Annotated in this window: 57 protein-coding genes and 3 pseudogenes (2 of these 60 only partly in view); 32 read left to right on the forward strand and 28 right to left on the reverse strand. The window is 54.5% G+C overall.

The genetic code is table 11. From position 1 onward, the window contains the following. Positions 1-604: the 3' portion of a LysR family transcriptional regulator gene (locus ABIE29_RS16630; RefSeq protein ID WP_429619791.1), read on the forward strand. The gene continues 284 nt to the left of window position 1, outside the view; the window shows 604 of its 888 coding nt (coding positions 285-888); the start codon falls outside the window, past its left edge; the stop codon is at positions 602-604. A 43-nt stretch (positions 605-647) separates the two neighbouring features. On the opposite strand, the gene fdnI is transcribed toward ABIE29_RS16630, so the two are convergent. Genes fdnI through fdnG form a run of 3 tightly spaced genes read right to left on the reverse strand, consistent with a single transcriptional unit; the run spans position 648 to position 5,229 of the window. Then, the gene (gene fdnI, locus ABIE29_RS16635) at positions 648-1,289 is read right to left on the reverse strand and encodes a formate dehydrogenase-N subunit gamma (protein ID WP_429619792.1); all 642 of its coding nucleotides are present in this window, start codon (positions 1,287-1,289) and stop codon (positions 648-650) included. Beyond that, on the reverse strand, positions 1,276-2,169 hold the full coding sequence (fdxH, locus tag ABIE29_RS16640) for a formate dehydrogenase subunit beta (RefSeq protein WP_115159582.1): 894 nt from the start codon (positions 2,167-2,169) through the stop codon (positions 1,276-1,278). The genes fdnI and fdxH overlap by 14 nt, the downstream gene beginning before the upstream one ends. 12 nt (positions 2,170-2,181) lie before the next feature. Beyond that, a complete protein-coding gene (gene fdnG / locus ABIE29_RS16645; RefSeq protein WP_429619793.1) occupies positions 2,182-5,229 on the reverse strand; it encodes a formate dehydrogenase-N subunit alpha in 3,048 nt (1,015 codons plus the stop codon). Positions 5,230-5,445: 216 nt separating this feature from the next. On the opposite strand from fdnG, the gene ABIE29_RS16650 reads away from it, so the two are divergent. Continuing rightward, a complete protein-coding gene (locus ABIE29_RS16650; RefSeq protein ID WP_429619794.1) occupies positions 5,446-5,592 on the forward strand; it encodes a hypothetical protein in 147 nt (48 codons plus the stop codon). Between the two features lie 104 nt (positions 5,593-5,696). Further along, positions 5,697-6,086, forward strand: coding sequence for a hypothetical protein (locus tag ABIE29_RS16655; RefSeq protein WP_429619884.1), 390 nt, complete (start codon positions 5,697-5,699; stop codon positions 6,084-6,086). A gap of 42 nt (positions 6,087-6,128) precedes the next feature. Here the strand turns inward: ABIE29_RS16655 and ABIE29_RS16660 are convergent, their stop codons facing one another. The 5 genes and pseudogenes from ABIE29_RS16660 to ABIE29_RS16680 all read right to left on the reverse strand — a co-directional run bounded on the left by ABIE29_RS16660 (position 6,129) and on the right by ABIE29_RS16680 (position 9,560). Beyond that, entirely contained in the window at positions 6,129-6,545 is a 417-nt protein-coding gene (locus ABIE29_RS16660; RefSeq protein ID WP_429619795.1) for a hypothetical protein, read from the reverse strand. A gap of 477 nt (positions 6,546-7,022) precedes the next feature. Beyond that, a pseudogene (gene dinD, locus ABIE29_RS16665) lies at positions 7,023-7,848 on the reverse strand (DNA damage-inducible protein D). A 386-nt stretch (positions 7,849-8,234) separates the two neighbouring features. Next, positions 8,235-8,606: a pilin glycosylation ligase domain-containing protein gene (locus tag ABIE29_RS16670; RefSeq protein WP_429619796.1), complete on the reverse strand. Its 372-nt coding sequence runs from the start codon at positions 8,604-8,606 to the stop codon at positions 8,235-8,237. Next, positions 8,600-9,121, reverse strand: a complete 522-nt coding sequence (locus ABIE29_RS16675) for a hypothetical protein (protein ID WP_429619797.1) — start codon at positions 9,119-9,121, stop codon at positions 8,600-8,602. Before ABIE29_RS16675 ends, ABIE29_RS16670 begins: the two co-directional genes overlap by 7 nt. 148 nt (positions 9,122-9,269) lie before the next feature. Next, positions 9,270-9,560 (reverse strand): FaeA/PapI family transcriptional regulator, encoded by a 291-nt coding sequence (locus ABIE29_RS16680; RefSeq protein WP_429619798.1) that lies wholly within the window; start codon positions 9,558-9,560, stop codon positions 9,270-9,272. 585 nt (positions 9,561-10,145) lie between these two features. Between ABIE29_RS16680 and ABIE29_RS16685 the strand changes: the two genes are divergently transcribed. From ABIE29_RS16685 to ABIE29_RS16730, 10 genes and pseudogenes are all read left to right on the forward strand, one after another. Then, positions 10,146-10,676: a fimbrial protein gene (locus tag ABIE29_RS16685; protein ID WP_429619885.1), complete on the forward strand. Its 531-nt coding sequence runs from the start codon at positions 10,146-10,148 to the stop codon at positions 10,674-10,676. A 97-nt stretch (positions 10,677-10,773) separates the two neighbouring features. Continuing rightward, positions 10,774-11,310 carry a fimbrial protein gene (locus ABIE29_RS16690; protein ID WP_429619799.1) on the forward strand — a complete coding sequence of 179 codons (537 nt, stop codon included), beginning with the start codon at positions 10,774-10,776 and terminating at the stop codon, positions 11,308-11,310. A gap of 52 nt (positions 11,311-11,362) precedes the next feature. Beyond that, complete coding sequence (locus ABIE29_RS16695; protein ID WP_429619800.1) at positions 11,363-13,894, forward strand: outer membrane usher protein; 2,532 nt, start codon at positions 11,363-11,365, stop codon at positions 13,892-13,894. A 77-nt stretch (positions 13,895-13,971) separates the two neighbouring features. After that, positions 13,972-14,778: a fimbria/pilus periplasmic chaperone gene (locus tag ABIE29_RS16700; RefSeq protein WP_429619801.1), complete on the forward strand. Its 807-nt coding sequence runs from the start codon at positions 13,972-13,974 to the stop codon at positions 14,776-14,778. A 58-nt stretch (positions 14,779-14,836) separates the two neighbouring features. Next, the gene (locus ABIE29_RS16705; protein WP_429619802.1) at positions 14,837-15,496 is read left to right on the forward strand and encodes a fimbrial protein; all 660 of its coding nucleotides are present in this window, start codon (positions 14,837-14,839) and stop codon (positions 15,494-15,496) included. Between the two features lie 13 nt (positions 15,497-15,509). Further along, positions 15,510-16,013, forward strand: coding sequence for a fimbrial protein (locus tag ABIE29_RS16710; protein ID WP_429619803.1), 504 nt, complete (start codon positions 15,510-15,512; stop codon positions 16,011-16,013). Positions 16,014-16,025: 12 nt separating this feature from the next. Next, the gene (locus ABIE29_RS16715) at positions 16,026-16,526 is read left to right on the forward strand and encodes a fimbrial protein (RefSeq protein WP_429619804.1); all 501 of its coding nucleotides are present in this window, start codon (positions 16,026-16,028) and stop codon (positions 16,524-16,526) included. A gap of 10 nt (positions 16,527-16,536) precedes the next feature. After that, complete coding sequence (locus ABIE29_RS16720; RefSeq protein WP_429619805.1) at positions 16,537-17,112, forward strand: fimbrial protein; 576 nt, start codon at positions 16,537-16,539, stop codon at positions 17,110-17,112. A 17-nt stretch (positions 17,113-17,129) separates the two neighbouring features. Then, positions 17,130-18,131 carry a reverse transcriptase domain-containing protein gene (locus ABIE29_RS16725; RefSeq protein WP_429619806.1) on the forward strand — a complete coding sequence of 334 codons (1,002 nt, stop codon included), beginning with the start codon at positions 17,130-17,132 and terminating at the stop codon, positions 18,129-18,131. A gap of 1,851 nt (positions 18,132-19,982) precedes the next feature. Further along, positions 19,983-20,093, forward strand: a pseudogene (locus tag ABIE29_RS16730) (IS630 family transposase); the annotation flags it as partial. On the opposite strand, the pseudogene ABIE29_RS16735 reads toward ABIE29_RS16730, so the two are convergent. Next, positions 20,071-20,283 (reverse strand): annotated as a pseudogene (locus ABIE29_RS16735) (Arm DNA-binding domain-containing protein); the annotation flags it as partial. The pseudogenes ABIE29_RS16730 and ABIE29_RS16735 sit on opposite strands and share 23 nt — an antisense overlap. Before the next feature lie 183 nt (positions 20,284-20,466). Beyond that, on the reverse strand, positions 20,467-21,330 hold the full coding sequence (locus ABIE29_RS16740; protein ID WP_429619807.1) for a YicC/YloC family endoribonuclease: 864 nt from the start codon (positions 21,328-21,330) through the stop codon (positions 20,467-20,469). A 126-nt stretch (positions 21,331-21,456) separates the two neighbouring features. On the opposite strand from ABIE29_RS16740, the gene rph reads away from it, so the two are divergent. Together rph and pyrE are read left to right on the forward strand one after the other, a co-directional pair. Beyond that, a complete protein-coding gene (rph, locus tag ABIE29_RS16745; RefSeq protein WP_429619808.1) occupies positions 21,457-22,173 on the forward strand; it encodes a ribonuclease PH in 717 nt (238 codons plus the stop codon). Between the two features lie 92 nt (positions 22,174-22,265). After that, positions 22,266-22,907 (forward strand): orotate phosphoribosyltransferase, encoded by a 642-nt coding sequence (gene pyrE / locus ABIE29_RS16750; RefSeq protein ID WP_429619809.1) that lies wholly within the window; start codon positions 22,266-22,268, stop codon positions 22,905-22,907. A gap of 48 nt (positions 22,908-22,955) precedes the next feature. On the opposite strand, the gene slmA is transcribed toward pyrE, so the two are convergent. The 3 genes from slmA to coaBC all read right to left on the reverse strand — a co-directional run bounded on the left by slmA (position 22,956) and on the right by coaBC (position 25,459). Then, positions 22,956-23,552, reverse strand: coding sequence for a nucleoid occlusion factor SlmA (slmA, locus tag ABIE29_RS16755; RefSeq protein WP_021181838.1), 597 nt, complete (start codon positions 23,550-23,552; stop codon positions 22,956-22,958). A gap of 253 nt (positions 23,553-23,805) precedes the next feature. Further along, entirely contained in the window at positions 23,806-24,264 is a 459-nt protein-coding gene (gene dut, locus ABIE29_RS16760; RefSeq protein ID WP_039996197.1) for a dUTP diphosphatase, read from the reverse strand. Next, positions 24,242-25,459, reverse strand: coding sequence for a bifunctional phosphopantothenoylcysteine decarboxylase/phosphopantothenate--cysteine ligase CoaBC (gene coaBC / locus ABIE29_RS16765; RefSeq protein WP_429619810.1), 1,218 nt, complete (start codon positions 25,457-25,459; stop codon positions 24,242-24,244). The genes dut and coaBC overlap by 23 nt, the downstream gene beginning before the upstream one ends. 183 nt (positions 25,460-25,642) lie before the next feature. Here coaBC and radC point away from each other — a divergent pair, with 183 nt between their 5' ends. The 4 genes from radC to mutM all read left to right on the forward strand — a co-directional run bounded on the left by radC (position 25,643) and on the right by mutM (position 27,896). Beyond that, a complete protein-coding gene (radC, locus tag ABIE29_RS16770; protein WP_429619811.1) occupies positions 25,643-26,326 on the forward strand; it encodes a RadC family protein in 684 nt (227 codons plus the stop codon). A gap of 265 nt (positions 26,327-26,591) precedes the next feature. Then, positions 26,592-26,828, forward strand: coding sequence for a 50S ribosomal protein L28 (gene rpmB / locus ABIE29_RS16775; protein ID WP_004931195.1), 237 nt, complete (start codon positions 26,592-26,594; stop codon positions 26,826-26,828). A gap of 11 nt (positions 26,829-26,839) precedes the next feature. Continuing rightward, the gene (gene rpmG, locus ABIE29_RS16780) at positions 26,840-27,007 is read left to right on the forward strand and encodes a 50S ribosomal protein L33 (RefSeq protein ID WP_004392084.1); all 168 of its coding nucleotides are present in this window, start codon (positions 26,840-26,842) and stop codon (positions 27,005-27,007) included. A 79-nt stretch (positions 27,008-27,086) separates the two neighbouring features. After that, positions 27,087-27,896 (forward strand): bifunctional DNA-formamidopyrimidine glycosylase/DNA-(apurinic or apyrimidinic site) lyase, encoded by an 810-nt coding sequence (gene mutM / locus ABIE29_RS16785; protein WP_429619812.1) that lies wholly within the window; start codon positions 27,087-27,089, stop codon positions 27,894-27,896. Here mutM and coaD read toward each other — a convergent pair whose 3' ends face one another. Genes coaD through waaA form a run of 3 tightly spaced genes read right to left on the reverse strand, consistent with a single transcriptional unit; the run spans position 27,897 to position 30,437 of the window. Next, on the reverse strand, positions 27,897-28,382 hold the full coding sequence (coaD, locus tag ABIE29_RS16790; RefSeq protein WP_179246999.1) for a pantetheine-phosphate adenylyltransferase: 486 nt from the start codon (positions 28,380-28,382) through the stop codon (positions 27,897-27,899). A gap of 3 nt (positions 28,383-28,385) precedes the next feature. Further along, positions 28,386-29,159 (reverse strand): glycosyltransferase family 2 protein, encoded by a 774-nt coding sequence (locus ABIE29_RS16795; protein WP_429619813.1) that lies wholly within the window; start codon positions 29,157-29,159, stop codon positions 28,386-28,388. Beyond that, the gene (gene waaA, locus ABIE29_RS16800; RefSeq protein WP_429619814.1) at positions 29,160-30,437 is read right to left on the reverse strand and encodes a lipid IV(A) 3-deoxy-D-manno-octulosonic acid transferase; all 1,278 of its coding nucleotides are present in this window, start codon (positions 30,435-30,437) and stop codon (positions 29,160-29,162) included. Between the two features lie 123 nt (positions 30,438-30,560). On the opposite strand from waaA, the gene ABIE29_RS16805 reads away from it, so the two are divergent. Continuing rightward, positions 30,561-31,574: a glycosyltransferase family 9 protein gene (locus tag ABIE29_RS16805; protein ID WP_429619815.1), complete on the forward strand. Its 1,014-nt coding sequence runs from the start codon at positions 30,561-30,563 to the stop codon at positions 31,572-31,574. Positions 31,575-31,604: 30 nt separating this feature from the next. Here ABIE29_RS16805 and ABIE29_RS16810 read toward each other — a convergent pair whose 3' ends face one another. Genes ABIE29_RS16810 through rfaQ form a run of 3 tightly spaced genes read right to left on the reverse strand, consistent with a single transcriptional unit; the run spans position 31,605 to position 34,909 of the window. Then, positions 31,605-32,702: a glycosyltransferase gene (locus tag ABIE29_RS16810; protein ID WP_429619816.1), complete on the reverse strand. Its 1,098-nt coding sequence runs from the start codon at positions 32,700-32,702 to the stop codon at positions 31,605-31,607. Between the two features lie 3 nt (positions 32,703-32,705). Continuing rightward, entirely contained in the window at positions 32,706-33,833 is a 1,128-nt protein-coding gene (locus ABIE29_RS16815) for a glycosyltransferase family 4 protein (protein WP_429619817.1), read from the reverse strand. Next, positions 33,830-34,909, reverse strand: coding sequence for a putative lipopolysaccharide heptosyltransferase III (gene rfaQ / locus ABIE29_RS16820; protein ID WP_429619818.1), 1,080 nt, complete (start codon positions 34,907-34,909; stop codon positions 33,830-33,832). The genes ABIE29_RS16815 and rfaQ overlap by 4 nt, the downstream gene beginning before the upstream one ends. A gap of 215 nt (positions 34,910-35,124) precedes the next feature. Between rfaQ and ABIE29_RS16825 the strand changes: the two genes are divergently transcribed. The 3 genes from ABIE29_RS16825 to ABIE29_RS16835 are packed head-to-tail and all read left to right on the forward strand — an operon-like array spanning position 35,125 to position 38,302. Next, positions 35,125-36,087 carry a polysaccharide deacetylase family protein gene (locus ABIE29_RS16825; RefSeq protein WP_429619819.1) on the forward strand — a complete coding sequence of 321 codons (963 nt, stop codon included), beginning with the start codon at positions 35,125-35,127 and terminating at the stop codon, positions 36,085-36,087. Positions 36,088-36,091: 4 nt separating this feature from the next. After that, positions 36,092-37,195 (forward strand): glycosyltransferase family 9 protein, encoded by a 1,104-nt coding sequence (locus ABIE29_RS16830; protein ID WP_429619820.1) that lies wholly within the window; start codon positions 36,092-36,094, stop codon positions 37,193-37,195. 24 nt (positions 37,196-37,219) lie between these two features. Beyond that, entirely contained in the window at positions 37,220-38,302 is a 1,083-nt protein-coding gene (locus ABIE29_RS16835; RefSeq protein ID WP_429619821.1) for a glycosyltransferase, read from the forward strand. Positions 38,303-38,341: 39 nt separating this feature from the next. On the opposite strand, the gene ABIE29_RS16840 is transcribed toward ABIE29_RS16835, so the two are convergent. From ABIE29_RS16840 to rfaD, 5 genes are read right to left on the reverse strand one after another with little or no spacing between them, the layout of a single operon-like run. Then, positions 38,342-39,556, reverse strand: coding sequence for an O-antigen ligase family protein (locus ABIE29_RS16840; protein WP_429619822.1), 1,215 nt, complete (start codon positions 39,554-39,556; stop codon positions 38,342-38,344). Beyond that, positions 39,544-40,467: a glycosyltransferase family 2 protein gene (locus ABIE29_RS16845; RefSeq protein WP_429619823.1), complete on the reverse strand. Its 924-nt coding sequence runs from the start codon at positions 40,465-40,467 to the stop codon at positions 39,544-39,546. The genes ABIE29_RS16840 and ABIE29_RS16845 overlap by 13 nt, the downstream gene beginning before the upstream one ends. 1 nt (position 40,468) lies before the next feature. Then, positions 40,469-41,452: a lipopolysaccharide heptosyltransferase RfaC gene (gene rfaC / locus ABIE29_RS16850; RefSeq protein WP_429619824.1), complete on the reverse strand. Its 984-nt coding sequence runs from the start codon at positions 41,450-41,452 to the stop codon at positions 40,469-40,471. A gap of 2 nt (positions 41,453-41,454) precedes the next feature. Beyond that, positions 41,455-42,501, reverse strand: a complete 1,047-nt coding sequence (gene rfaF, locus ABIE29_RS16855) for an ADP-heptose--LPS heptosyltransferase RfaF (protein WP_429619825.1) — start codon at positions 42,499-42,501, stop codon at positions 41,455-41,457. A 24-nt stretch (positions 42,502-42,525) separates the two neighbouring features. Next, positions 42,526-43,458, reverse strand: coding sequence for an ADP-glyceromanno-heptose 6-epimerase (gene rfaD / locus ABIE29_RS16860; RefSeq protein ID WP_429619826.1), 933 nt, complete (start codon positions 43,456-43,458; stop codon positions 42,526-42,528). A gap of 240 nt (positions 43,459-43,698) precedes the next feature. Here rfaD and kbl point away from each other — a divergent pair, with 240 nt between their 5' ends. Further along, entirely contained in the window at positions 43,699-44,895 is a 1,197-nt protein-coding gene (kbl, locus tag ABIE29_RS16865) for a glycine C-acetyltransferase (RefSeq protein WP_429619827.1), read from the forward strand. A 9-nt stretch (positions 44,896-44,904) separates the two neighbouring features. Further along, complete coding sequence (gene tdh, locus ABIE29_RS16870) at positions 44,905-45,930, forward strand: L-threonine 3-dehydrogenase (protein ID WP_021181859.1); 1,026 nt, start codon at positions 44,905-44,907, stop codon at positions 45,928-45,930. An 87-nt stretch (positions 45,931-46,017) separates the two neighbouring features. On the opposite strand, the gene ABIE29_RS16875 is transcribed toward tdh, so the two are convergent. Genes ABIE29_RS16875 through gpmM form a run of 3 tightly spaced genes read right to left on the reverse strand, consistent with a single transcriptional unit; the run spans position 46,018 to position 49,859 of the window. Then, positions 46,018-46,986: a divergent polysaccharide deacetylase family protein gene (locus tag ABIE29_RS16875; protein ID WP_429619828.1), complete on the reverse strand. Its 969-nt coding sequence runs from the start codon at positions 46,984-46,986 to the stop codon at positions 46,018-46,020. After that, a complete protein-coding gene (gene envC, locus ABIE29_RS16880; protein WP_429619829.1) occupies positions 46,971-48,305 on the reverse strand; it encodes a murein hydrolase activator EnvC in 1,335 nt (444 codons plus the stop codon). The genes ABIE29_RS16875 and envC overlap by 16 nt, the downstream gene beginning before the upstream one ends. Positions 48,306-48,314: 9 nt before the next feature. Further along, positions 48,315-49,859, reverse strand: a complete 1,545-nt coding sequence (gpmM, locus tag ABIE29_RS16885) for a 2,3-bisphosphoglycerate-independent phosphoglycerate mutase (protein WP_429619830.1) — start codon at positions 49,857-49,859, stop codon at positions 48,315-48,317. A gap of 303 nt (positions 49,860-50,162) precedes the next feature. On the opposite strand from gpmM, the gene ABIE29_RS16890 reads away from it, so the two are divergent. The 7 genes from ABIE29_RS16890 to ABIE29_RS16920 all read left to right on the forward strand — a co-directional run bounded on the left by ABIE29_RS16890 (position 50,163) and on the right by ABIE29_RS16920 (position 55,539). Further along, positions 50,163-50,597, forward strand: a complete 435-nt coding sequence (locus tag ABIE29_RS16890; protein WP_021807259.1) for a rhodanese-like domain-containing protein — start codon at positions 50,163-50,165, stop codon at positions 50,595-50,597. Positions 50,598-50,624: 27 nt separating this feature from the next. Then, the gene (grxC, locus tag ABIE29_RS16895; protein ID WP_024482902.1) at positions 50,625-50,873 is read left to right on the forward strand and encodes a glutaredoxin 3; all 249 of its coding nucleotides are present in this window, start codon (positions 50,625-50,627) and stop codon (positions 50,871-50,873) included. Between the two features lie 83 nt (positions 50,874-50,956). Continuing rightward, the gene (gene secB, locus ABIE29_RS16900; RefSeq protein WP_021181865.1) at positions 50,957-51,427 is read left to right on the forward strand and encodes a protein-export chaperone SecB; all 471 of its coding nucleotides are present in this window, start codon (positions 50,957-50,959) and stop codon (positions 51,425-51,427) included. Next, positions 51,427-52,446, forward strand: a complete 1,020-nt coding sequence (gene gpsA, locus ABIE29_RS16905) for an NAD(P)H-dependent glycerol-3-phosphate dehydrogenase (protein ID WP_429619831.1) — start codon at positions 51,427-51,429, stop codon at positions 52,444-52,446. The genes secB and gpsA overlap by 1 nt, the downstream gene beginning before the upstream one ends. Before the next feature lie 97 nt (positions 52,447-52,543). Further along, a complete protein-coding gene (gene cysE / locus ABIE29_RS16910; protein ID WP_429619832.1) occupies positions 52,544-53,365 on the forward strand; it encodes a serine O-acetyltransferase in 822 nt (273 codons plus the stop codon). Positions 53,366-53,478: 113 nt separating this feature from the next. Further along, a complete protein-coding gene (locus ABIE29_RS16915) occupies positions 53,479-54,984 on the forward strand; it encodes a PLP-dependent aminotransferase family protein (RefSeq protein WP_429619833.1) in 1,506 nt (501 codons plus the stop codon). A 99-nt stretch (positions 54,985-55,083) separates the two neighbouring features. Further along, entirely contained in the window at positions 55,084-55,539 is a 456-nt protein-coding gene (locus ABIE29_RS16920) for an N-acetyltransferase family protein (protein ID WP_429619834.1), read from the forward strand. Positions 55,540-55,685: 146 nt separating this feature from the next. Here ABIE29_RS16920 and trmL read toward each other — a convergent pair whose 3' ends face one another. Next, positions 55,686-55,870, reverse strand: the final stretch of a protein-coding gene (gene trmL, locus ABIE29_RS16925) for a tRNA (uridine(34)/cytosine(34)/5-carboxymethylaminomethyluridine(34)-2'-O)-methyltransferase TrmL (protein ID WP_261156553.1). It continues 289 nt past the right edge of the window; 185 of the gene's 474 nt are visible here — the last part of the coding sequence; its start codon lies beyond the right edge, outside the window; it ends in the stop codon at positions 55,686-55,688.

A 55,870-nucleotide genomic window follows, 5' to 3' on the forward strand; every position in this document is an offset into this window, starting at 1 on the left:
GCAGAAGCTGACGCTGTGCTATGACCCGTTTACTTCGCGCGCTTTTTTAACGGAACTGGCGATGTTTCTGGGCCAACGCGGCATTCAGCTTGATTTACTGATGATGGAGCGTGGCGAGGGCGAGCAGGCGTTGGCAGACGATGTGGCGGATATTGGCGTTTATCAGGCGATCAACCGTTCGATTGGCGAAAAATTTAAGTGGCGAGCCTTGGGAGCCATTGAGTTGGCCGTCTATGCTCGCGAGGGTTTTTTCCCCGCTGGCAGCCCGGTCACCTTGCTGTCGCTGGCATCAAGCACCCAACTTATTCCCTTTAATGACCTGCCTGAGCCGATGGCGAAACGCCTGCAAATCGCCGATCGCATCCAGGTCGTCAATGAACCGGCTTTGCTGCAAACGTTGTTAACCGCCGGGCTGGGATGGGCATTCCTGCCAACGCATCTGAACATGCAACACTTGCCGCAGGTTGAGCGGCTCGATACGGAATTGGGGAAACAGGGGTTGATGCACCCGATGGTGGCACTGTGGAAGCCTGGGGCCAATAGCGAATTGCTGAGCCTGATCGAAAGCATGCAGCAGATCTTTGAGGGTTCAGTGGTAGTTTGACGAGATAGTCGCCCCCTCATTCGAAGGGGCGAATTTCAACGGTTTACTGCTCGTCTTTCTGTTCTTCAGCCTCGACCTTACGGTACCAGCGTGGGTGATGCTTCTTCGCCCAGCGGCGGCTGACCTTGCCTTCAATCATGCCTTTGATTGAGCCTTTCACCCAGAATGCCATATACATATGGATCAGAATGGCGTGGATCAGCACGATCGCCGACGCGGCGTGGATCAACAGCGCATAGCGGATCACCGGGATCGGGAAGTTGTGGGCGAAATACGGGCGCCAAATGATAATACCGGTGATCAACAGCACGAAAATCATGCTCATGATGCTCCAGAACATCATCTTCTGGCCGGCATTATATTTACCGACGTCAGCGACCTTATGCTCATTGCCCTTCAGCACTTCCACGATACCCTTGACCCACGGCCAGTCCTCTTTCTCGGGGATGTTATGCTTCACAAAACGGAAGAACATAAACATCAGCGCGATAAAGATCAGTACGCCAAAGAAGGGATGCAGGATGCGGCCCATCTGCGGCGTACCAAAGGTTTCGGTCAGCCATTGCAGCGTAGGGAAGAACAGCGCAATGCCGGACAGCGACACTAGGAAGAAGCAGATAACCACCGTCCAGTGACAGGCCCGGTCGATAAACTTGGTGCGAACGATCATTTTACTTTTGCTCATGATGGTCCTCCTCGTCTTCATCATCCACTTCCTTATTCGGGCCGATACCGATGTAGTGGTAAATCAAACCGGCAAAGGTGGCGATGAAACCCGCCACGGATAAGGGTTTGAGCACGCTTTTCCACAACCCGATCGACAGATCGATATGCGGGTCTTTCGGCAGATTGTGGTACAACTCGGGGTTATCGGCATGGTGCAGTACGTACATCACATGGGTGCCGCCAACGCCTTGCGGGTTATACACGCCCGCATGTTCAAAGCCGCGTTTCTTCAGCTTTTCGACCCGCTCCTGCGCCACGTCCAGCATTTCTGCCTTGGTGCCAAAGTGGATAGCTCCCGTTGGGCAGGTTTTCACACAGGCCGGTTCCTGGCCCACGCTGACGCGGTCAACGCACAGGGTACATTTGTATGCCCGGTTGTCTTGCGGGTTCAGCCGTGGAATGTTGAACGGGCAGCCGCTGATGCAGTATCCACAGCCGATGCAGTGCTCGGACTGAAAATCCACGATGCCGTTGGCATATTGGATAATTGCCCCGGCAGACGGGCAGGCCTTCAGGCAACCCGGATCTGCGCAGTGCATGCAGCCATCCTTGCGGATCAGCCATTCCAGCTTGCCGTTCTGCTCCACCTCCGAGAAACGCATCAGCGTCCAGGATTTGGCACTCAGATCGGCGGGGTTGTCATAAACCCCGACGCAGTGGCCCACCTCATCGCGAATGTCGTTCCATTCGGAACAGGCCACCTGACAGGCCTTGCAGCCGATGCAGGTGGAAACGTCGATCAGCTTGGCGACCTCGGCCTTGTAATCACGCGCTTGCGGAGGCGGTGTCAGGGTGTTGGTGGCCGAACGTTTGATAATGTCTTGGGATTGCATGGACATAAATTCGGCTCCTTACACCTTTTCCACGTTAACCAGAAACGCCTTGTATTCCGGCGTTTGCGAGTTGGCATCGCCGACAAACGGCGTCAGGGTGTTGGCCAGATAGCCTTTGCGGGCTGCCCCTTCAAAGCCCCAATGCAGTGGAATACCGATGGTGTCGACATCCTGCCCGTTAACCTTCAGGGTTTGCAGACGGCGGGTCACCACGGCTTTCGCCTTGATAAAGCCGCGCTTGCTGCTGACCTTGACGGTATCGCCTTGCTCAATCCCTTTCTCTTTCGCCAGACGTTCACTGATTTCCACGAACTGCTCCGGCTGCATGATCGCGTTAAGGCGCGCGTGCTTGGTCCAGGTGTGGAAGTGCTCGGTCAGACGATAGGTGGTACCGACATAAGGGAACTCGGATTTATCACCCATGCGCTTGGCGTCGGACGGATAGAGACGGGCCGCCGGGTTGGAGATCACGTTTGGATGCAGTGGGTTGGTCCCCAGCGGCGTTTCAAACGGCTCATAGTGTTCCGGGAACGGCCCTTCGGCCATTTTGTCGAGGGCAAACAGTCTGCCAAGCCCTTCCGGTTGCATGATGAACGGCCCAACGCCGCTGCCCGGTGCGGCAGTGTTGTAGTCTGGAATATCATTCCCGACCCACTTGGCCCCGTTCCATTCAATCAGCATGCGTTGCGGATCCCAAGGTTTACCCATTGGGTCGGCGGAGGCGCGGTTGTAGATAATGCGGCGGTTCAGTGGCCATGCCCAGGCCCAGCCCAGCGTGTTGCCCAACCCGGACGGATCGCTGTTATCACGGTTGGCCATCTGGTTGCCCTTGCTGGTCCAACTGCCGGTATAGATCCAACAGGCTGAAGCCGTGCTGCCGTCATCGCGCAGCATCGCGAAGGAATCCAGCAACTGGCCTTTTTTCGCCAGCAGATTGCCGTTGGCGTCATACAGATCTTCCAGCGCGTAGCCGTTGCTGTCTTTGGCCACTTCCTCGGATTCAGGGTGATCTGGCCGTTCATAGTGCCAGCCCATCTTCAGTAACGGTTCGACACCTTTACCGCCTTCGCTGCCATACATCTGGCGCAGGCGATGGTACAGACCGGCCAGGATCTCGCCGTCGGTAATCGCTTCGCCTGGGGCATCGCCGCCTTTCCAGTGCCATTGCAGCCAGCGGCCAGAGTTGGCGATCGAACCGTCTTCTTCGGCAAAGCAGGTGGATGGCAGCCGGAACACTTCGGTTTGGATCGACGCGGTATCGACATCGTTCATCTCGCCGTGGTTTTGCCAGAAATTGGAGGTTTCTGTGACCAGCGGGTCGATGATCACCAGATACTTCAGCTTGGCCAGTGAGGCAACCACCTGATTCTTATCCGGGAAGGAGGCGACCGGGTTAAAGCCCTGGCAGATATAGCCGTTGACCTTATTCTGATCCATCATCTGGAAGTACTTCATGACGTCGTAGGACTGATCCCACTTCGGCAACCAATCAAAGCCCCAGTTATTCTCTTTCTGAGCAGCTTCGCCGTAGAAGCTCTTCATCAGGCTGACGAAGAATTTGGGGTAATTGCTCCAATAGTTAACCTGGCCAGGCAAGGTGGCCTTTGGCGTATTGGCGGCCAGATAGGTAGCCAGATCGGTCTGTTTATCCGAAGGCAGCGTCAGGTAACCCGGCAGGCTGGTGGACAGCAGGCCAATGTCGGTCAATCCCTGAATGTTGGAGTGACCGCGCAGGGCGTTGATGCCACCGCCCGCCATGCCCATGTTGCCGAGCAACAACTGGATCATCGCCATGGTGCGGATGTTCTGCGCGCCGACCGTGTGCTGGGTCCAACCCAAGGCGTACAGGAAGGTGGTGGTACGGTCTGCTACGCTGGTGGAAGCCAGGACTTCACACACCTTCAGGAAATCTTCCTTCGGGGTGCCGCAGATATTTTCCACCACTTCTGGCGTGTAGCGGCTGACGTGTGCTTTCAGCAGGTTCCAGACGCAACGCGGATGCTGGAGCGTATCATCACGCAAGGCATAGCCATCTTCACCAAACTGGTAGTTCCAGGTGGTTTTGTCGTACTGACGTTTGTTTTCGTCATAACCGCTGAACAACCCGTCTTCAAACGTAAAGTCATCCCGGACCAACAGGTTGGCGTTGGTATAATGCTTGACGTATTCAGCGTTGATCTTGTTATTGGAAATCAGGTACAGCAAGACGCCCGACAGGAAGGTAATGTCGGTGCCGGAGCGGATCGGCGCGTAGATATCGGCTACCGATGCGGTACGGGTAAAGCGGGGATCGACGACGATTAACGTGGCGTCGTTGTTGTTTTTGGCTTCCATCGCCCAGCGGAATCCCACCGGATGCGCTTCAGCGGCATTGCCGCCCATCACCATCACAACGTTGGCGTTTTTGATATCAACCCAGTGGTTGGTCATCGCACCGCGACCAAATGTTGGAGCAAGACTTGCTACCGTTGGTCCGTGTCAGACACGCGCTTGGTTATCAACTGCCAGCATGCCCAGCGATCGGACAAACTTTTGTGTCAGCATGCCGGTTTCGTTACTGGCCGCAGAGGCGCATAACATCCCGGTAGAGAGCCAACGGTTTACCGTTACGCCAGCGGCGTTGGTGGCTTCGAAGTTGGCATCCCGGTCATTTTTCATCAGCCTGGCAATGCGGTCAAAGGCCTCATTCCAGCTGATACGCTGCCATTTATCTGAACCCGGCGCGCGATACTCTGGGTAACGCAGGCGGCTATCACTGTGGATATAGTCCAGCAGGCCAGCGCCTTTCGGGCACAGTGCCCCGCGGTTTACCGGGTGATCCGCGTCGCCTTCGATATGGAAAATCGTCGATTTGGCGTTTTTCGCCCCATCGCCCAGGCTATACATCAATAAACCGCAGCCTACGGAACAGTAGGTACAGGTGTTGCGGGTTTCTTTGGCGCGCAATAGTTTGTAGTTGCGCGTTTCCGCTAACGCAGCCTTGGGCGCGAAGCCTAATGCTGCCACCGTGGTCCCAGCCATCCCGCCAGCGCAGATTTTAAAAAACTGTCTGCGATTGACGTCCATTGCTTTCCCTAATGCTTATCAGTGGTTTTTTAGTCATGGCAAACTAACAGTAATAACCCAAGCGTTATTGAGGGAAATCAACATAAGGGAGAGTTAGCTGGAAAATACTCCTTAATAAGTAGCCAGTGGCATGGTGAGTAATCTTTAATTTATCGCTACCAGCCGAAATCCGGTAAGTAATTAATTTAACTTATTAATTTCAAATGGAAACTTTCTGTGAGTATTTTAGATAAACCTGTTTCACCGATTGCCGGGAGAATTATTGATGGTATCCAGTTATCCATTTCTGAATGGGTATTGTTTTTAAGTGGTTATTTTATTGCAAAAAATGGAGTTAATTTGGAATTTGCTTCGCAAAGTTAACACGTGATCCGATCGCATCGTTGAATAGTTCGTTTTGCGAGCAACAATAGGTGGGGAACTAGCCGCGAGAATGACGGATAGATTTTTTAAGGACGGAAACCATGATGCAGACCTACCTGACGTTGCGTGCGTTGGCGAGGGGGATTAACCCTGAAACGGGGGAGTTTTTGAATCACACCTCGCTGGTTCATTCCCCAGAGACGATCCGGATGCTGTTTGCCCTGGCGGATGAGTTTTACGCCGAACGAGAATGGGTGAAAAAGACGAAGTTATCACCCGAGGAGCGGCGGCAGAAAAATATTGCCGAAGGCAGGCCCGCCAACTTCAATTTCCCTTGGTCGGAAGAAGATAGGCAACTGTTGGAACAAGGCTACAGCGGTGGCAAAACGATAGAGGCTTTAAGCCTGGAGTTTGGGCGCTCACTGCGCGGCATTGCGGTTCAGCTTGAAAAAATGGAGTTGATTACCGAAGAGCAGGCTGCCGCTTATCACTGACCTGGTTAAGCCTCCCTTCTGGAGGCCACTTGTCCGCAAGTTTCAATCTACCGGCGAGGTGGGTAGGCGAACGATGTCCTGATTGTCGTTACCCATCCAATAGACGCCTTCTTTTGCCCAGAAGGGGCCTTCGACAAAGTCGAGCAGGTCGGAATATTCTTCGTAGAGCTGCTTGCCGTTTCGGTCATAAACCCGCATGTAGCCGGAGTAATGCCCGCCATCGCCTGGCATGGTGAAGCGCGGTATAAACTCGAAGGTTTTATAATTGCGCACCACATACTGCTGGTTGGGGCTCCACTCTTCGTATCGCAGTGTCCCTTGTTTCCACCACTGGTAACAGCCAGCAATGATTATCACCAGTATCGCTAGCACCACCCAGCGCTTACGCTCGCGTACCAGAGTTTCCTGGCTTTTTATTTTTGGCATTTGTACGCTTTCCTGAGAGTTGTTGATGTCCATTTTTGCCGTCGCCTGATAGCAAACCGAAACCGTGCTCGCTTATCTTGCCGGGGCGGCTATTGTAGTAGTAATGATGGGCCGGAAAAACAGAATTTGCGATACACGTTACCATCTGCATCGTGAAGGCGAAGATTTTCGAAAGGCTGGTGCTGTTTGCTCATCTCAAATCTCCATTATGCTGAAATGATTGGCTGGTAGGTTCTCGTTGCAGGGTATGCGCTATCGGTATAACTAATAGCAGAGGAGCAGCGATAGGAGCGTATCTTGGTGTATGAAAAGCGTGCACTTTCTTGATTCGTTATGCTAGCTCATGACAACAAAAAAGCCCGCTAATGTGCGGGCTCTATGGCTTTTAGCGTGGATCTATTCATTGAGTATCGGCATCTAAGCCTTGCTGTGATTGGGTTTGTGATAATGCGATTTTTGATTGTGTACACCCTTGTGTACACGGTAAAACGAAGTGCTCACCTGATTAGCTTATTTCTTATCCAGTCGCTTGGCCGCTGATTCGAGTTGCTTGATGCTTTTTTTCCGGTGAAGGAAGATTTTCTGGCATGGTACCACCCAGTTCTTGGATGGTTTGTCGCACTTTTCTGCCAACATCAAAATGAGTCTGATTTGCCTGTTGTTTTGATTTCACCTGATCTCGGCGCAATTTTTCCTCGGCCTGTGTTGCTCGGAATAGGTTGGCAGCAAGTTCAGTAGAACCCATATGGTCGAGTATTTTTTGACTCTTTTTAAGCCCCTTACGCTGGTGGATAGCCCTTTGATCCAATCCACCGTATAGGCCTTGATAGCCGTGGTTCTGAAATATGGCAAAATCCAGCGTTGTCTCGACCCCGGATTGTTGTGCAACCTCAACCAGTTGTTTGTTGTGTTCTTTCAATTCATTACGCAGGAACAGCCGTTTTTCATCTTCACGAAGGCGTTTGAATGTTTCATCATCAGCAAGTTCTTGCCTGCGGGTTTGCATTGCAAAGTAGGTTTGCCCGGTCGCAATCACAGTCTTGCCTGGATCACCATTCTGCACGACAAGATAACAAGCATATCTGGAGAGCTTAACGTCCTTAAGCTCTCTTAACGCACCTGAGCCAATTTTGACCATTGCGAGGACATCCTCGAAATGGTCTTCGACAGAATGACCGCTGTTTAAACAAGCCTCTTTTGCGCGCTCCAACACTGGGGCAAAGTGTCGGTATTCCGAGTAATCCAGGATTTTAGATAGATCACGGGCAGACCAAAACTCAATGCCATTCGAGTCTTGTTGTCTGAATTGCTCAAACGGCTGGTGATGTTCGTTCATAACACATCCTTTCGGCTGTGTAATCGGGTGGTATATCTACTCGATGCAAGGAAGGGCATTAAAGCGCATGTAATAGCATAAAGAGTGCTGATTAAATGCTCAATAGTATCGAACGATTTATGTCTCGGCTGTTCAGGGTAAAACCTGCTTACCGGCCACCACCTCACGCGCTGTTATCTGGCAATCACCTGCCCGCCAAGCGCCGTTTCACCGTTTGAAAGCGTTTTTATTCCCGATTATTTCTCTATATATAAGCAAAAGTATGTTGGTTCAGTTGGTTCAATTTGTAAAGATAGTTGTTTTATATGACTTTATTTTCAAAAAGTGAACCAACACAAGGCCGTTTTGAACCAACAAACGGGTTTTTTGTGTTGGTTCAGTGCCGATCATCCCGCGCGCGTACTTGTCGCAAAACCCCACTTAATGGAAACGGCAGCAGCGGCGCTGATTGTCGGGAAGTCTGGCATACCGCCCATTTGGCACGCAGGAGGGGGCAGTGAGTGAAAGCGGGTTAAAAACAGCAGGGCAACGGCTGCGCCGCCGATCCAGCCAATACGTGATTGCAACCAAACCAGGACGACCGAGAACAGGACCAACATCAGTCCCAAGCCCTGGATCCGCAGGCGTTCAGAGCCGGTATGGTCGCAGGTAAAGGCGGGGAGCAGAAACAGCATTAACGCCAGCGCCAATCCGGTAGCCAAAAAGCTGGCCAGCACGTTTGCCTGCTGGAACACCCCGTAAGCCCGGCCGTTTAACATGGGGTAGGCAAACCACGTGGGGACCGTTTCCGGCACAGTGAACTGCAGCAGGCAATCAATGCCTGGTAAACGGTGGCTATCACTATGGCGTAATACAGCCAATGGCGAGCGAAACGCGGCGTTGTGTATTGCAATAATGAGAGATAGAAAACCCATCCGCCAAATAACGCCAGCCACCGCGCCCCTGCAGCCTCGCGCCATGCGTGTGGGGCATAAAGCAACGGGATAGCCAAAATCACCATGGCCAGCAACACCCAGCGGGCGGTGACGGTGAGGCGAACCGTTTTGCCTGCCGGCAGCGTCAACCAAAGGGTGGCAATCACGGCGCCCATCATGGCCCAGGCCAACATATTTTGCGGCAATTTAAGGCCGCTCCCCCCCATATTCGGCAGGTAGAGCGGGGTGAGGCCTGTCAACCAAATCAGCAGCAACCCCAAAGGTACTGTTGCCAGGCCAACCCGGTGGCGCAAGGGTAAAACGCTTTGTGGATGATGCATGATTTCATCTGTTCTCATTATTTCCGCCAGGCACGGGGCGGGGATTACGCGTTAAGTCGGAATATAAAAACCTGCTGATAACCTGCCTATGTATGGCAGGGCTATTTAGAACAAGGAATTTCTTTATGAAATATAAAATTTAATAAACAGTTGCGGCTTAATGAGATTAGAACGTTAAGCTTTGCGCACGGGCATGCGGATACCAGCGCAGTGAATTGTTGACCCGCCCGTTGCTGACGAGAACCAGCTCGTGTTTGACCAGCTCTAGCAGTATCAGGCGGGCCTGATAAATACTGATATCGAGGGCATTGGAGATTTGTCGCGTTGACACCCAGGTACATGGCGCCGGAATAACAGACCCGTTCGCCGGGTTGCGCGTAAGGGAAAGTAGCGTCTTTAACACCGCTTGATATAAAGGAAATCGTGAGGCACGTACTGAGGGAATGTGGTTTGTCATTGTGACATCTCCGGGGTTGTCCATGCCAATTAAGCTGCGTGCTGCTGTGCACAATACTGTCCTGTTTATTTTCCGAATGGTTAAATAAGCGCAAACTTTGTGCACTGCCGCGCGCACATTTTGTACTGGCAAGGCGAGCGTTTGGTCTGTGATTTGTTGTTTTCAAAACATTGTAGTCGCTAATACGGAAAATGCGATCTAAGATTTTATTGAATAGCCACTCAACGAGATGAAACTCTGTTCATTTATTTTTAACGATCTGTTGTTTCGTTTGTTTACAAATTCGCTATCAGAATTGAACTGATATTGTTTTTTTTCGATAATTCTCATTGCAGTCTTTTATATTTCATAAAACTTTGTCAGAATTAACTCTATTTCGGAAATGTCTTTCTCGTTGTGACATATTTCACGTAATTTGTGAGTAATTAGATCGCGCTGGGGTATTTCCCGTGTGATATACATTTATTTTGGCTTTCCATTGCCACTTAAACGCGAGATGACATTGTCGCAATACAATTATTACGGGCAAGGTGCCTGAATACGTCAATACCACTCAGAAAGGAAAAGGAAATGTATTTTATGTCCATGAAAATGAATAAAGCCTTGTTGGCTGTTGTAATTGCATTTGGTTCAGCATCTATGGCGCACGCTGACCAGGGTCACGGTAAAGTCACCTTCACCGGTTCTATTATTGATGCACCGTGTTCTATCGCACCGGAGTATGTCGATCAGACTGTTGAACTGGGGCAGATTTCTAATGTCGCCCTGCAAAACAGTGGCCAGTCCACGCCAAAGAACTTTGATATCAAACTGGAAGACTGTTCATTCGGCACACCGGCTGCCAAGAACAAGGTCCAGGTGACCTTTACCGGCATGGAATCTGTAGCGGGTAACGGTCTGCTGGGGATCACCGGTAATGCCAAGGGCGCCAGCGTCGCTATCACCCAGGCGGATGGCCGGGTCATCACGCTGGGTCAGGCAACTAAAGAGCAGACATTGCAGGGCGGTAACAACACCCTGAGCTTCGCTGCTTACATGCAAGGTGATGGCGCGTCAGCAACCATTACCGAAGGTGACTTCCAGGCGGTGACTGACTTTACCCTGGCGTACAACTAAGCCCCTTTTATTCCCTTTATTTTAAATATTGGTGTGTCTGTGCATGCGGGATTCCCGCATGCTTTTTTAGGTGAGTCGCCCAAAGGAATAATGGAAGATGCACATTAATAGAATAACGTTAATCGTATTTTCCTGCCTGTTTCCCCCTGTATTATTTTCTGCGTATGCCGCCGGTGACCTGGCGGGATGGGGGAGGGTCAATATTCAGGGCAGTATTATCGACACCGCCTGCGCCATTGAGGTGGACAGTCGTGAGCAAAGTATCGACATGGGGGTGATCCCCGTGGCGGATATTGTTCGTGATGGTCAGGGGCGCAGTAAACACTTTTCAATAGATCTGGTTGATTGTGTGCTTGACCGCCCGGGAAAAGCGGACTGGAAGCACTTCCAGGTGACCTTTGACGGTGACACGGAAGGGGATTTATTTGGTGTTCGCGGAGGCGCTTCCGGGGTGGGACTGCAAATTTCTGATGACTCGGGAAATATTGCGTTACCCGGCAAGGTCTTGCCCTTTGTCGATATTATTCCCGGCAGCATGCAATTGAATTACTCCCTGAAACTGGTGGCAAATAATCACGCATTGAAACCCGGCGATTATTTTTCGTCAATTCGTTTCAAACTGGATTATTTCTGAATACCTCGCGCAGTGCATCGTCAACGATTATTTAAAATAAAAAGGTAAGGAAATGGGATTGTCACCAACAGGAAAACGGGTTCGACTCCAGGCGGTGGGGCTGTGCGTCTCGCTGGCCCTGGGCTCACCGATGACCGTGGTCTACGCGGCAGACGACATTCAGTTCAACACGGATGTGCTGGACGTCAACGACCGCAAAAATATCGACCTGAGCCAGTTTTCCCGTGGGGGCTACATCATGCCGGGTACCTACGGCATGGTGGTGCATATCAACAAGAATGACCTGCCGGAGCAGCAGATCGCGTTTTATGCGCCGAAGGCGGATCCGAACGGCAGCCGGGCCTGTATCAGCCAGGCGCTGGCGAATGAGCTGGGGTTCAAGGAGGGCGTGCTCAAGGATCTGACCTGGTGGCATGACGGTGAGTGTCTGGATGAGAGCAGCGTACCGGGAATGGAAGTGCGGGGTGATCTTGCCACCAACGGTCTGTATATCAGCATTCCGCAGGCCTTCCTGGAGTACAGCGACGAGAACTGGGACCCGCCGTCCCGCTGGGACGGGGGTATTCCGGGTCTGCTGTTTGATTACAACGTCAATGCCCGTAGCCAGCGTCAGCAGCAAGGCGGCAGCAGCACACAGAACCTGAGTGGCAACGGCACGACCGGGGTGAACCTGGGGGCCTGGCGTTTGCGTGCGGACTGGCAAGCCAACCTTGACCACCAGACCGACAGCGGTCAGTCGTCCCGCCAGCAACTGGACTGGAGCCGGTATTACGCCTACCGGGCGGTGCCGTCGCTGCGGTCGAAGCTGACGCTGGGGGAGAACTACCTGGATTCGGGCATGTTCGACAGCTTCCGCTTTACCGGGGCGAGCCTGATATCGGACGACAACATGCTGCCGCCGAACCTGCGTGGGTACGCCCCGGAAGTGGTGGGCGTGGCAAAGACCAACGCCAGGGTGGTCATCAGCCAGCAGGGGCGGGTGTTGTACGAGACGACCGTGGCCTCGGGGCCGTTCCGCATTCAGGACATCAACGATGCGGTCAGCGGTGAGCTGAACGTGCGGGTGGAAGAGCAGGACGGCAGCGTGCAGGAGTTTGTGGTGAACACCGCGAACATCCCGTACCTGACGCGGCCGGGGGCGGTACGCTTCAAGCTGGCGGCGGGCAAGCCGTCGGACTGGCAGCATCATTCGCGCGGCCCGGTGTTCGGCACCGGTGAGTTTTCCTGGGGGATCAGCAACGGCTGGTCGCTGTATGGGGGCGCGCTGGCGGGTGGGGATTATAACGCGTTGTCACTGGGTATCGGGCGTGACCTGATGCTGTTGGGGGCGTTGTCGTTCGACGCCACACAGTCGCGAGCGCGGTTGCCGCAGGAAGAGGGCACGCTCAGCGGCGGCTCGTATCGCCTGAGTTACTCGAAGAACTTTGACGAGTACGACAGCCAGGTGACCTTCGCCGGCTACCGCTTCTCGGAGCAGGACTTCATGAGCATGAGCGAGTACCTGGATGCGAAATACTACGGCACCCGGACCGGCAACGGCAAGGAGATGTACACCGTCACCTTCAACAAGCACTTCCGTGACTGGGGGCTGAGCAGCTACATCAACTACAGCCATCAGACCTACTGGGACCGGCCTGCCAATGATCGTTACAACCTGACGATGTCGCGTTATTTCGACGTGGGGCGATTTAAAAACCTGAGTCTGTCGCTGTCGGCGTACCGCAATGAATATAACGGCACCAAAGACGACGGGGCTTACCTGTCGCTGTCGATGCCGTGGGGGAGCAACGCCACGGTGAGCTACAACACCACAGTGAACCGTAACGACACCACGCATCAGGTGGGGTACTCCGACCGGATTGATGAGCACAACAACTACCAACTGCGTGCCGGCAGCTCTCGCAGCGGCGTGAACGTGAACGGTTATTACAACCATGAAGGAGACACGACGCGCATGAGTGCCAATGCCAGCTACCAGGAAGGGCGCTACAGCGCCGTCGGCATGTCGATGCAGGGCGGAATGACGCTGACGGCGAACGGCGGTGCACTGCACCGTGCCGGCACGGCGGGCGGCACCCGGATGCTGATTGATACCCAGGGCGTGCCGGACGTGCCGGTGCGCGGGTACGGCAGCACCACCAACACCAACGCCTGGGGCAAGGCAGTCATCGGTGACGTGAACAGCTACTACCGCAACAAGGCGAGCATCGATGTGAACCAGCTCGGTGACAACGCCGAAGCCACCAAATCGGTGGTCCAGGCGACGCTGACCGAAGGTGCCATCGGCTACCGGCAGTTTGATGTGATTGCCGGTGCCAAGGCGATGGCGGTGATCAAACTGGCCGACGGCAGCGAGCCGCCGTTTGGCGCGACGGTGATGAATGCGCGCAAACAGGAGACCGGCCTGGTCAACGACGGCGGCAGCGTCTACCTGAGCGGCATTAACGCCGGTGACGCCATGACGGTGCACTGGGGTGGGGTGGCGCAGTGCGAGGTGCGGATGCCAACCCCGCTGCCGGCGGACATGCTGATGAATACGCTGCTGCTGCCGTGCCATCCGGTGCGTGCACGCACAGAGACGTAACCACCACGCGCAGCGATAACACCGTGGTGCAAATTTACCCCACAGCAATGAGGCCGTTATGGCCGGGAATGAATAACATGCGTAAGAGCGAACTGAACATGAAACACCTTCATCCAGGCCGTCCGGCCGCCTTTGTGCGCCGGAATACCCTGATATCGGCGGCCGTGACCGGTCTCCTGCTGAGTGCCGTGGTGGTCGAATCTGCCCAGGCGGCCATTGCCCTGGACCGGACCCGGATCATCTTCGACGGCAGCCAGAAATCGGTGAGCCTGAATGTCAGCAACCAGAACAAACAGTTGCCGTACCTGGCACAGGGCTGGATAGAAGACGACCAGGGCAACAAAATCCAAAGCCCCCTCACGGTCCTGCCGCCGGTGCAGCGCATCGAGCCCGGCAAGCCGAGCCAGGTGAAAGTCCAGGCGCTGCCGGCTGCGCAGATGCTCAAGCAGGACCGCGAGACGGTGTATTACTTCAACCTGCGGGAAATCCCACCGAAGAGCAGCAAGCCGAACACGCTGCAAATCGCGTTGCAGACGCGCATCAAGCTGTTCTACCGCCCGACGGCCATTGCGATGGACAAGAACGCGCCGCCGCCGCAGGAGCAACTGACGCTGAGCAAACAGGGCGACAAGTACGTGGTCAATAATCCGACGCCGTATTACGTCACTCTGGTTGATGCGAGCAACAAGAAAGACGGCCCGGGCATCAAAAACTTCGAACCGATGATGGTGCCGCCCAAGGGCAACCTGCCGCTGACGGTGAGTGCGGCGGCGGTGGGCAACAGCCCGGTGCTGACCTACGTCAACGACTACGGCGGCCGACCGCAGCTGAGTTTTAGCTGCAACGGCAGCACCTGCACCGTGATGCCGGCGAAGAAGGCGTAGCAGAAGCGTATCGGGTGGTGCCGAGCACCGGCGAAGCGAAGGGAGACAGGATATGGGCATGACACACGAGACAGGCAGACACCGGCAGGGCCCGCACGGGGCGACCGAGCTGAAGTACTACGCCACGCTGGCAGGATTGGCGCTGATGGTACCGCTGACGCTGGGCATGATGCTGTGGCTGTTGCCCGGTGCGCAGGCGAAGGCAGATAACTGGGACGTTGAAGGGGCCAGTGGCTCTCTGTATGTACACGGCGCACTGACGGAAAGCGCCTGTCGGCTGGACATGACCAGCGCCCATCAGGATGTTGCGCTGGGCGAGGTGGGGACGGGGCGCCTGCAGACCCCTGGCGCCCGCGGTGAACCGGTCCGGGTTGAACTGCGGTTAACGGATTGCCTGCGCAGCCCGGCGGGCAGCCGCGACGAGCGCACCGGCGGCCTGACCTGGGCGGACAATCAGCCGGCGGTGACGGTGAGTTTTAACGCCACCCGTGACGCCGATAACCCCGAGTTGGTGAAAGCGCAGGGTGTCTCCGGACTGGGACTGCGGCTGGAAAGCGCGCAGGGAGAAGACGTGCGGCTGGGTAGCCGGGGTAAACCGCTGCTGCCGACACCGGGGCAGAATACGCTGAGCTACACCGTGACCCCGGAACGCACCCCCGCTCCCCTGATGGCGGGCTGCTATCGGGCCGTGGTGGATTTTCATCTGAGTTATGACTGAGGTGGGCAGGACAATGAAGGACACCCTGATACGGCGGCGGCATGCCTGGCAGACACTGGCTGCTTTACTGGCCGCGCTGCCGCTGCTGGCATGGGCCGTACCCTCGGCCACGGTCACGGTCAAGGTCACCGTGGTGGCCCCGCCGCCTTGCGTGATAAACGATGACCGCCCGATTGACGTGGAGTTCGGTGACGTAATGACCACCCGGGTGGACGGCGACAACTACAAGATGGTGGTCAATTACACGCTGTCATGCCCAGGCGCGCCCTCCAATGCGATGAAGCTGCAGGTGAAGGGCACGGGTGCGGCGTTTGACGCCACGGTGCTGCAGACCAATAAGACCGGGCTCGGCATCGAACTGCGCCAGGGCGACAGCAAGCTGGCCGTCAACGGCTGGCTAAACTTCACCTATCCGAACAAGCCTGAACTGTGGGCGGTGCCGGTGAAACAACGTGGCGCAACCCTGACGGGGGGCGAATTCAGTGCGGGTGCCACGATGGCCGTGGATTACCAGTAACGGGAGCGGAGCATGACCAGAACGATAAGAGTCCTGTTGCTGGCCGGCGGCCTGATGGCGGGCATTACCCCGGCACAGGCCAGGGACGGTGAAGCGGACATGACGTTTCACGGCACCCTGATAGAGCCGCCACCCTGCACCATCAACGACGGTAATCAGGTGGATATCGACTTCGGCGAGCGGGTGGGCATCAACAAGGTGGACGGGGTGAACTACCGTCAGCCGTTGAACTACCAGATTACCTGCGACAAAGCCGTCGGCGGCAGTTGGGCACTGACGCTCAGCCTGAGCGGCAGTGCGGCCGGGTTCGACAGTGAGGCCTTGTTGACAGACAAGACCGACCTTGGCATCCGGGTGTACCAGAACGACAAACCCTTCACCCCGAACAGCACGCTGAAGATAAACCTGGACAGCCTGCCACGTCTGGAGGCGGTGCCGATAAAACAAGCGGGTGCCACGCTGACAGAAGGGGTCTTTGAGGCCTGGGCCACGTTGCGTGCCGACTATGAATAAGGAGCGCGAGATGAAAGGCAAATCGGGCAAGCGTGCGCGTTCAGGGCATCCCCGTTCCAGGGCCGTCGCCCTGCTGTTGGCTCAGGCGTTGATGGCGGTACCGCTGCCGATCCTTGCGGCGGGTGAAAATAATGTGTATCTGCACGGTGCCCTGGTCGCAGAGCCCTGCGTGATACCGCCGGGCGATGAAGAAATCACGCTGGATTTTGGCACCATCATTGATAAGTACCTGTATCTGAACACGCGTACCTTGGGTCAGGCCTTTGAGATACATCTGGAGGAATGTGACCTGACGCTGGGCAAGACAGTAAGCGTGAACTTTACCGGTACTGAAAGCAGCGCCCTGCCGGGCCTGCTGGCCCTGGACGGCAGCAGTGAAGCCACGGGGATTGCCATTGGGCTTGAGACACCGTCGGCCCAACCGCTGCCGATAAATCAGGCGAGCGATAAATTGCTGTTGCAGGCAGGGAGCAACAGTATTGTGCTGAAGGCCTATGTGCAGGGTGAGCCGGACGCGCTCAGGGAGCAGCGTATCGAACGCGGCCCCTTCAGTGCGGTGGCGACCTTCAATCTGGACTATGAGTAAGAAAAGCCAAACAGGCAGTGACAGACACGCAGACAGAAGACACCGCTGCGCAGGACTGGGAGACGGCCTACCGCTGGTTATGCCAGCGACGGCAACATGCGCCACCGAATGCTGATGTGTGGGATTTACGCTTTAAGTGGCCACAGCAGCAGTTTCAATGGCTAAAGCGGGTGCTGGCAGGGGGATACCGGCTGTCGCCGATGCAAGTCTATCGGCGGCGAAATAAAAGCTGGGTGCAATGGTCGGCGCATGATGCGCTGGTCCTCAAGTGGGTGGCGATACAGATCGCCGGGAAATTACCCAGGAACGTGCATTGCCATCACCTGAAAGGGCACGGTGGCGTCAGCGGGTCGACAAAATATGTCTCCTCTGCCTGGCAAAGTGGGGAATGGCGTTATGTGTACCGCACAGATATCCGGGGCTATTACCGGCATATTTTAAAACACCAGGTGGCCGGGCAGTTGCAATGGCATATAGCCGATGTGGTCTGCCGAGACCTGTGCCTGCAATGGCTCCATTACAGCATTGAGGACAGCGGCGAGATAGTGACGCCGGAAAAAGGCATTTGCCGTGGCAGTGCGTTGAGCCCACTCATTGGTGGCAGCTTATTGCGGCATGTTGATAGTTATTTTGCGACGCGTGAGGAGATATTTTATGCCCGATATATGGATGACTTTATTTTTTTCACGAAAACGCGTTGGCATTTACGCAAGGCCATCAAGCGACTGCATGAATTTTTTGATGTGGGTGGATTTGAAACACACCCGGATAAAACGCAATTGGGGAAAATTGAACATGGCTTTGACTGGCTGGGGCTATGGTATGCCCCCGGAGGGCCCCGGATAGCGCCGAGAGCCATAGAGAACCATCGGGCACATATTGCGCGGCTTTATGAGCAGGCACGCAGGCGGAAACTGTCGAAGGCAGAGACCGACCTGCGTGTGCGGGAATATGAGACCCGGTGGATGAGTTGGGCAAAACACCACTTAAAGCACGTGGGGGATTGCCTGCTTTATTAAACAATAAAAGAACGGTACTCCTATGAAAGCCCTTATGTCTCTTATCTTCTGGCTCTGCCTGACCGGTACTGCCGCCGCAACCCTTCATCCTGTCCTAGACAACCCACGGATATCATCCTGTAACCATGCCTCGCCATGGGGTCGATGTTCAGTCTCCGTGTTCTACTCCGCCGACTCCACGTCACTACGCGACATACCCGAAGTTGCTCCGCCCCTGCCCGGCTACTCAACCAAGTTGACCGCGATAGGGCTTCACTGCGACTTCGGGAGTAATCTCACCGGGAAACCGATCACTAACTGCACGTTCGTTCGGAACGACGCCCACAGCCCCGTGGTTGAGAACTGCAACCTTCGCTCTCAGTCCTCGTGGGAACTCACTCCTGAGTCCACTTGCAACCTCAAGACGCCTCTATGGGGTGCACACTCCGGTGCAGGGCCCGGCGGCGAGTGCGTACTCTTCGTCCAAGATGGATCGTGGTCAGTATCATCCGCGAACACCATACACGGCGTGCTCACGCCGTCACAAGTTGCACAGTCTGGTAACGCGTTTTGCCAAAAACCCCTGGCGCCAGATGCGAAGTGCGATCTTCTGCTTCCTTCTTCAATCGACCACGGCGTTATCAAACCCAACGCGCACTCCGTTGTGCAGGGCGACGGGACAGTCGATTGCGGGTATCAGCCCGTCCTCACTATCCTGGGGGGGAGTACAATCCAACTCGACCGCGGAGTGACCACCGTGTTAACGACCGAACTCCTCGGCCGTGACCGGGTTCGCCTCACCTCGACGCTAGATGCGATCAATGCCGAGCCTGGGGATCACCGTGCGTCTGTTGTCGTGATTGCCTCGCCTTACTGATCCCGACCGGGCACGGTGATCTATATCCATCGCGTGCCTGTGGGGGCGATCGGGTACAAATCCGTCGGACCTCGCCGCTGTAGACCGGCGCGGGCGGTGCACCGTGCTATCGTCCCGCAGTTCTGTCACACGGTCCTGCCCCGGCTGGGGATGCGAGGAGTGATCAAACACGCCACCGTACCACTGCTGTCTACGTTGACGGCGCTGTCACTCCCGGCCCTTGGTGCGATCTTGCTGAGCCCGGGGACCGCAGTGGGTCTGTGGGCGCTTCGGTATCATTGATATGTGGCCCTGCCCTGTGTCGTTGTGCTTGGTGGTATCCCTACGGGTTCCGACGCTAAAGCGCCTCGCCATGCAGACATAACCCGGCTCGCGCACTCATCCAATTGTTTCCGCCTTACGTTTTTTGTACCGGCGGGTCATATTGCACCGACTGCCGCGTGTGGGTGCCCGCTGGCCATGGATCCGTTCACTGTGCGGAAACGGGGAATTGGGCAACACGGATCATAATGTACTTTGGGTCGACATGACCAACATATCGCTTCCACGGCGTGGTGGGATTTAGAGTCTGGCGTTGATCTTATAACTCATTGAAAATGTTAAAAATGTCAAGGCTAAGTTCAGATGTCCGGGGTAGGGCAAAGTTGGAATGGCCATCAACTGCTACGTATGGTCAGTAAGAACTTCGCAGGTAAAGCATTTCGTGAGAATGTCATTAGACCTAATGGAATGAGGAACATAAAGAGCTTGGCAAGGAATAAAAAAAACAGAAATGCTTTCAGCATCAACAATCAGTTGTGGCAAGTCGTGATTTAATAAATAAGAACTTCAATAAACCTCACAGTTACCATTCTAATTTTTTTCAGTCGAAATTCACAAACACTTCATTTACTAAATAGCTGTTCCAAATAGTAGATCACTCGAAGGGAACTCAGTCCGATTTAAGCGATCTGATCAATCGCTGAATATCCCAAACCACTCAACCGGACTGAGTTATGCCGATCATAGCACCGATACCCCGCGACGAAAGACGCCTGATACAGAAAACTATTCATAAAACACGCGACAAAGATCATGCCCGCAGGCTGTCTCCCGTGCTTTGGCTAACGACAGCTCGGCATAGGAACCGATCATCATTACCCGTGACTTTCCGGCAAATTTATACCGGAAGCGCCAGACGGGTGTTTGATAGTTTTCCCTGTAGGAAAGATAAAGCCCGTTGCCGTCTGAGCGTCCCTCAAACCGTTCTCCAGCTTTTATCCATGCCCGTATCTGCATATCTGTGAGCTTTGCTATTCCGCCTGAACCTCAAATAGTGGTGTACACCTAATGTGGTACACCTCTTCCTTAGGGGTACACCCAGATGTACACAACAATAGTGCGCTTTCTTGATTCTTTATGCTAGCTCATGACAACAAAAAAGCCCGCTGTGATGCGGGCCTTCTGGTTTTATGCGGTTTGTTGATTTTGCCTGAATACTTACTCGATATTCTGGATCTGCTCGCGCATCTGCTCAATCAGTACCTTCAGCTCAATGGCTGAGGTAGTCACTTCGGCATTGATCGACTTGGAGGCCAGCGTATTCGATTCGCGGTTGAATTCCTGCATCATAAAGTCGAGGCGACGGCCAACGGCTTCTTTCTTTTTCAGGATGTTGTGCGTCTCTTTGACGTGCGCTTCCAGGCGGTCCAGCTCTTCGGCGACGTCGATACGCTGTGCCATCAGCACCAGCTCCTGCTCCAGACGGGTGTTTTCCAGCTGCACCTGGGCTTCTTCCAGCTTGCTGACCAAACGTTCGCGCTGCCATTGCAGGATATTAGGCATCTGGGCGCGCACTTTGACCACTTCGGCGCTCACGCCGTCGAGGCGTTGCTCGATCAGGGCTTTCAGCGCGGAGCCTTCGCTTTCGCGTGCCACGATGAAATCATCCAACGCGCCTTCCAGCGCTTGCATCAGCTCGTTGCTGATAAGGTCCAGATCCTGTTCCTGAGCGGACATCACGCCCGGCCAGCGCAGCACGTCGATCGGATCGATTTCCCCTTCGTCGCTCTGCATTTTGACCCAGTTGGCGGCTTCAACCAGCTGCTTGGCGAGTTTTTCGTTGAGGATCATCGAGCTTTGCGCGCTTGGGTCGAGCTCAAAGCGCAGGTTGCACTCCACTTTGCCACGCGTCAGGCGGCCACGGATACGCTCGCGGATCACCGGCTCAAGGCTGCGGAACTGCTCAGGCAGGCGGATGTAGGTTTCTAAGTAGCGTTGGTTAACGGAACGCAGCTCCCAAGCTGCGCTGCCCCATTCACCCTTGATTTCACGCCGGGCGTAGGCGGTCATGCTGCGGATCATTGTGCGTACCCGTAAATAGGAAAAGATGGGACGATTATAGCGTTGCACCTGCGGGCAGGATAGGCATAACGTCACGAAGCCCGTATAATGCGCAGCCAAACGTTAATAAGAAGCCGGAGAGAGCCCATGCGTCCTGCAGGCAGAGCACCACAACAAGTTCGCCCCCTGACACTGACCCGTCACTACACGAAACACGCTGAAGGTTCAGTGCTGGTTGAGTTTGGCGATACCAAAGTTTTGTGCACCGCCACGGTAGAAGAGGGCGTTCCGCGCTTTTTGAAAGGCCAGGGGCAAGGGTGGATCACCGCAGAATACGGCATGTTGCCGCGTTCGACCCACAGCCGTAATGCCCGCGAAGCGGCCAAAGGCAAGCAGGGTGGCCGTACGTTGGAGATCCAGCGTCTGATCGCTCGTTCACTGCGTGCCGCAGTGGATCTGAAAAAGCTCGGTGAGTTCACCGTCACCCTGGACTGCGATGTGCTGCAAGCCGATGGCGGTACCCGTACCGCTTCTATCTCCGGTGCCTGTGTCGCGCTGGCCGATGCGCTGAATGCGCTGGTTGCCGCCGGTAAACTGAAAGCCAACCCGATGAAAGGGCTGGTGGCGGCGGTTTCTGTCGGCATCGTTGGCGGCGAAGCGCTGTGCGATCTGGAGTATGTGGAAGATTCCGCCGCAGAAACCGATATGAACGTGGTGATGATGGAGGATGGCCGCATGATCGAGGTGCAAGGCACCGCCGAGGGTGAGCCGTTCAGCCACGATGAGCTATTGGCGCTACTGGCGCTGGCCCGAGGGGGCATCGAAACCATCTTCCAGGCGCAGAAAGCGGCGCTGGCAGACTGATTTTTAAAGGCGACCAAGCAGTCGCCTTTTTTATGCCCGGAAATCGGGCTGCAATAGAACTAAAGTTACCGACCAAATTAGGAGAAGCAGTAATGAAAGCCTACCAGCGCCAGTTTATCGAGTTTGCGCTCCGCAAGCAGGTATTGAAATTCGGCGAGTTCACCCTGAAATCCGGCCGTACCAGCCCCTATTTCTTCAATGCCGGCCTGTTTAATACCGGGCGTGATCTGGCGCTGTTAGGGCGTTTTTATGCCGAAGCGCTGGTGGATTCCGGCATCGAGTTCGATCTGCTGTTTGGCCCAGCCTACAAAGGTATCCCGATCGCGACCACCACCGCCGTGGCGTTAGCGGAACATCACGATCGCGATGTACCTTATTGCTTCAATCGTAAAGAAGCCAAAGAGCATGGCGAAGGCGGCACGCTGGTCGGTAGCCCGCTGCAGGGGCGTGTGATGCTGGTGGATGACGTGATCACCGCCGGGACGGCCATCCGCGAATCGATGGAAATTATCAGTGCCCATAACGCCAGCCTGGCAGGTGTGTTGATTTCTCTCGATCGTCAGGAGCGTGGCCGTGCCGACATTTCTGCGATCCAGGAAGTGGAGCGTGATTATCACTGCAAAGTGATCTCGATTATTACGCTCAAGGAGTTGATTGCTTACCTGGAAGAGCAGCCGGAAATGGCCGAAAGCCTGGCGGCAGTGCGGGCCTATCGCGAGCAGTACGGGGTTTAAAATACGGGGTTTTAAATAATAGCGCCGGGTTGAACCCGGCGATAGTTGTTACTGCAGTTGCGCTGCTAACAGTGGCCAGCGGGCATCGAAATCCTGCGTTGGGCGGTAGCGGAATTCGGAGCGAATATAGCGCGACAGCATCCCTTCACAGAAGGCCAGGATCTGGCTGGCCAGCAAGGTCTCATCGACGATAAAGCCTTTTCCTTCCCGGAGCTTACGTTCTTTCAATACCTGACGCAGTTGCGCTTCAATCCGCTCGAACAGCTGGTTGATCCTGCCTTGCAGGCGATCTTGCTCAAACATCAGCGCGTGACCGGTCATGATCCTGGTCAGGCCTGGGTTGCGCTCTGCAAACCCCAGTACCAACAACACAATCAGGCGTAGTCGGTTGAACGTCTCTTTTTCATCCTGCAAGATCAGGTTGATGCGCGTTATCAGGCTGTCTTCAATAAACTCGATCAGGCTGTCAAACATCCGCGTCTTGCTGGGGAAATGCCGATAAAGGGCAGCCTCAGAGACACCAACGTTTGCGGCAAGCTTGGCTGTGGTAATACGCTGGCTGCCGTCGCTGGATTCCAGCATCTGGGCTAACGCCTGCAATATCTCCTCACGCCGATTCCTTTTGGTATTTTCTTTTTCTGCCATGTTTGATTAGACCCTTGCTAAAACGGCTTATCCCCTCAATCTCTTCGGGTATAGATTTGCGAAAAACCGCGCACCGGCCGTTGCAGAGAAACTCTGTGCGGCTTATAAGATCGCTATTGTACGGTGTAATGGTTAACGGTCTTTCAGACCCTTATTCTCCGTGCAGTACTCCCAATTGCCAGACCAATCGTGCCGCATTGCAAGCGGTGCGATTGCAGGCGTCATCCCTGTAGATCCCGGTTATGGGCGAAACCTATTGGCGACCGGAGTGGCCAAAACCACCGGTACCCCGTTCGCTGCTATCGAACTCTTCCACCAGATTAAACTCGGCTTGTACCACCGGCACAAATACCATCTGTGCGATGCGTTCACCCGGCTCGATAGTGAAGGATTTCTGGCCACGGTTCCAGACGGACACCATCAGCTGGCCCTGATAATCGGAATCGATCAGGCCAACCAGGTTACCCAGCACTACACCGTGCTTATGGCCCAGACCGGAGCGTGGCAGGATCACTGCAGCAAGACCGGTATCGGCGATGTGGATGGCCAGGCCGGTAGGCAGCAGGGTGGTTTCGCCTGGTGCCAGCTCAACCGCGCTGTCCAGACAGGCGCGCAGATCAAGCCCGGCAGAGCCTGGGGTGGCATAGGTCGGCAATGGGAAATCTTGACCGATACGTGGGTCAAGGATCTTAACGTCGATTTTTTTCATCATAACGGCTGACTATCTCGTCTAGTAAACGTTGGCCAAGGAGTGCCTTGTCGCTATGCGGCAGGCGCTTGTCTCCATCCTGCCAAAAAAGATGCAGGGCATTGGTATCGCTGTTAAAACCGTGCTCTGCAAGCGATACATCGTTAGCGCAGATTAAATCCAGTTTTTTACGCAGTAGTTTTTGTCGCGCATATTCTTCCACATTCTGGGTTTCAGCCGCAAACCCGACGACAAAGGGACGATTTTTGCTCATCGCGGCAACGCCCGCGACAATATCCGGATTCTTGATCATCTTGAGAGTGATTTCATCTCCCTGCTTTTTGATTTTCTCATCGGCAATCTGTTCTGCCCGGTAATCCGCCACGGCGGCGCAGGAGATAAAGATGTTCTGCTGCGCGGCGTGCTGTTGTACCGCTTGCTCCATTTCCAGCGCACTGATGACATCTACACGGGTGACCCAAGGCGGCGTAGGCAGGCTGACCGGCCCGGCGACCAACGTGACTTGTGCACCGCGAGCGGCGGCGGCCTTGGCGATAGCAAAACCCATCTTGCCGGAGCTGTGGTTGCTGATAAAACGTACCGGATCCAGTGCCTCACGAGTGGGGCCCGCGGTGATCATAATCTTTAAATGTTGCAGATCCTGCGGCGCAGAGAAATGAGCGTTAGCCAGGTCTACTATCGCCAACGGATCCAGCATGCGGCCAGGCCCGATATCGCCACAGGCTTGACTACCGCTGTCTGGCCCCCACAGCAGCACACCACGCCCTTGTAGGGTCTGTAGATTGGCCTGGGTAGCGGCAGCGCGGTACATCTGCTGGTTCATGGCCGGTGCTGCCGCGATTGGGGCATCGGTAGCCAGGCAGACCGTGGTCAGCAGATCGTTGGCCATGCCGGTGGCAACGCGGGCCAGCAGATCGGCGGTGGCTGGGGCCAGGATAACCAGATCGGCCCATTTGCCCAATTCAATATGGCCCATGGCGGCTTCTGCTGCGGGATCCAGCAGATCGTCGAAAACCGGATAGCCGGAAACGGCCTGCAGCGTCAGTGGAGTAATGAAGGCTTTGGCAGCGCTGGTCATCACCACTCTTACCTCGGCGCCTCTGTCGCGCAGGCGGCGCACCAGCTCAGGGCATTTGTAAGCGGCAATACCGCCACTGATGCCAAGCACAATATGTTTGCCGGAAAGTCCCGTCATCATGATTGTCCGATTGAAATCCGAAAGAGGCGGACATTTTAGCATAACCGCTGCCAGGTAGAGCGATTCTGCTGTGTATGCAGCCAGTTACATGCAGGTTTTCGTAACTCTTCGCAATATTATCAATCACCTGTCGCACGATGAAATTTCCCGTGACATGCTGCTGTGGTAGGTAGGGAGGTGGCAATGAGCAATCAGGATATGTCGTTATGGCCTGGGGCTTTGGCACCCAGGGAAAAATTGATGCGTGATGGCGCTGCGGCGCTCTCCGATATGGAGCTGTTGGCAATTTTCTTGCGCACCGGGCTACCTGGAGTTCACGTCTCACAGCGGGCCGAGCAACTGCTGGCGCACTTTGGTTCGCTGTATCATCTGGTTTCGGCGGACTACGAACAATTTCATCGTCAGAAAGGGTTGGGGATTGCCACCTATGCGCAGTTGCAGGCAATTTCCGAATTAGCCTTCAGGCTGTTTTCCGGTCCCCATCTGCTGGAAAACGCGCTGCTGAACCCGAAAATTACCCAGCATTACCTGCATAGTTTGCTGGCTCACCATGAGCGAGAGGTGTTTTTAGTGTTGTTTTTAGACAATCAGCACCGGGTTATTCGCCATCAGGAGATGTTTGCTGGTACCATCAACAGCGTCGTTGTCCACCCAAGAGAAATTGTGCGTGCGGCGTTGAAGGCTAATGCAGCAGCCCTCATTCTGGCGCATAATCATCCTTCGGGTAAGGCTGAACCCAGTCACGCCGACCGTTTGATAACCGAGCAAGTGGTTAATGCCTGCCGGTTATTGGAGATCCGAGTGCTCGATCACTTGGTGATAGGCCGGGGTGAATGCGTCTCTTTTGCCGAGCGCGGATGGCTATAAGCAACTTTTTCGCGATCCTTGAGGGATCTTTAGCTGTTCGGGACTTGAGCACTTACGCTTCAGAGCGTATACTACGCCACCTTTGAGAATCTTGGGTTTGGCGTTAAGAGCCTATCTCAGCAGGTTTCCAACCTGATGTGAGGTTTCTGACCTGATGACGAGAGTCTCCTCAGTATGAAGTTTGCTGAGATGGGCTCTAAAAGCCTGACGAGGCGGCCATACCCTATACGAAGCTCGAGCTGATTTGATTTTTGGAGAATAAGACATGTCACGAGTCTGCCAAGTTACTGGCAAGCGCCCGGTGAGCGGTAACAACCGTTCCCACGCAATGAACGCGACCAAACGCCGTTTTCTGCCTAACCTGCACTCACACCGTTTTTGGGTTGAGGCTGAGAAGCGCTTTGTAACTCTGCGTGTATCTGCTAAAGGTATGCGTGTTATCGATAAGAAGGGTATTGAGACGGTCTTGGCCGATCTGCGTGCCCGTGGTGAGAAGTATTAAGGAACTGCATCATGGCTAAAGGTGTTCGCGAGAAGATCAAGCTGGTTTCTTCTGCTGGTACTGGTCACTTCTATACCACCACGAAGAACAAGCGTACTAAGCCGGAAAAATTGGAGCTGAAGAAATTCGATCCAGTTGTCCGTCAACACGTGATCTACAAAGAAGCTAAAATTAAATAATTTTAGTGGATTAATGAAAACCCGGCCTAGGCCGGGTTTTTTCATTTTATAGGGGTAGCAAACGGAGAGGGAGCCAGTCATGCCTGAATTACCAGAAGTCGAAACCAGCCGCCGCGGCATTGAGCCTTATCTTGTTGGCCACGACATCCAGTACGCGGTGGTGCGTAACGCTCGCCTGCGTTGGCCGGTCTCCGAGCAGATCCTGGCGCTGAGCGATCGGCCGGTACGCAGCGTACAGCGCCGTGCCAAGTATTTACTGATCGAGTTGGACCATGGCTGGATTATTGTGCATCTGGGGATGTCTGGCAGCTTACGTATGCTGGCAGAGGAAACCGAGCCAGGTAAGCATGACCACGTCGATCTGGTGATGAGCAACGGTTTTATCCTGCGCTACACCGATCCGCGCCGTTTTGGTGCCTGGCTGTGGTGTGACGATCTGGCCGCCAGCAACGTATTGGCTCATCTTGGCCCGGAACCGCTGGGCGAAGAGTTCGATGGCACCTACCTGTACGAGAAATCCCGTAATAAGCGCACGCTGATCAAGCCTTGGTTGATGGATAACAAGCTGGTGGTTGGCGTGGGGAATATCTATGCCAGCGAATCGCTGTTTACCGCCGGGATCCTGCCAGATCGTCAGGCGGGATCCTTGACCAAGGCGCAGGCGGATCTGCTGGCCGCAACCATCAAGGCGGTGCTGCTGCGTTCAATTGAACAAGGGGGAACGACGCTGCGTGACTTCCTGCAGTCGGATGGGAAGCCGGGGTATTTTGCGCAGGAACTGCAGGTCTATGGCCGGGCAGGTGAACCCTGCCGCGCCTGTGGCACACCGATCGAGAGCGCCAAACACGGGCAGCGCAGCACCTTCTTCTGCCGCCGCTGCCAGCACTGATTACTGCGCGGCGAGCTTTTCCATCAGCGCTTTGGTGACGACATCCGGCAAGAACGGTGCGATGTCGCCGCCATGACGTGCCACTTCCTTCACCAAGGAAGAAGAGATAAATGACCACTGCTCGGAAGGCATCAGAAACACGCTTTCCAACGTTGGCATCAGATGGCGGTTCATGTTCGCCAGCTGCAATTCATATTCAAAGTCGGACACCGCACGCAGGCCGCGTATCAGAATATTGGCGTTCTGATGGGCGGCGAAGTGCGCCATCAACTCGCTGAACCCCAGCACCTCAACGTTATCCAGATGAGAGGTCACCTGCGTGGCCAAGGCAACGCGTTCTTCCAGCGTAAACAGCGGTTTTTTGCTCGAACTGGCGGCAATGGCCAGGATCACGTGATCAAACATCAGTGAGGCTCGGGTGACCAGATCCAGATGGCCATTGGTCATTGGATCGAAGGTGCCTGGGTAGATGGCTTTGCTGCTCATGGTTCACTTCTCTGAATAGTTGCGGCCCAATGCCCACAGTGCGGCATATTTATTGAAGGTATATTGCGCGTTGACCACGGCTAACAGCAAGCCCTGTTTGCCGTCGAGGAAACCGGCTCGCAGCAGCCAGGTTTTGCAGAACGCACCCAGCGTGTGGGTGAGGATGGACAGATAACCGCAGCGCTTACCGGCCTGATGGCGTTGGACTGCCCACTGCTCGGCGTAGTGCAGTTGCTTGCGCTGGAAGGCAAAAAAGTCACGGCAGGTCAGGTGCAGCAGATCGCCCTGCAGCGGCACGACTTTTGCGCCGCCGGTGTTGAGGGATTCATGGACCAGGTCATCGTTATAGCGATAGCGCTGATTGGCGTACAGCCGGTTGACCCGGTCGGGATACCAGCCGCTGTGGCGCATAAAGCGGCCAAGAAACAGGTTACGGCGGCCCAGGCTGTAGACGACGTTATCGTCGGCGTTGGCTAATACCTGTTCGATGGAATGGCGTAATTCTGGCGTGACGCGCTCGTCGGCGTCGATCATCAGTACGTAATCCTGGGTGGCGTAGCTTTGCGCCTTCTGCCGCTGCCTGCCGAAGCCTTGCCAGTCGGTATGGGTAAACACCTTGGCTCCCAGACTTTCCGCCAAAGCGACGGAACCGTCGGTACTACCGGAGTCTAGCACGATGATTTCATCAGCCCAGGCGACCGATTGCAGGCATTCGCTCAGCAGCTCGGCTTCGTTTTTGGCGATCATCACTACCGACAGGCTGTTACGGTGGCTCATTCAGTGGCTCCGTGGCGGCAGGTGTGGCTCCAGCAGCTGCAGCAGGCGTTGCAACGCCCCCTGGTTCTGATACAGCACTTCAACCGCGTGGCGGCCGTAATAGCGGCGATAATCTTCATCGGTCAGTAGCGTTTCTATCTCTTTCACCAAGGAATCGACATCGCTGATGGTGATCATCCCGCCCGCCTCGGAGAGTTTGGCGCAGATATCCTTGAAATTGAACGTATGTGGGCCCATCAGCACCGGAATGGCATGGGCGGCCGCTTCCAGTGGGTTATGCCCCCCGCGCTCAACCAGGCTGCCACCGACGAAGGCCAGATCGGCAATGCCGTACAGCAGCATCAGCTCGCCCATGGTATCGCCAATCACAACCTGCGTGCTGCCGGAAGGGATCTCGCCGCTGCTGCGGGTGGTGTAGCTGAAGCCCGCTTTTTGTGTCAGCTCTTTGGCGACAGGGAAGCGCTCCGGGTGGCGTGGCACCAGGATCAGTAATAGGTCGGGGTGTTTTTCCAGCAATCGGCGGTGGGCTTCCAGCAGAATGGTTTCTTCACCTTCGTGAGTGCTGGTGGCGATCCACACCGGGCGGCGCGGTGCCCATTGGCGGCGTAGCGTAACGGCTCTGGCCGCCAGCTCTGGCGTGACGGAGATATCGAACTTCAGGCTGCCGGTGACGGTCAGCTGTGAACGCTTCAGGCCCAGTTCGATAAAGCGCTCGCCGTCTTCCTGATTTTGCGCGGCGATCAGGGTAATGCGGCGCAGGATATCACGGATGAAACCGCCGATTTTCTTGTAGCCAGCCGCTGAGCGGGCGGAAAGGCGCGCGTTGGCAATCACCAGCGGGATTTGGCGCTGATGCAGGGCGTTAATCAGGTTGGGCCACAGCTCGGTTTCCATGATGATCACCAGCTTGGGATCCACCTGATCGAGGAAGCGGCGCATCGAACCCGGCAGGTCGTAAGGCAGATAGACATGATGCACATCTTTACCGAAAGCGGACTGCACACGTTCGGAACCCGTTGGCGTCATTGTGGTCACAGTAATCGGCAGGTAAGGGTAACGATGGCGCAGGGCGCGAACCAGAGGGATCGCCGCCAGGGTTTCGCCAACAGAAACGGAATGCAGCATAATGCCGCCCGATACCACTTTCCCGGCGCAGAAACCATAGCGTTCCGCCCAGCGTTTACGGTAGGCTGGTGCTTTGCGGCTGCGCAGCAGTAAGCGGAGCCAGATCAGGGGTTGGATAAGGTAGAGTAGTACCTGATATAAACGGAGCAGCATTCTATCAATTTCATTTATATGGGTTATCCAGAATAGTACCATAACCGGAAGGGAAAGGCGCTAACTTGGTGGCTCGGTGTCAGGCTGGGACAACAGGCGAAAGATGTCGCCGATAGGTTTGTAATGAAGAATATTTTAATTATCCGCCGCGACAATATTGGCGATCTCGTCTGTACCACCCCACTGATCGAAGGGGTGAAAACCGCTTACCCTGACGCCAACCTCTATCTGCTTATCAATAAAGTCAGCCAGGATGTGGTGAAAAATAACCCGCATCTCACCAAGGTGTTTGTTTATAAGAAGGCCAAACACAAGGCCAAGAATGAGACCACCCTGGGGGTCTATTTTGAGCGGCTGATGATATTTTTACAGCTGAGAAAAATTAAGTTTGATGCGGCTATTCTGGCTAACCCGGTGCCGTGCAAATATAGCCTGCGTCTGGCAAAAATGGCCGGAGTTAAAAATATTATCGGCGCAGATCTTGGCACCAGTGAAATTCATCACCCTTTCCGTGCGGCGGATTTTCACGGTAAGCATCAGGTGGAACACACGTTCAGCTACCTGTCTGCCATCACCGATCGCTCCATTGCCATTCCTCCGGTAAAGGTCTTCCTCACTGCGGGAGAACAGCAGCAAGCGCAGCAGCGTTTGCATAGCCTGCTGCCCCCGGTTGAGCGGGTGTTTGCCGTGCATATCAGCAGCCGCAGCCCGAAACGGCGCTGGCCCATTGAGCGCTATGCCGAAATCATCAACCGCCTGGTTGCCGATCCCACGATGGGCGTGCTGATATTCTGGTCACCGCAGGGGACACTGACACCTGACGATATCGGCGATCAAAAGCGGGCGGAACAGCTGTTGGCCGGTTGCCAGAATGAACGGGTAGCGCTTTACCCAACGGCCTCGGTACGCGAGCTGCTGGCTGGTTTCGAACTATGTGACAGGGTGCTGTGCAGCGACGGTGGGCAGATGCATCTGGCCGCGGCATTGAATAAAAGCATGGTGGTCTTCTTTGGCGATACGGATAAAGCGTCCTGGCATCCGTGGAGCGGGCAATATCGGATCCTGCAAACCGCATCGGGTGATTGCATCGATGTTACCGTCGATGAGGTTTGGCAAGAAATACAGGCTTTGAACTAATTAATAACCAGGCAGGGAACCTGCCTGGGCTTATTTCTTTAACGCCAGATACTGTTGGCAAATAGGCTCCAGGCCATAGTTCAGCAGTTGCTGGTGATTAATGACCGGTGGCTGGGCATAAATCTCTGCCATTTTCTCCGCCAGTGAGGTTTCATTTAATTCCGCCAGTGCATGAGTCAATCCCGCTTTTTCCAGAATTTCCTCAGGCCCGCCGGGGCAACGGGTGCTGACGACCGGCGTGTCGCACAGCAAGGCTTCAACCAGCACGTTACCGAACCCTTCACTGTCTGAACTGAGCACCAGCATTGTGGCGTGTTTGATCAGGGGATAGGGATTAGCCTGAAAACCGAGGAACAGCACGCGATCGCTAATGTTTAATGCTGTGGCAAGGCGTTTGATTTCGTTGATTTGCGCTTCATTGCCTGCGCCCACCAGTGCCAAAGGGGCCTGGATACCAGACAGTGCGTAGGCTTTCAGCAAGCGGTCGTGGCGTTTATGTGGATGAAAACGGCCCACGTGCACCAGATAGTCTTTGCCTGCCAGTTCACAAGGCTCTGCCGCTTGCTGTTCGATGGCGGCGATATCGAACGGGTTGTTGATCACCGCCAGCCGGTTAGGAGCAATCCCCAGATTTTGCTGGAGATCGTTGCCCACCGCCTGCGAGACGGCAACGATATTCTGCCGTTGGTAGACACCCGCGACCTTGCGGCGTTTCAGCCAGCGATCGAGGCCGGTACGGTGACCGAGGTAAGAGGTGGACAGAATGCCGTGAATGCAGAACCACAGCCGGGCGCTATCCAGCACTTTGCTATGGCTGACGATACGATCGGTCTTATGCAGGTTGGAGAACACCAGGTCATAACGGCCGTGCTGCTGCTCGTTGGCGGCAACCGCGCGATCCAACATCGCGGCACGGCGTGCCAGCTCGGTCAGTTTACGCCAAGGCGATCGACAGTTGTCGCTGAGCACCTGATAATCAATGCCGGTGGGGATCGGGTAGTTGCAGACATCCCGTAATGAGATCAGGCTGACATCATGCCCTAACTGCAGCATACCCTGGCATAGGGTCAGTACCACCTTTTCTGCTCCGCCGCCCGGCAGGCCGTCGATAATCATCAGAATACGCATAAGTTAGTCCAGCAATCGGTTATACAACGATATGAGTTGTTCCGAGAGATGCGCTGGCGTGGCCGACATGATACGTAGCCGCGCCGCCTCTCCCATGCTCGATCCCAGGGCTTGCCGTGGCAGTGCAACGATAGCATTGGTGAGGGCGCTGACGTCCAATGCATCACAGACAAAGCCGTTTTGCCCCTGAGTGATGAACTCAGCGCCACCGCAGGTGGTGCTGGTGATCACCGGAAGCCCGCATGACATGGCTTCCAAAATCACATTGGGGAATGGATCGTACAACGTTGGCAGCAACAGGGCATCGGCGGCCTGATAAAACGGCAGCGTCTGTTTCTGCACGCCCATGAAGCGCACCCGATCACCACAACCCAGCTTTTGTGCCAGTGAGCGGTAACGCTTTTCGGCTTTATCTTTGCCCACCACCAATAGGTAGCTGTCGGTAGCCGCTACGGCGCGAATTGCGGCTGCCAGCCCTTTACGTTCAAAGCCTGAACCGACAAAGATCAGGCAGTGCGCCTGTTGCGGGATCTGATACTGCGCCCGCAACTGCTGCCGCTGCTGCTCATTCGCCGGTAAAAATTTCTGATTGTCGATGGCATTGTAGATCACCGTGATTTTATCGGCAGGCACGCCGAAATCGGCGATGATTTCCCGCTTGATCATCTCGGCATTGCAGATCACCGCTTTCAGCTCTGGCGCGGCATACATGGCGCGTTCGGCACACATCACATAGCGGTGATAGCGGTTGGAGAACAGCCATTTGCGCCGCCACTCCGGCAGCATGCGTGCCCGTTGCAGCAGCCAGCGGCGATGGACGCCGTCACCGGCACGATAGATATCACAGCCGGGGATGCGTTCATGGCTTTGCACCAGATCGAAGCTCTCTTTCTGCCACAGGGCCCGGGCGGCTTCGGCAAAACCGCGTTCGCGGCTGATGCGCCCGAACTTCATCGGGTTGCACAGGTGGATGTGCCAGTTCGGGTTGACGTCCCCCTGCCACTCGCGGGTGATGACGTTCAGATCCAGATCTTGTTGTTCCAGCGCCTCCAGGGCACGGGAAACGAAACGTTCTGCCCCGCCGTCCGGGCGGTATTTTTGGCGGACAATCGCCAGGCGAAATGCTTTCATGCAAGCGTGCTCCGCGCGGCTGCAATCACCACGTCTGTAGGAATAAGGTCCAGGTAGCGCTCATCGGTACCGGTATTGATGGCATCCGGGTCCGGCAGGCTGCCGTAGTCCCCGGCCCAAATTACCTGGCCGATAACCTGCCAGGGGCGCCAGAATACCAGTTTGGATGGCCCGAACAGCGCCACGCAGGGCGTCTGTAATGCCGCCGCCATATGCATAGGGACAGAATCTACCCCGATAAACAGTTTGGCATGGTCGATCAACGCCGCCAACTGACGCAGGGTCAACTGCCCGGACAGAGAAACCACCCCTTGCTGCGGGCACTGTTTCAGTATTTGCGCCACCATGTCCTGCTCTTTGGCATCCGGGCCCGAGGTGATCACCAACTGGTGTCCTTCGGCCTGCAATGCGCTGATGGTGGCCGCCATTTTTTCTTCGCTCCAGCATTTAAAGAACCAGCGCGAAGTGGGTTGTACCACGATATAGCTGCCGGTGACGCCATTTTGTTGCAAAAGCTGGTGGCTGGCCTGCCAATCTTGCTGGCTGTAGCTCATGGTGACCTGCTGGTTTTGCTCAGGTAAACCCAGCGGTTGCAGCAGAGAGAGGTTTTGTTCAACGGTGTGCAGATGCTCGTGCCCGGCTACCGGCACCAACTGAGTGTGGCAATAGCGCCACAGAAAGCCGCGGCGCTTGGGGAAATCGAAGCCCAGACGAATGCGTGCACCGGTGAGGCGAGTAATCAACGCGCTGCGCCACTGATCGGCCAGGTTGACCACCAGATCGTAGCGTTGTGCCTGCAACTGGCGGATCAGATGCAGTTCGTGGCCCAAGTGCGCCTTGGTGCCCTGTTTTTTCCACTGGCGATCGATGACAAAGATTTGCGACAGCGCCGAGTTGCTCGCCAACATCTCCTGCGTTTCTTTGTACAGCAGGATGTCGATCTGAGCGTCGGGGTAGTTCTGCCGCAGCGTATTGATGACCGGGGTGGTCAGCAGCATATCGCCATGATGGCGCAGCTTGACGATCAGAATACGCTGTATGGGCGTGGCAGAAACAGGGGCTGGCGCGTCGTTCATAGTCAGTCGCTTTCAGGGAAACCAATCCTTGATTCTAAATGACCCGATCGCATGTGGCTACTGTTGCTCGGTTTTCTTGCCTGCAAAGAAAAAAATAGTGGCGTAGGGTGACAATTACGGCTCAATGTTGTCCAAACGAGGCGATAAAGTCGTTTGCCCTGAGGAATGGGGCTGCGTAACATAATGTAAATCTGTGACTATCAGGCTTCCAATGTATGACTAAACCGGCGTTTCTTATCACGATTGATACCGAAGGCGATAATCTGTGGCAAAACCACGATCGCATTTCGACCGAGAACACGCGTTTTTTGCCGCGCTTTCAGACGCTGTGTGAAAAATACGCCTGCAAGCCGGTTTACCTGACCAACTATGAAATGGCGGTGGATACACAGTACGTTGAATTTGCCCGCGACGTGATTGCACGCGGCACCGGCGAAGTGGGAATGCACCTGCACGCCTGGAACAGCCCGCCGCTGACGCCGCTCACCGATGATGACTGGCGGCATAAACCCTATCTGATCGAATACCCGGCCGACCAGATTCGCGCCAAGGTCGATCATATGACCAAGCTGCTGGAAGATACCTTCCAGACCAAGATGCTCAGCCACCGTGCAGGGCGTTGGGCGTTTAATGAGTTTTATGCCTCATTGCTGCTGGAGTATGGCTATCAGGTCGATTGTTCCGTGACTCCGCGCGTTAACTGGCAGTATTCGCCTGGCAGTCCGCAGGGCAACGGCGGGACAGACTATCGTCATTTCCCCTCGCAGGCTTATTTTATCGATCCGGCCAATATCGCCCAACCTGGTGATTCCAGGCTGTTGGAAGTGCCCATGAGCATTCAGTATAAACACTCGGCGCTGATGAATGCGGTGAAGCAGGGTTATGATCGCCTGCGGGGTAAAAAGCGTTCGCCGTCGGTGCATTGGTTGCGGCCCTCCGGTAACAACCTGGACAAGATGAAGCTGGTGGTCGAACGCTCTCTGGCGCAGGGACACGATTACGTCGAATTTATGCTGCACTCCTCCGAGTTTATGCCGGGAGGCAGCCCAACGTTCAAGACCGAGCAGGATATTGACGCGTTATATCGCGATTTGGAGCAGCTGTTTGCCTGGTTGCAACAGCGCACGGTTGGCATGACCTTGGCTGAGTATTATAAAAAGCAGATGAAAGCTGGTTAATTACATGAAAATCAGAAAGATGAAGTACGCTCATTGGTTTTTATCTGTGTACAACTTCCTGTTTGGTAACATGAAACCAAAAGAGTTGTTACGAGCAGACTATCCGTTCACGCGGATAGTAGTGTATTCCACAACGGCTCTGGGGGATTTCATGTTTAATACCCCGACTATGCGAGCACTACGTCAACGTTATCCAGAGGCTCATATTACGTTGGTAGCGGGTACGATTAATTATGGCATGGTGAAAAATTACGCCTGCTTTGACGAGGTGATTTTCTGGAACAACAAATTCAGGGATATGCCGAAAGCGGTATGTGAACTGCGTAAACGCAAGCCAGAATTGGCAGTGATTCTACATGCCCATCTACCTTACGATATTGTCAGTGCAGTTTTGGCTGGTTGCCAATATATCCTCAGAGACAATTATCTTACCTTACCCAAGGGGTTAAATTCCTGGGTGACGAGTTGTTCACTGAACTTCAGTGGTCACTTGATCCAGAGAAAGTTGAATTTAATGCAATATCTTGGAGGAGACACTTCTTCGATTGAGATGGAAATTCCTTGTTCATTCGAAAGGTTAACCAAACCTGCCGGACGGATACGGGTAGGGTTCAATATGGGGGCTTCAACCCGTGAACGCTGCTGGCCTGCTGGTTATTTTACCGAACTGGCTAAACGACTGATTGACCATGATGGGGATAATATTGATGTGGTGGTCATTGGCTCTCGGGCCGACCACGACTTGGTGAATACGTTACTGTTAAATCTGGACAACAGCCAACGACCACGGGTGATTGACTACGTCGGTAAAACCTCTCTGGCACAATTGTTAGGGGTGATCGACTCTCTGGACGTGCTAGTGACCGGTGATACCGGCCCATTGCATCTAGCCGTGGCGCTGAAAGTACCCACCGTCAGCTTATTTGTCACTGCCAATCCAAAATTTACTGGCCCTTACCAGAATAAAGAATTGCATCAGGTGATCGATCTTTCTTGTAGCCATGATGATGTATTGGAAATGTTTCCCGAACAGCCACTATCGATTATTCCTGTGGAGCAGGTGTTTGCCACATTAGAAAAAATGCACGTTTTTCCGGCAGCAGAGTAGCCCTAAGAACAGTAGAAGGTTGAAATGAATATTGTCATTGCAGGATATGCCTTGGGTGGTTACGGTGGTATGGAAACGGTCTGTAAAAGGTTGGTTAAGCTTATTACGGAAAATAATCCCGGTAGCAAGGTTGATTTTATCTTCTTCAATGAGAAAGGGGAGGTAGATGAGACTTGGTATGCAGGATTAAGTGCCCAGATGGTTTCCTCTACCGTGCATAATACCAAGCTAAGGCGGCTGCATTTTGCCTTTGCTCTTTCAGGGTTTTTGCGCAGGCATAAGCCAGATGTGGTCATTGCCCTGGATACCCTTTCCTGTTATATCGCCAATGTTGCCAGAAAGCTGTGTCTGGGCCGATATCCCATCGTTTCCTGGCTGCATTTCTCATTGTACGATCTATACAAATATGCATATATCCTTAAGGCCGATGCTCACTTGGTGATCAGCCAGGGTATTAATCAACAGGTGCGGGAACTTGGGGTAAAAGAGAGGGATATTTATACTGTATATAATCCGGTAGAGAAGACAGAAGATACGATCCCATTAAGTCATGCATCGGCCAATTTCATCTATATTGGCCGTGTTATTTTTGAAGGGCAAAAACGGTTGAAAGACCTATTGGAATCGTTGGTAGAGCTTCGGGGAGATTGGCGATTGCACGTGGTAGGGGGCGGTGAGGATTTGGCCCGATGCCAGAGCTATGCAGAAGAGCTGGGTATTGCATCTCGGATTTTATGGCATGGTTGGCAAGCTCAGCCCTGGTGTTATATTAAGGCGAATATCGGCGATCTGAAGGCATTGCTCCTGACTTCGGCATTTGAAGGGTTACCAATGACCTTGCTGGAGGCTATGGCTCACGGAGTGTATTGCGTTAGTTCGGATTGTCCAACCGGCCCGGCTGATGTTATTGATGGTATTAACGGCCGGCTATATGCCGTCAATCGGTTGGCTGGGTTGACGGAGATCATGCAGGCATTGGTTGACGGTGAGATTATGATCGATCAACCGCAGATTAAGCACTCTATTACCAAATTCTACGACGAAAGTTATTACCTGAATTTCAAACAGGCTCTGGACAGTATTCTGTTGAATTACCATGCCAAGTAAAATGTCACCCGGTTAGCGTTCCTGGCCGGGTGACATTTTTTATCGGCTTGCTACCGATGGATTATTTTTTGCAAACAGCGCGATACATGCCATATAGAACAGTAGTGATTCTGAACTGATTAACAAAACGTCTGATAAACCATAAATAATCATGCAACACCCGATCATCAAGAGCGGGGTATTTTTTTGCATCAACGACAGCGTGATAATGTACCCATAGAAAAATAGCACGGCCAGCAAACCAACAATACCCTGCAGCGAGGCGGCTTCCAGTAACTCGTCATGCAGATGTGAGTCGATATAAACCATAGCCGTTTGGTTCTTCGGGTCATTGACGATGATTTCCGCTGCTTGCGTATGGCGTGCCTCAACGGTATTGCCGTAAGGATGCTGTACAAATATCTTTAACCCAACACTCCATAATGAGAAGCGTGAACCTAGCGATGAGAAATCGTCTCCTTTCTGGTACAACATAATCTCAGTGCTGGTTTGCTCTATCTTGGGTTTGATATATTTGCTATAGGATGCCATGCCCACGACGCCAACCAAGGCTACGACGATCAACAGCGGTTTAAGGTGGATTTTGCGGAAATGGAACAGCATCATCAGCAGAATGAGTAATAGATGCGAGAGTATTGCGGCACGGGTTCCTGTCATAACCACGATCAGGAAGGACGTAATAATGATCGCCACTGTTGCAATATGATAGCCCGTACTGTGTTTTAGTTTGATTAAAAGATAGATAAGTAAAATTGACAGTGCCGAGTAGATATAAGCGGCGATGGTTGCGCGGTTGGTACTCAGATCAATGCGATCGATACCGTGATAAACTTGATAGATGCCGAAACCTGTGGCTAAAATAAACGCCAGGGCAAATCCAGCCAGCAAATATTGGCGATAATTGATTGTGGCTAGATAGTGTGAGAAATGCGAGATATAGAAAATCAACACCCCGCCGACTACCAGTTTTTTGCCAGCATCCAGTTGTGTATTCCCCAGACCATAGTCTTGCATATGGCGATAAAGTACCAGCGTCCAGATGATTTTCACCAAACCTATCAGGATAATAGAATAGGAAATATCCATCTTTGGCCAGCGGATGTTTTTCCTTTCGAAGAAAAGGCCAAACATGGCCACATAGAAAGAAAAATAGAATAGCTCCCGTTGCCTTGCAGTAATTATCAATGTAAAAACAATAGATAAAATTGTCAGTGTAAAACCTGTGAAGTACAATCTTTTCCCTATTTTTTCCATAATAATTTCACCGCTTTTCTTTTATAGCTAAACCTGACCGCTGGATTGATAAAAAAACTGAGGCTACGGGTTTCACGCACTTTGGCCTTCAGCAAGTCTAATTGCGTACTCAGGGTAATCCATTTTTTTTGTTTCAATTCAATATCTAGCCAGTGGCATAGTACCAATTGATGGAATTTTTTGCCAAAAAGCATATCCATTTTCTCTGTACACAAAAAAAGGTTATGTATCTTTTCTGCTGAAGGTGAGTTCGACAAACTGGCGTTCCGTTTTATATATAGATAATGCCCCTCACGGGAGAACACGATATTATTGGATTGTGTCAGGAGTTGCGGGAAAATATAGAAATCTTCGTAGCAGGAAAAGTTTGGAATAGGGTTAGCCTGAAGCAGAATACGTTTGATAAACTGGCCAATCAAATGTGCTTGGAAATCCTTATGGATAAGGAAACGCGTTATCGCTTCGTCCTGGGTCAAGACCTCTGTCTGTAACCCTTTCCAGTTTTTATCAACACTGCTAATTTCACGAACTTCATGCAGTTTGGTCAACAGTAGATCGGGTTGATTCTCTTCGAGGAAAAGGGTTATTTCGTTAAGTGAACCGCTTTTAAGCAGATCGTCGCTATCGAGCATGGTGACGTATTCACCCTGGCTGTTTACAATGGCGAAATTACGCACCTTGCCGATGTTTTTGAATTCGACGCTGAAATAACGCGCTTGAGGTACCACTTGGGCGAAATCGCGAAGCAATGCTCCGGTGTTATCGCTGGAAGCATCATTGACCAGAATGATTTCACACTTTGCGATGCTTTCCCCCAGAGCGTCGAGCAGGTTCTGCAGTGTTTCACGCAGATAGCTGCCGCTGTTGTGCGCGGCAATAATAATGCTGAGCAAAATATTTTGCGTGGTCATGTTACCGAGCATCCTCGTTGGCCATAATCGGTGCTAACAACCCCATTACCTGTTCGGCGCTAATGTCAGCCATACGATCCCCATTCTCAGGGCGGCAGGCATGCTGATTCTGCCCGTAACCCCCAATCAGCCCCGGATCGGTCGGGCCGAACAGGGTGATATTTGGGCGATCCAGCGCGGCGGTCAGATGGCTTAGCCCGGTATCGACAGACACCACGGCTTTTGCCCCAGCCAGCACTTCGGCAACCTGTTGCAGGCTGAGCTTGGGCAACACTTCAACATGTTCAAACCCTTCTGCCAGCCGTAAAGCGCGTTGGCGTTCGTGCTCGGCCCCCCAAGGCAGCTTGATGTTTATTCCGCTCGGAGCGATCAGCGCGATCAGTTCGCGCCAGTTTGGCTCCGGCCAGTGTTTTTCATCCCGCGTAGTGGCGTGCAGGAAAACCAGATATTGTCCGGCATCGGCGGGGGGGGAGCTGAGAAACCGAGCGGCAATGGCGTAATCACCCGTGCTCTGTGGCTTTGCATACCCCAGACTCTTGGCGAACAGTTCGCGAATGCGTTCCACCGCATGCTGCTGTTTGTCGATCTCATGGCGATGATTATAGAACCAGCTGGCAAAGGGCTCACGGACGCTTTTGCAGTCCAGGCCGTGTTTGCTGCCGTGCGCGATACGAGTCACCAACGCCGCACTCTTGATCAGGCCCTGGGCGTCGATCACGAGGTCATAGTTGCGCTCCTGGACCTGGCGCTTGAAATCGCAGCGCTGCTGGCGCGTTTCACTACCGAACCAGTTTTTACGCCAGCGGCGAATGGCCACCGGGATCACGCGATCCACCGCCGGATGCCAGGTAGGGATCTGGCTAAACCCCTCTTCTACCACCCAATCGAAGCGGATACCGGGGATGGCCTGCATCGCGTCGGTCAAGGCCGGCAGCGTATGGAGCACATCCCCCATCGAAGAGGTTTTTACGATCAGCACCTGCATGATTATTCCTCGCTGGCGGCTAGTAACGGCGTCAGCGCGTCTAACACCTGCTGTGGCTGGATGTCGATCAGGCTCTGGTGATAACCCTGGTCGGCATCGCCTTTGCGTACCTTGTGATAGCCACTGATCAGGCGGATCACCTTGGCCTGATGAGACAGCGGTGGGGTGAAGTCCGGACTGCTTGGGCCGTACAAGGCTATCAGCGGTTTGTTCAACGCCGCTGCAACGTGCATCAAGCCGGAATCGTTACTGACTACGGCCCGGCAGGAGGCCAACAGGATCACTGCCTGTTCGAGCTGGGTTTCTCCGGCCAGGTTGAAGCAGAAATCGCGAGACTTTTCTGCCAATGCGGCACGGATCTGCTCACCGGCTTCGTGGTCTTTGGCCGAACCAAACAGGGCGATTTGATAGCCTGCATCGATCAGCATCTGTGCCAGCGTGGCGTAGTGGTAATGCGGCCAGCGTTTGGCCGGGCCGAATTCGGCGCCTGGGCAAAAACCGATAATGGGCCGGTGGTCGGTGAGATTAAACGCTGAGGTGGTTTCGGCAATCTCTTCGTCACTGACCAGCAACTGCGGCCAGAGTATCGGCTGCGGCAGATCTTCGGCGCGCTGTACCCGCTGCTTGTCATAGGCCAGCGCGACGTAACGCTGCACCATCAACGGGAATGCCGCTTTATCCAGTACGCGGAGATCGTTGAGCAGGCCGTAGCGCATCTCGCCGCGCCAGCCGGTACGCTGTGGCACGTTGGCAAAGAAGGGCACCAGGGCAGACTTGAATGAGTTGGGCAGCACATAGGCACGGTCATAGCCATTAGCGCGTAGCGCATGGCCAAGACGGCGGCGTTCGCCCAATGCCAGGGCACCATGGCCCAGCGGCATTGCCAACGCCTGGTTGACTTCGGGCATCCGCGCCAGCAAGGGACGGCACCAGGCAGGTGCCATCACATCGATTTCTGCCGACGGGTACTCGGCCTTCAGGGTGCGGTAGAGACTTTGCGACATCATCATATCGCCAACCCACGAAGGGCCAATGACCAGTATTTTCATACCGTGAGTAACTTCCTTCAGCGCTTAAGCGGGACGATTCAACCAGGCCATGTATTCTTTCACGCCTTCGGCCACGGTTTTGAACGGTGCGTCATAACCGGCAGCGCGCAGCTTGGTTTGATCGGCCTGGGTGTAAGCCTGGTAGCGGCCTTTCAGCTTTTCCGGGAACTCAATGTATTCCACAGCACCGGACTGATGGTAGTCCACTACCGCATCGGCCACCGCCTGGAAGGTTTCCGCACGGCCGGTACCGCAGTTGAAGATGCCGGATACGCCGTTCTTCCAGAACCACAGGTTGACCGCCGCCACGTCGCCGACGTAGATGAAGTCGCGCTTGAAGTTTTCGCTACCGGCGAACAGTTTTGGATTTTCGCCACGGTTGATCTGGTTGTTCAGGTGGAACGCTACGCTGGCCATGCTGCCTTTATGGCCTTCACGCGGGCCGTAAACGTTGAAGTAACGGAAGCCGCACACCTGCGAATCCGCTTCTGGCAGGATCTCGCGCACGTATTGGTCGAACAGGAATTTGGAGTAACCGTAAACGTTTAATGGCTGTTCAAACTGACGCTCTTCGATAAAGTTATCGGTGCGGCCGCCGTAGGTGGCGGCAGAAGAGGCATACAGGAACGGGATCTGACGATCCAGGCAGTAATGCAGGATGTCTTTGGAATACTGATAGTTGTTATCCATCATGTATTTGCCATCCCACTCGGTGGTGGAGGAACAGGCACCCTCATGGAAAATGGCGTCGATGTCACCCAGATCGTCACCGGCCATGATGCTGGCGATAAAGTCTTCTTTATCGACATAGTCAGCGATATCAAGGTCGACCAGGTTAACGAATTTGGTGCCATCTTTCAGGTTATCCACCACCAGGATATCGCGATATCCGTTTTCATTCAGTGCCTTGATGATGTTGCTGCCAATCATGCCAGCGCCGCCAGTGACGATAATCATTGGGTTTACCCCTGTGTTCTTCCTGGTGATGCACAATGCCCCACCCTATATGCTGCCTATAATAGCATTTCATGCCATTGGGAACATCGCTTCGGTTCTTAATATCCCGTGCCGTTACACTCTGCGCCGGTTTGCCGTGATATCTGCTGCAATTTTAAGATTCTCTGCGGCGGAATGTCGTCAGTTTGCCGGCAACGCAGTAAAATATGCCGAAAATGCCCCTATCCTGGAGATGACCGAATGTCTGCGTCTTTTTACCAGCAGCTGGAACAGCAGCTTGCTACCACTCGCGCCGAAGGGCTGTTTAAACAAGAGCGCATTATCACTTCGGCCCAACAGGCCGATATCTCGGTGGCCGATGGTCGCCAGGTGATCAACTTCTGCGCCAATAACTATCTCGGGCTGGCTAACCACCCGGCGCTGATCGCGGCAGCAAAGGCCGGGATGGACAGCCATGGCTTCGGCATGGCGTCGGTGCGTTTTATCTGTGGTACTCAGGATAGCCATAAGCAACTGGAACATGCGCTTGCCGATTTTCTGGGAATGGAAGATGCGATCCTCTACTCCTCTTGTTTTGACGCCAACGGTGGCCTGTTTGAAACTCTGCTGGGCCCGGAAGATGCCATTATTTCCGATGCGCTGAACCATGCCTCTATCATCGACGGCGTGCGCCTGTGCAAGGCCAAGCGCTACCGCTATGCCAACAACGATATGGGCCAACTGGCCGAGCAACTGCAGCAGGCCAAGGCAGACGGTGCTCGCCACATCATGATCGCTACCGACGGGGTGTTCTCCATGGACGGCGTGATCGCCAACCTGAAGGGCGTGTGCGATCTGGCGGACCAATACGATGCGCTGGTGATGGTCGATGATTCCCACGCGGTGGGGTTTGTCGGCGCTAACGGGCGCGGGACGCACGAATACTGCGAAGTGATGGACCGCGTCGATATCGTCACCGGCACTTTGGGTAAGGCGTTGGGCGGCGCTTCCGGCGGCTATACCGCTGGCAAAAAAGAGGTGGTGGAGTGGTTGCGTCAGCGTTCACGCCCTTATCTGTTCTCCAACTCGCTGGCTCCGGCCATTGTGGCAGCCTCGATCAAAGTGTTGGAACTGCTCGAAGACGGGGACGCCCTGCGCGATCGCCTGTGGGCCAACGCCAGCCTGTTCCGCGAAAAAATGACCGCAGCGGGCTTTACGCTTGCCGGGGCCGATCACGCCATCATCCCGGTGATGTTGGGTGAAGCAAAACTGGCGCAGGATTTCGCCAACGCACTGCTTAAGGAAGGCATCTACGTTACTGGTTTCTTCTACCCGGTGGTGCCAAAAGGTCAGGCACGTATCCGCACCCAGATGTCTGCCGATCACTCACCGGAGCAGATTGAACGTGCCGTTGAGGCGTTTATCCGCATCGGTAAGACGCTTGGCGTTATTGCATAAGGTAATTCGATGAAAGCATTAGCAAAACTGAAAGCGGAAGAAGGTATTTGGATGACCGATGTACCTCAGCCTGAGCTGGGCCACAACGATGTCATGATTAAGATCCGCAAAACCGCTATCTGCGGTACCGATGTGCATATCTATAACTGGGACGAATGGTCGCAGAAAACCATTCCGGTACCGATGGTCGTGGGCCACGAATATGTGGGTGAAGTGGTCGCCATCGGCCAGGAAGTCAAAGGCTTCAGCATCGGCGATCGCGTTTCTGGCGAAGGGCACATCACCTGTGGCCACTGCCGTAACTGCCGTGGTGGTCGTACGCATCTGTGCCGCAACACCACCGGCGTGGGCGTAAACCGCCCAGGATCATTTGCCGAATATCTGGTGATCCCGGCGTTTAACGCTTTCAAAATCCCGGACAATATCTCGGACGAACTGGCCTCGATCTTTGACCCGTTTGGCAACGCCGTGCATACCGCGCTTTCCTTCGATCTGGTTGGGGAAGACGTGTTGGTGTCTGGCGCTGGCCCGATCGGCATTATGGCTGCTGCGGTATGTAAACACGTTGGCGCACGCCACGTGGTGATCACCGACGTGAACGAATATCGCCTGGAGCTGGCGCGCAAGATGGGTGTGACCCGTGCGGTAAACGTCAGCAAGGAAAACCTGACGGACGTGATGGCCGAATTGGGCATGACCGAAGGGTTTGACGTGGGCCTGGAAATGTCTGGCGCGCCACCGGCGTTCCGTTCGTTGCTCAATGCCATGAACCACGGTGGCCGTATCGCGATGCTGGGGATCCCGCCTTCGGATATGTCGATTGACTGGACCCAGGTGATCTTCAAGGGGCTGTTTATCAAAGGGATCTACGGCCGCGAAATGTTCGAAACCTGGTACAAGATGGCGGCACTGATCCAATCGGGTCTGGATTTGACGCCGATCATCACCCACCGTTTCTCGATTGACGAGTTCCAGCAGGGCTTTGATGCCATGCGCTCCGGGCAGTCGGGAAAAGTGGTGCTGAGCTGGGATTGATGTGATTGGCTAAGCGGGCGTGGCACATGGTGCCCCTTGGCTACTTGGTCATTAATGAAAGGCGGGGCGTAAGCCCCGCCTTTTATCTTAGGGCTTGGTTGGATCTGAACCTATCCAGTGCTGCCAATGGCGTTTGATCACCACCACGACCGGCGACTGCGCCACGCTTTCTGCAATGATGCCCAGCGCATGGCTGGCATTCACGCCTTCCTTCGGCAATTTAACTTTGCACTGCCTGATACCACCGGTGAACGGATTTTTCGGCTGCGGTTTGTGTGGCTTGGATGGCGGTACATAGCCGCTTCCGCTCTGCTGTGGCTCATTGAGCAGCGAGCTGGGTTTCACCAGCACGATGTCGGAGGGCAGCGTAGCCAGCATCTGTTGCAGTACTTTTACCGTTGCCGGGCGCGGGTGGCCGATGGCGATAGCCGAGCCGTTGCGGCGTGCCAGCTCGACGGCACGATTAAACTGGCGGCGGATATCGTCCGGGTTGGCCGTATCGTCGAGGAACACCCTGCGTTTGATCACCTTCACGCCGGTGCCTGCCGCCGCATGCGTGGCCTGGCTGTTGCCGATGGTCATGCTGTCGAGAAAATAGAGATGGTAGCTTTCCAGCGCCTGCATGACCTTTTGCATGCCCGGCAGGCTGGAGGTCATGGCACTGCCCATATGGTTGTTCATGCCCACCGCAAAAGGCACGTTATTCACCGCGTTACGGATGATACGCTGCACTTCTTCACTGCTCATGGAGGGCTGTAAGGTATCGCGCTCCAGCGGCTGTTTGCTGAGCGGGGCCATGGGCATGTGGATCAGTACCTCACGGCCTTGGCTATGGGCTTTGGTGGCCATCAGATGTGCGTGAGGCGCGTTGGGCAGTACGGCAACGGAGATCGCCGTCGGCATTTGCAGTACGGCATTTTCTTCATGTGGGCGGTAGCCCACGTCATCGATCACGATAGAGAGTTTGCCTGCCTGCACTGCACCAACGTACAGCAGCGCACTCAGCAACAGGGCAGTACACGTTTTGCTAGAGTACAAATCTATCTTCCCAACCACGGCTGTGGGTTAACGGCCTGACCCTGGCGACGGATTTCGAAATAGAGCGATGGGGTTCCCTGACCACCGCTGGTACCGACCAGGGCGATAGGCTGACCGGCACGCACCTGCGCCCCGACGCTAACCAAAGCGCTCTGGTTGTAGCCATACAGGCTCATATCGCCCTTACCGTGTTCGACCACGACTACCAGGCCATAGCCTTGCAGCCAGTCGGCCAGCAGCACGCGGCCATCGGCAATGGCTTTCACTTCGCTGCCTTCGGCCGCCGAGATCACCATACCTTTCCAGCGTAACTCACCTTGCAGCTGTTCGCCAAAGCGATGCTCTATGCGGCCACGCACCGGCCATACGGCTTGCCCCGCAGGCTGGCCTAAACCGCCGGTTCGCGCCATCAGTGAACGCTCACCTTCGCTTGGCTTATAGCTGGTGCCGGTTTTCTTCGCCTGCTGTTCTTTGACTTTGACCTGCTCACGCACCTTGGCTGCTTCACGCGCTTCGCGTTCTGCTCGGGCGCGGGCTTCACGTTCTGCTCGGGCGATCTGGTCGCGCAGACGGGTTTCGTTCTGGCGCAGTTCCACCAGCCGCTGCTGATCTTTTTCCAGCGAGGCTTCTAACGCGGTCAGGGTTTTTTTACGGGCGCTACGCGCCTGCTCCAGCTTTTGCTGCTGGATTTGTTGCTCGCCAAGCAAGGATTTCTGCTGACTCTGTTTGGCCACCAGCGAGCTCTTTTGCTCGGCCAATTGCTTGCGGGTCTGCTTGAGCTGTTCAATGGACTGCTGGCGTGCTTCGTTCAGATAGCCAAAATAGGCCAGCATACGTTCACTGCGCTGGGTTTCTTCACCGCTGAGTACCAACTGCAAGGCGCTGTGCTGCCCCTGGCGGAAGGCGGCATCAAGCTGTTTGGCGAGGATTTCCTGCTGGGTGGACTGCTGTTTTTGTAGCTTGGCGATGGATGTGTTCAACCCGGAAATGTCTTTACCCAGTATCGTGAGCGTACCTTGGGTATCACGCAGCGAGCGGCTGGCTTGCGCGATGGTCTTTTCCTGGAGTTTGAGCTGATTTTGCAGCGAGCTGCGTTGTTGCTGCTGCTGTTTAACCGCCTTTTCTTTTTCGGCGATGCTCTGTTGAATGTCTTTGAGCTGGGACTTGTTATCTTCCGCGGCGCTGCCGGTGAATGGCAACAACAATGCGCCAGCGAAAAACACGCTGGCGCAGATGGCGGTTAACTTCCGTGGCGCGGAGCGTTCAGGCAGCGCTTGGCTGCCTGAGTTTGCGCTTCGGGTTACCCTTGATAGTGCAAAATTCGCCTTCTCCCTCATGGAGAAGGATTATTCCACGATGAACAGCGGCTTACCAGTCATCTCTTGCGGGATTTCCATTCCCATCAGTGACAGCATGGTTGGAGCGATGTCGGACAGTTTGCCACCTTCCACCGCTTTGGCGGCTTTACCGATGTAGATCAACGGTACCGGCAGGCTGGTATGGGCAGTGTGCGCCTGGCCGGTGGCCGGATCGCGCATTTGCTCGGCGTTACCGTGATCGGCGGTGACCAGCAGTTGGCCATCAACGGCTTTCACCGCTTCTACTACCTGCTCAATACAGTTATCCAGGGTTTCTACCGCTTTGACGGCTGCATCATAGACACCGGTGTGGCCAACCATGTCGCCATTCGGGTAGTTACAGATGATGGCGTCATATTTACCGCTGTGGATGGCTGCCAGCAGCTTTTCGGTCAGCTCGGCGGAGCTCATCTCTGGCTGTAAATCGTAGGTGGCCACTTTTGGCGAGTTGATCAGAATACGCTCTTCACCTTTGAACGGCTCTTCGACGCCGCCGTTATAGAAGAAGGTGACGTGGGCGTATTTTTCGGTTTCCGAGATGCGCAGCTGGGTTTTGTCGTGCTTCATCAGCCACTCACCGAAGGTGTTGGCCAGCGAGGCGGGTGGATAGGCGCAGGCGGTTTTGATGTCGGCGGCATATTCGGTCAGCATGACAAAATCACTGAACTTGACCACTTTGCTACGTGGGAAGCCGTCGAAATCGGCATTGACGAAGGCGCGGGTGATCTGGCGCGCACGGTCGGCACGGAAGTTCATGAAGATTAACGCGTCGCCGTCGTTCATCTCGGCGCTGGCTTCGCCCGCAGCCTGGATCACGGTCGGTTTAACGAACTCGTCGTTTTCGTCACGGGCATAGGCAGCCTGCAGCGCAGCCACGGCGTTGTCGGCGGTGTATTCGCCTTTGGCCTGGGTCATCAGATCGTAGGCCAACTGTACGCGGTCCCAACGATTATCACGATCCATCGCATAGTAACGGCCGATCACCGTGGCGATACGCCCGGCACCCAGCGTGGCAAATTCGTCACTGAAACGTTTCAGTGACTTTTCAGCACTGCGCGGTGGAGTGTCGCGTCCATCCAGGAAGGCATGCAGGTAAACCGCTTTGGCACCGCGCTGTGCGGCCAGTTTGATCATTGCCAGGATATGATCTTCATGGCTGTGGACGCCACCAGGGGACATCAGGCCCATGATGTGTACTGCTTTGCCTGCCTGCACGGCCTTGTCGACGGCGCTGGTCAACGTAGCATTGGTGAAGAAGTCACCGTCTTTGATCTCTTTATCCAGACGGGTCAGGTCCTGATACACAATGCGGCCAGCACCGAGGTTCACGTGACCCACTTCCGAGTTACCCATCTGGCCATCAGGCAGGCCGACATCCAGACCGGAAGCGGCAATCAGGGTATGTGGCTGTTGTTGCCACAGACGGTCCATGACCGGCGTTTTGGCGTTCAGGATCGCGTTGTCCTGTTGCTCTTCCCGGTGGCCGTAACCGTCCAGGATCACCAGTACCATGGGCTTTTTCTTGCTCGACATTGCAGTAACCTCTTTATGATCGTTTTAAGTTGCGAATAGCCATCAGCCCATTGGCACTGGAATGATGGCTATTCACCCTCTGGAACCTGATGATACTACAATGTGGCCGACTAAAAAGAGCCCAAAGAGATCAAAGATGCGGTGAACAGGCTCGACTTTCTCAACGTCATAACGGTAATTTTCCAGTGTACCCCGCAGTTTCTGCATTCCCGTTTGCTTATTGGCTGTATTTGACGCATTCGGCAGGTATACTCTGAAACCTTGACTTATTTTTCCCTTAACTGACGGGAGTTGTTACACCCCATGCTGCAAGAAATTATGCAATTTGTTAGCCGGCACCCCATACTTAGTCTGGCTTGGGTCGGTCTGCTGGCTGCCGTGATCGTCATGACCTTCAAGAGCCGTTTCTCCAAGGTTAAAGAGATCGCCCGCGGTGAAGCTACTCGATTGATTAATAAAGAAGATGCGGTAGTGGTCGACACCCGTACCCGTGATGATTTCCGCCGAGGTCATATCGCCAACGCGATCAATCTGACGGCGAGCGAGATCAAAACCGGCAGCTTCGGCGAACTGGATAAACACAAGGCTCAGCCGGTTATCGTGGTCTGTGCCAATGGCACCACCTCACGTGAACCAGCAGAAAACCTGAGCAAAGCCGGTTTTGAACAGGTCTATACCCTGAAAGACGGCATTGCCGGCTGGAGTGGGGAAAACCTTCCGCTGGCGCGTGGCAAGTAAATTTTTAGTGTAATTGAAGGGGTTTCCATGGCTAACATTGAGATCTACACCAAGGCAACCTGCCCGTTCTGTCATCGCGCCAAGGCGCTGCTGAACAGCAAGGGAGCTGCGTTTAGCGAGATTGCCATCGATGGTGATAACGTCAAGCGCGAAGCAATGATTGCGCGCAGTGGGCGAACCACCGTGCCTCAGATTTTCATCGATGGCCAACATATTGGCGGCTGTGATGATTTACATGCACTTGATGCTCGCGGTGGGCTGGATCCGCTGCTGTAAACCAGCGGCGGTCCCACTGCCAAGATGTGGGTATTGCAACCACTGAGTGTCTATAAGGATAGTTAACCAAGGGTATTACACACATGTCAGAACAAAACAGCACAGAGATGGCTTTCCAGATCCAACGCATTTACACCAAGGATATCTCATTCGAAGCGCCAAACGCTCCGCAGGTATTCCAGCAAGAATGGCAGCCAGAAGTTAAGCTCGATCTGGATACGGCTTCCAGCCACCTGGCAGACGACGTCTACGAAGTGGTACTGCGCGTCACCGTTACCGCCTCTCTGGGTGAAGAAACCGCATTCCTGTGTGAAGTTCAGCAGGCAGGTATCTTCTCCATCTCCGGTATCGAAGGCACGCAACTGGCACATTGCCTGGGCGCATACTGCCCGAACATTCTGTTCCCGTATGCGCGTGAGTGCATCACCAGCCTGGTTTCTCGCGGTACCTTCCCGCAGTTGAACCTGGCACCAGTAAACTTTGACGCGCTGTTCATGAGCTATTTGCAGCAGCAGGCGGAAGGCGAAAGTGCTGAACCTCATCAGGATGCCTGATGAATACCGTCAATGCTTCAATGACTGTAATCGGTGCCGGCTCGTACGGCACCGCTTTAGCCATTACGCTGGCGCGTAATGGCCACCCGGTAGTGCTGTGGGGGCATAACCCCGAGCAGATCCAGATTATGCAGCGAGATCGCTGCAATCAGGCGTTCCTTCCCGACGTCCCATTCCCCGATACCCTGTTGCTCGAAACCGATCTTGCTCGTGCATTAGCGGCCAGCCGTGATGTGCTGGTGGTGGTGCCTAGCCACGTGTTTGGTGACGTATTGCGTCAGCTGAAACCTCATCTGCGCCCGGATGCCCGCATCGTATGGGCGACCAAAGGTCTGGAAGCGGAAACGGGGCGGCTGTTGCAAGACGTGGCTCGTGAAGCTCTGGGGAATACCATCCCATTGGCGGTCGTTTCTGGGCCAACGTTTGCCAAAGAGCTGGCGGCCGGATTGCCAACGGCGATCGCCCTCGCCGCCACCGACGAGCAGTTTGCCGAAGATTTGCAGCAGCTGCTGCACTGTGGCAAAAGCTTCCGCGTTTACAGCAACCCGGATTTCATCGGGGTACAGCTGGGCGGCGCGGTGAAAAACGTGATTGCCATCGGTGCCGGTATGTCCGACGGTATCGGTTTTGGTGCCAACGCGCGTACCGCATTGATCACTCGTGGCCTGGCGGAAATGAGCCGTCTCGGCTCGGCATTGGGTGCCGATCCTTCCACCTTTATGGGCATGGCCGGGTTGGGCGATCTGGTGCTGACCTGCACGGATAATCAATCGCGCAACCGTCGTTTCGGTATTATGTTAGGGCAAGGCAAGGGCGTGCAGGAAGCGCAGGATAGTATCGGCCAGGTGGTTGAAGGCTATCGCAATACCAAAGAGGTATTGGCACTGGCGCAGCGCTTTGGTGTGGAAATGCCGATCACCGAACAGATCTATCAGGTGCTGTACTGTGATAAAAATGCCCGCGAGGCAGCGTTGACTCTGCTTGGGCGCACCAAGAAAGACGAAAAGCACAGTGCCTGACCTTGGCTGCGGTGCAGCAATGTATCGCGTCACGACAATTTGATTAGGTTGCCCTGCCGGGACTGGCGGGGTAGTCTGTTATGGCAGAGAGGAAGCTATGTCGTCAGAAGAGTTAGAACTGGTCTGGAGCAGCATTAAATCAGAGGCGCGAGCACTGGCGGATTGTGAACCGATGCTGGCTAGCTTTTTCCATGCGACTTTGCTCAAGCATGAAAATCTGGGCAGCGCGCTCAGCTATATTCTGGCGAACAAACTGGCCAATCCGATCATGCCGGCGATTGCCGTGCGTGAGGTGGTGGAAGATGCCTATCGTTCCGACGCTCAAATGATCGTCTCAGCGGCCCACGATATTCTGGCGGTGCGGCTGCGCGACCCCGCAGTAGATAAATATTCAACGCCGCTGCTGTACCTGAAAGGTTTTCATGCCTTGCAGGCGTACCGCATCGGCCATTGGTTGTGGATGCAGGGCCGCCGAGCATTGGCGATCTACCTGCAAAATCAGATCTCGGTCGCCTTTGGGGTGGATATTCACCCGGCGGCCACCATCGGCTGTGGCATCATGCTCGACCACGCCACCGGCATTGTGATCGGTGAAACCGCCGTGGTGGAGAATAACGTCTCTATCCTGCAGTCGGTAACCCTGGGCGGGACGGGCAAAACCAGCGGCGATCGCCACCCTAAAATCCGCGAAGGCGTGATGATTGGCGCGGGGGCTAAAATCCTCGGCAATATCGAAGTGGGGAAGGGGGCCAAGATTGGTGCCGGTTCCGTGGTGCTGCAACCCGTGCCGCCACATACCACCGCCGCAGGCGTGCCTGCGCGTATTGTTGGCCGCCCGGAAAGCGATACGCCATCGATGGATATGGACCAGTACTTCAACGGTGCCAATCACGGGTTTGAGTATGGCGACGGTATCTGAGTAACCCCTCAGTCGTAATATCCCCAAATCCCATGTAAAACGCTGTGTGATGGCAATATCACACGGCGGTTTGTCGCTTACACCTTATGTTTTTCTCTCAGTGGAGCTGCGCCTTGAACCGCCTGACCGAAAAGCAGCTACAGACTCTCTCGCTGCAAAAAAACCTCGCCAAGCAAACAGTCCCCGAAGTTTCATTAACTACGGCGCTGGCCGCTGCTTTCAAGACGATGATCCAGCAGGGTGAGTTCATCACCGGCCAACGTTTACCGGCCAGCCGTGCGTTGGCTGCCTCACTCCAGCTATCCAGAGGGACCATCGAGAACTGCTACACGGCGCTGGAAACCGAGGGATACGTCTACAGAGAAGTGGGTAGGGGAAGTTTTGTCGCGCAAAGGCAGCAACCTTTGCTGGGCCTGACCAGTGAGCGCTCAGTTGTCCCCTCCGGCGACCAGGTTACATTGAGCCGGAGATCGACACAGTATGTCGGGCTTGAATCAGGCAACCTGCCACAGCAGAGGGCATTTAGCCCCGGTATGCCAGAAACTCGCAACTTTCCAATCCATACCTGGCTCAGGTTATATCAGCAAACCGTCAAAGATGAGGGGCTGTCTATCTCGGCTGGCAGCAACTTGCAGGGCAATATTCACCTGCGGGAGGCCATTTGTGACTTCCTGCTGGCCGAGCGGGGCGTGAAGGCGCAGGCCGATCGAATTCTGATTGTGAGCAGTACGCAACAGTCGCTGTCTTTATGCGCGCAGGTTCTGGCGGATGCTGACGATAGCGTCTTTATCGAAAATCCGGGGTATACCGGCGCGATTAAAGCCTTCCAGGCGGCGCAGCTCAAGCCGATCCCGATTGCCGTCGATGAACAGGGGATTTGCACCGATGAAATCATTTGCTCACAGGCTAATGCCCGATTGGTCTATGTCACCCCTTCCAACCAATATCCGACCGGGCGAGCACTTTCGCTGGCAAGGCGATTGGCATTAATTGAGGCGGCTGAAACCCGGGATATGTGGATCATCGAAGATGATTATGACAGCGAGTTTCACTACCAAGGCATAGCGACGGCCTGCTTGCAGGGGTTAGACCCCTATCAGCGCACCATTTATATGGGCACCTTCAGTAAAACCTTGTTCCCGGATCTGCATGTGGCTTATATGGTGCTGCCAGCATCGCTGGTAAAGCCCATGACCACCGCACGGGCGAATACGGACAGCCAGGTTTCGGGGATCACGCAGCGTACGCTGGCAAAACTCATTATGCAGGGGCATTACCGAGAACATGTCCTGACGATGAAGAAAATATATTCATCTCGCGTGGCGCTGTTTATTAGCGAGATAAACAAACACTGTAGTGAAAAGGTGCGGGTTATAGTGCCAAATTGCGGTTTGCAAATACTCTGCCTGGTGGAAAGTAAACGGCTTGAGCAAGCTGTTGCCCATCGCGCTGCTCAGTATAATTTAAACCTGAGAAGCCTTTCCGAGTTTTGTACTGCAGATATTCCCTTATCTGGCTGGTTGCTAGGTTTTGCGGCTCTGGATCCTATTGAGATAGCCTATAACGTCGAGCAGTTTTCCCTGTTGCTAACGCGTTGTTTAAATGGGATGGATAATTAGCCGGTGAAATGGTCCGGTGTCCATAACGGATTGGTCCATTAACCCCGCCCTATGACATCGCCTATACTTGCGCCACTTTGAACATGCAGGGGTAGGACTATGTTGATGACTAAAAATGGCGTTACCATTAGGGATATAATCGCTTCAGATAGAGCGGGTTGGGAACATCTGTGGCAGCAATATCTGCACTTTTATCGTGCCGATGTCAGTGCCGAAATCACCGAAAAAACTTTTATCCGCCTATGCCAAAAACAGGATTTGGTCGGCCTGGTCGCCGTCAACGATCAGGGGCAGATCCTAGGCTTTATGCATTTGGTTTATCACGCCTCGACGTGGAGCGATAAAAACTATTGTTATATTGAGGATCTGTTCGTTGATAAAAGCGCGCGGGGGCAAAACGTGGCGGAGAGCTTATTTAATGAAGCCTATCAACAGGCGGAAGTGAGAGAGTCAAGCCGCGTTTACTGGATGACCCAGGAATTCAACTCATCTGCCCGTTCGCTGTACGATAAAATCGGCCAAAGAACCTCATTTATTATTTATACCAAGAAATAACACTGCGTTAAAAATAAGGGGCGGGGTTTAACCGCCACTTCGCATTGATGACAAGGCCAGACGGACACCACATACAGCTAAACGGGCGTGACATGCAGCGCCCTGCGAAGTCGTGAATCGCTAACTGCCAATCGCCCAATAGGGGGTTACTCTTTAAGCAGTGCGCCCGCATAGCCCAGTTGACGCCAGGCCTCATAAACCACCACCGAGACGGCGTTGGACAGGTTCATGCTGCGGCTTTGGGCCTGCATGGGAATGCGGATCTTCTGCTGTGCGGGCAACGCATCCAGAATGCTGGTCGGCAGGCCACGGGTTTCCGGGCCAAACAGCA

Source organism: Serratia sp. 2723 (assembly GCF_050434425.1).
GTDB lineage: Bacteria > Pseudomonadota > Gammaproteobacteria > Enterobacterales > Enterobacteriaceae > Chania.

What these genes read in the sequence shown, in the direction of transcription:
- fdnI (WP_429619792.1), bottom strand. Translation starts at nt 1,289, where the DNA reads ATGAGCAAAAGTAAAATGATCGTTCGCACCAAGTTTATCGACCGGGCC.
- fdxH (WP_115159582.1), bottom strand. Translation starts at nt 2,169, where the DNA reads ATGTCCATGCAATCCCAAGACATTATCAAACGTTCGGCCACCAACACC.
- ABIE29_RS16655 (WP_429619884.1), top strand. Translation starts at nt 5,697, where the DNA reads ATGCAGACCTACCTGACGTTGCGTGCGTTGGCGAGGGGGATTAACCCT.
- ABIE29_RS16660 (WP_429619795.1), bottom strand. Translation starts at nt 6,545, where the DNA reads ATGGACATCAACAACTCTCAGGAAAGCGTACAAATGCCAAAAATAAAA.
- ABIE29_RS16670 (WP_429619796.1), bottom strand. Translation starts at nt 8,606, where the DNA reads ATGTTAAACGGCCGGGCTTACGGGGTGTTCCAGCAGGCAAACGTGCTG.
- ABIE29_RS16675 (WP_429619797.1), bottom strand. Translation starts at nt 9,121, where the DNA reads ATGAGAACAGATGAAATCATGCATCATCCACAAAGCGTTTTACCCTTG.
- ABIE29_RS16680 (WP_429619798.1), bottom strand. Translation starts at nt 9,560, where the DNA reads ATGACAAACCACATTCCCTCAGTACGTGCCTCACGATTTCCTTTATAT.
- ABIE29_RS16685 (WP_429619885.1), top strand. Translation starts at nt 10,146, where the DNA reads ATGAAAATGAATAAAGCCTTGTTGGCTGTTGTAATTGCATTTGGTTCA.
- ABIE29_RS16690 (WP_429619799.1), top strand. Translation starts at nt 10,774, where the DNA reads ATGCACATTAATAGAATAACGTTAATCGTATTTTCCTGCCTGTTTCCC.
- ABIE29_RS16695 (WP_429619800.1), top strand. Translation starts at nt 11,363, where the DNA reads ATGGGATTGTCACCAACAGGAAAACGGGTTCGACTCCAGGCGGTGGGG.
- ABIE29_RS16700 (WP_429619801.1), top strand. Translation starts at nt 13,972, where the DNA reads ATGCGTAAGAGCGAACTGAACATGAAACACCTTCATCCAGGCCGTCCG.
- ABIE29_RS16705 (WP_429619802.1), top strand. Translation starts at nt 14,837, where the DNA reads ATGACACACGAGACAGGCAGACACCGGCAGGGCCCGCACGGGGCGACC.
- ABIE29_RS16710 (WP_429619803.1), top strand. Translation starts at nt 15,510, where the DNA reads ATGAAGGACACCCTGATACGGCGGCGGCATGCCTGGCAGACACTGGCT.
- ABIE29_RS16715 (WP_429619804.1), top strand. Translation starts at nt 16,026, where the DNA reads ATGACCAGAACGATAAGAGTCCTGTTGCTGGCCGGCGGCCTGATGGCG.
- ABIE29_RS16720 (WP_429619805.1), top strand. Translation starts at nt 16,537, where the DNA reads ATGAAAGGCAAATCGGGCAAGCGTGCGCGTTCAGGGCATCCCCGTTCC.
- ABIE29_RS16740 (WP_429619807.1), bottom strand. Translation starts at nt 21,330, where the DNA reads ATGATCCGCAGCATGACCGCCTACGCCCGGCGTGAAATCAAGGGTGAA.
- rph (WP_429619808.1), top strand. Translation starts at nt 21,457, where the DNA reads ATGCGTCCTGCAGGCAGAGCACCACAACAAGTTCGCCCCCTGACACTG.
- pyrE (WP_429619809.1), top strand. Translation starts at nt 22,266, where the DNA reads ATGAAAGCCTACCAGCGCCAGTTTATCGAGTTTGCGCTCCGCAAGCAG.
- slmA (WP_021181838.1), bottom strand. Translation starts at nt 23,552, where the DNA reads ATGGCAGAAAAAGAAAATACCAAAAGGAATCGGCGTGAGGAGATATTG.
- dut (WP_039996197.1), bottom strand. Translation starts at nt 24,264, where the DNA reads ATGATGAAAAAAATCGACGTTAAGATCCTTGACCCACGTATCGGTCAA.
- coaBC (WP_429619810.1), bottom strand. Translation starts at nt 25,459, where the DNA reads ATGATGACGGGACTTTCCGGCAAACATATTGTGCTTGGCATCAGTGGC.
- radC (WP_429619811.1), top strand. Translation starts at nt 25,643, where the DNA reads ATGAGCAATCAGGATATGTCGTTATGGCCTGGGGCTTTGGCACCCAGG.
- rpmB (WP_004931195.1), top strand. Translation starts at nt 26,592, where the DNA reads ATGTCACGAGTCTGCCAAGTTACTGGCAAGCGCCCGGTGAGCGGTAAC.
- rpmG (WP_004392084.1), top strand. Translation starts at nt 26,840, where the DNA reads ATGGCTAAAGGTGTTCGCGAGAAGATCAAGCTGGTTTCTTCTGCTGGT.
- mutM (WP_429619812.1), top strand. Translation starts at nt 27,087, where the DNA reads ATGCCTGAATTACCAGAAGTCGAAACCAGCCGCCGCGGCATTGAGCCT.
- coaD (WP_179246999.1), bottom strand. Translation starts at nt 28,382, where the DNA reads ATGAGCAGCAAAGCCATCTACCCAGGCACCTTCGATCCAATGACCAAT.
- ABIE29_RS16795 (WP_429619813.1), bottom strand. Translation starts at nt 29,159, where the DNA reads ATGAGCCACCGTAACAGCCTGTCGGTAGTGATGATCGCCAAAAACGAA.
- waaA (WP_429619814.1), bottom strand. Translation starts at nt 30,437, where the DNA reads ATGCTGCTCCGTTTATATCAGGTACTACTCTACCTTATCCAACCCCTG.
- ABIE29_RS16805 (WP_429619815.1), top strand. Translation starts at nt 30,561, where the DNA reads ATGAAGAATATTTTAATTATCCGCCGCGACAATATTGGCGATCTCGTC.
- ABIE29_RS16810 (WP_429619816.1), bottom strand. Translation starts at nt 32,702, where the DNA reads ATGCGTATTCTGATGATTATCGACGGCCTGCCGGGCGGCGGAGCAGAA.
- ABIE29_RS16815 (WP_429619817.1), bottom strand. Translation starts at nt 33,833, where the DNA reads ATGAAAGCATTTCGCCTGGCGATTGTCCGCCAAAAATACCGCCCGGAC.
- rfaQ (WP_429619818.1), bottom strand. Translation starts at nt 34,909, where the DNA reads ATGAACGACGCGCCAGCCCCTGTTTCTGCCACGCCCATACAGCGTATT.
- ABIE29_RS16825 (WP_429619819.1), top strand. Translation starts at nt 35,125, where the DNA reads ATGACTAAACCGGCGTTTCTTATCACGATTGATACCGAAGGCGATAAT.
- ABIE29_RS16830 (WP_429619820.1), top strand. Translation starts at nt 36,092, where the DNA reads ATGAAAATCAGAAAGATGAAGTACGCTCATTGGTTTTTATCTGTGTAC.
- ABIE29_RS16835 (WP_429619821.1), top strand. Translation starts at nt 37,220, where the DNA reads ATGAATATTGTCATTGCAGGATATGCCTTGGGTGGTTACGGTGGTATG.
- ABIE29_RS16840 (WP_429619822.1), bottom strand. Translation starts at nt 39,556, where the DNA reads ATGGAAAAAATAGGGAAAAGATTGTACTTCACAGGTTTTACACTGACA.
- ABIE29_RS16845 (WP_429619823.1), bottom strand. Translation starts at nt 40,467, where the DNA reads ATGACCACGCAAAATATTTTGCTCAGCATTATTATTGCCGCGCACAAC.
- rfaC (WP_429619824.1), bottom strand. Translation starts at nt 41,452, where the DNA reads ATGCAGGTGCTGATCGTAAAAACCTCTTCGATGGGGGATGTGCTCCAT.
- rfaF (WP_429619825.1), bottom strand. Translation starts at nt 42,501, where the DNA reads ATGAAAATACTGGTCATTGGCCCTTCGTGGGTTGGCGATATGATGATG.
- rfaD (WP_429619826.1), bottom strand. Translation starts at nt 43,458, where the DNA reads ATGATTATCGTCACTGGCGGCGCTGGCATGATTGGCAGCAACATCATC.
- kbl (WP_429619827.1), top strand. Translation starts at nt 43,699, where the DNA reads ATGTCTGCGTCTTTTTACCAGCAGCTGGAACAGCAGCTTGCTACCACT.
- tdh (WP_021181859.1), top strand. Translation starts at nt 44,905, where the DNA reads ATGAAAGCATTAGCAAAACTGAAAGCGGAAGAAGGTATTTGGATGACC.
- envC (WP_429619829.1), bottom strand. Translation starts at nt 48,305, where the DNA reads ATGAGGGAGAAGGCGAATTTTGCACTATCAAGGGTAACCCGAAGCGCA.
- gpmM (WP_429619830.1), bottom strand. Translation starts at nt 49,859, where the DNA reads ATGTCGAGCAAGAAAAAGCCCATGGTACTGGTGATCCTGGACGGTTAC.
- ABIE29_RS16890 (WP_021807259.1), top strand. Translation starts at nt 50,163, where the DNA reads ATGCTGCAAGAAATTATGCAATTTGTTAGCCGGCACCCCATACTTAGT.
- grxC (WP_024482902.1), top strand. Translation starts at nt 50,625, where the DNA reads ATGGCTAACATTGAGATCTACACCAAGGCAACCTGCCCGTTCTGTCAT.
- secB (WP_021181865.1), top strand. Translation starts at nt 50,957, where the DNA reads ATGTCAGAACAAAACAGCACAGAGATGGCTTTCCAGATCCAACGCATT.
- gpsA (WP_429619831.1), top strand. Translation starts at nt 51,427, where the DNA reads ATGAATACCGTCAATGCTTCAATGACTGTAATCGGTGCCGGCTCGTAC.
- cysE (WP_429619832.1), top strand. Translation starts at nt 52,544, where the DNA reads ATGTCGTCAGAAGAGTTAGAACTGGTCTGGAGCAGCATTAAATCAGAG.
- ABIE29_RS16920 (WP_429619834.1), top strand. Translation starts at nt 55,084, where the DNA reads ATGTTGATGACTAAAAATGGCGTTACCATTAGGGATATAATCGCTTCA.